The following is a 49981-nucleotide window of genomic DNA, read 5'->3' as shown; positions in this document are numbered from 1 at the left end:
CTTACGGGAAGTTGTAAAACCTGTCCCTATGCTCACACATGCTCTCACCCAGCCGAGTGGGTCTCCACAGATGTCAATGCCTCATTTACCGTAAAACACGGCAATTACTTCTATGGACATAAAGTTCATACCATGGTTGACTCAGTATCAAATCTCGTCATGGGACTTTTTGTGTCTACCTCAAGCATAAACGATAATCCCCTTTTTATCCCCCTCTTAAAGGTCATTGATACGATTTGTTCGATTCCGCTTCAAAAAGCATGCTGCCGATAAAGGGTACGATGGCAAAGACAACTATCATTTCGTGGTAGTTGATATGCCTCTCAGACCGAATGGCTCTGATAAAAAACAAAACGCAGTTATGTTCAAATGCCCCAATGGATTTGACGGCTTCTCATGCCCTCATGCTACTGAATGCCTGAAACAGGGACAAACGCACAAAACTTAGAAGACCCCAAATAATTTCATGAATTAAAATTGCAAAAATTAGAATTTATTATTTAAACAGTAGTTCGGATATTTTATACAAGAGGAAGTTAGTATGAGGTATTGTATGTCCAGGTAAAAATAAAATGAGACTAAATCAAAAAGGATATATGATACTAAAATTGGTGGGAGCTCTTTTAGGTTGAGTGAAAGATATTTGTAAATCACAATTATCCTTTTGTTTAATTGGAATTTAAGAAAGTAACTTGTTTACCCAATGTATTTTGCCATTTCGAAGAAAAGAATGGCTTTTGCAACCTTTAAGCCTCCAAATTGAAGGATAAAGAGAGATAGTATCGTCTTTATGTTTGATAATTCTCCATTTTGGGGATGTAGTTTCGACGAGGTTCATATGTAATATTGATCCGCAGTTACATGGACATTTCATAGCAACATACCAATAATAATTATCTTCACCCACTATATAAACAGTTTTTGGATTAAGATTTTCGGGCAATTCTTCAACCCAGCTAGATTCTAAAGGCGGTTTCAGAAAAGAAAACCAATCACGAATCGAGTATTTAATTTTCTTTAGCCATTCCATATGAGCTCTTTTCTTAGCTGAGTTCCGGCATTTCAAGAAGTGGTGTTACATCCCCACGTCCTACATGGCGGGAGAGAACCGGACATGCCTCACCATCGGATTCTACATGGCTATATTCACCAGTTAAGCTGTATCTGTATACAGCAAAATTATCATTGTTATCGTCCCGATAGGGATGTAGTCTCGATAAAAGTTCAATCAATGCTTTGCTTGCAAAAAACATATTTACACTTATCACGGCTGGCCGGTCTTCATTTACCCCAATAATATATTTCGATTCTAATAAGTCTCGATAAGAATCAGGGTCGATCCTCTTTAATCCAGCAGATCTTACTTGTTCCATAGTATAAACCTTCCGGCTCAATAAACTTGATCCATCTGGTTGAAGATAATGAACAGCGCCAGAAATATGATCAATTCCACCTGAACCATCGGCTTCTAATTTGACACCAATGTCAATATAGGGAATTGAATAGAAAGTAGCGATGCGATTTAGTAAATGACGGCCATCGATACTATCCATACATCCAAAAACAATATCACATTCGGCAACCGCTTTTACTGCCTCACGATTAAAAAGACTTGTTGGGAGGGTAATAATCTCGGTTCCTAGTCCCATCTCACGTATTGCTCTTGCTGTTACTTCTGTTTTGAGACTTTTATTTAAGGCATCTTTCATCGTTGTATTAAGTATTCTATTAAGATTTTTTTCTTCAACATGATCAGGGTCGATGATCACTAATCTACCGACCCCTAATCGTACAAGTTGTTCGATTACCGGACTCCCTATTCCCGAACAACCAACAACTGCAAATGTTAAATTACGGAGTATTTCGATTGTACCTTTGCCAAAGATTTGTTTATGTCGGCTGGTAAATTCAGGAAGCTCTTTTGACGCATGATTATTATACCATCTATGGATATTTTCACCTGCAACAGTTATTACCGACAAAGGTATGAAATTGCCATTTGCATCAACACAACGGCCAAACATATAGCCATCCGTTAACATAATAACACTTGCATGGGGCAATTCATCGTCCATCCACCCATAGATTGACGAAAAGAGGTCTCTGTCAGATTTATCGTCAGCAATTGAAAAATCGGAAAAGCCGCCAGGATGACTGTGTATTTTTAAAATAGCCATTTTCTTTTTTGCGGCTTCTTCAATTACTGGAATAATAATCTGTGTTGACCATTTTATTTGATCGGTTTTCCGAACTTGGCAGAGGTGATAAGGAACGAGTATTATTTTCCGAACCAACAAGCAATGGAATCTTTTTCCATCAGATCTTCCGCACAATGCTATGGCGACTGCTTCCTTGTTATCACCAGGGAATAAGTGAGATTTTAATTGCTTATGTTGCTTACCTGTTAATCTTAAATTGATATTCATGTCTATGCCTTTCGAAATTCCCTTTCTAACCAGTATTGAATAAGTAAAATATGTGAGGCAAGGTCATCTATTCCAGGACGCCATGGATTTTTTGAAGTTCTGTGCCTAGACCAACGCTGCCAGTTTTTGCCATCGAGATTAAAAGAAGAAAGCGCTCCAATTGATTTTTGATCAGATCGTGAAAGATGAGGAAAAAAGTAAACCATATCCAATTGTACATCTGGATAACAACTTTCAATTTTTACTGCCATAGACGCTTTTATTTGGTCGTATCCCTTTGGTAACGGGAAATCGTGAATAACTACCCAGCGTTGATTATTCTCTATGATGGTTTCACAAGGAAGATTAAGAGATGCAAGGTACGCCTCATCTCCTTCTGGCAAATTAAATTGTCTGCGCATTTTTCCCTTCCGTTTGATCCATTGGAAGCGTTCTAAATTTCTCTACTCCTGGAGTTGTAAAGTCAACCTTTTCATCAAGTTCAATCCTTTTGTTTTCACCACCACGAAACTTTTGAAAGAGCATATATTGTTCAGGTGGAGTTTTTTCGGCAAGATTTAATATCTCACGCCCACTCATTAAAGGAACATCGACGACATATTTATTTTTGTCAATCTTAATTCTGTATCGGCAACCTTTTGGTGGTTTTTTACCCTCAATTGCAAACTCTTCAAGATCAATAATTTCATCAAACATATCAGTCTTCACAATAAACCTCCTTCACATAAAAATTGTGTAATATATTGCCTTATCAATACTCTCTAATATAAAATACGTTAATTCGTGACACAAATATGAGAAATGCAGGTATTTTTATACTTGGCAATAATTTTACTAAATAATTAAATTTATTTTGTCACGCTTTTCCGTATTAATATTATAGAGGGTTATAAAAAAAACACATTTTGAGGATTGTAATGGAAAGCAAAATTGATGAAGAAATCTTGATTTCTCAAGAAACAGATGAAAACCTTCTAATTTATATATCAATGAAGGATGATGATCCAAATACAGCAACGATAGCCTTTGAAGAATTTTATCATAGACATGTATCATACCTATACAACGTTTTAGTTAAACAATACCCTAATCTTGAGAGAAGTGATGAGATTAATGATCTTCTTCAAGATACCTTTTTGAGAGTTTATGGAAAAGCAGGTACATATAAATATATCGGAACTAAGAATTTTAAGGAATCAGAGGCAAACGTACGGGCATGGATAGGGAGAATTGCAATAAATATTCATCATGATAATTATCGTAAAAATGAAAATAACAACGAAGAATATTTAGATGATATTGAATGGGAAAATATTCCAAAACGGCCAGAATCAATTAACATTAAAACTGAACAAATACAAATTATAGAAAAAGTACTTGGTACACTCTCAGAAAGAGATAAAGCTATTATCCTTGCTTCTTACCAATACTATGATTTCGAAGAGGGGGATTTTAAAATACCCAGAGAAGAACTAAACGCTCTATGCGACAGATTTCAAACAACACGGGATAATATCCGGCAAATTCGGAAAAGGACGATTCAAAAGATCAAAGAATACGAAAATGCACATCCTTAACTGATAGCGTTGCTGCTTGATAATTTTGAGCTTGTTATATTGATACTTTCACATCTTATGATTCAATAGATTTGTAAAGGTTTTCTATCTTTTCAAAAGCAATTTCTTTAATTTTTCAGAATTAGAATATTGCTTTTTACTATATCCTTCGAGATAAATCGAGGAGATTAATTTATGAAGATTAAAAATAATTCTAAAGATAATTGTGAGAATACAAAAGATCTTGAACGAAAAATATATGCTACACTGAGGGCAAAGGGCCTGATCATACCTATTACAGCACAAGAAGTGTTGGATGCCGAGACCTTAATGAAAGGCAATATGGTTGAGCTCCCCAAAGAATTACGTGATCCTGAAATGATATTAAATCGAGCAAAACAAAAATTGAGCATAAAATCCTCTCCGTTATTTTCCTCAAATAAAGAGGTAGAAGAGAACTTGGCACGTGCTGCACGTGAAGATGGGAATATTTCACCAGAAATTGAGGAGCGAATGAGAAAAGATAGGGAAGCCGCCGAGAAAAAAGCTAAGAATGCAAGAGAATAAGCATATAAAAGCATTATCCAGGGAAAGAGAACAAGAAATAAGTGAACTGGCTGAATTTATTGCAGAAGAATACAGCACAGTTGATTATATTTCTCCAGAAAAAATTGCAGAGGCTAATCAAATAACATTTAGCTATGGAGACTATGGTGATGCTTTTGATGGAATGCTTGAACACAGATTTTCAAAATTTCATATTTATTGCAATCTTAATCGCATTAACCGTATCGATTCTCCAAGGGCGCGATTTACTTTTTGTCATGAACTTGGACATTATTATATTGATGAACACCGGCAATCTTTAGAATCTGGAAAGGTTCCAGCGCACCCTTCACGGTGTGAATATGAATCAGGAAACATTGTAGAACGGGAAGCCGACTATTTTGCTTCTAATTTATTAATGCCGACAAAACGTTTCCTCCAATTTGCGAAAAAAGTAAAAATAGGATTTGAGGGTATTCATAAAATAGCAAATAACTTTGGTGTGTCTATAATAAGTGCATCAATCAGATATTGCAGTTCCAATATTGCATCATGTGCAATTATTAAATGGAATGTTGACGGATATGCATGGAAATGGCTTTCAGCAAAAACATATAAAGCACAATATAGAAAAACTATAGAGTTTCAAAACAATTTACCAATAGACTCCCCGACTGCCAGAGCATTAAGAGGGGAAAATTCTTCAGAAAAAGGCTTTTTTGAAGCAGGAACTACGGCATCAAGTTGGTTCCCATATATAAAACAAGGCTCTCACAAGGACATTATTTTTATTGAACAGGCTATTTCATTAGGACGCTTCGGTGTGTTAACATTCCTTTATCCTGAATCAGGAAATTATGATTTTGAAGGTAATATTTTGTAATACATTTCAAACAGTAACTATATCAATTTACTTTAACTTCCATAGTTTTTATTACAACAACCACTTCATTGGCTCCCTGATGAAAAATCTCCAGCCGTTTATTATTTGTAAGGTCTTGTTGTGAGAATTGATCTAAAGTAAAAGGGAAGAGTATTGGGCTTTGTGTGATAACAGAGATCAATCCAGAATGGGAATTTCTGGAAATTAAAATTGCTTCAACAAGCCATGCTATAAGCTTTTTATCAGTAATTAAGTGAGAAGTAACTGGTAGATAAATACCTTTTTTCGTAGCATCTTTTAACACACCCCAATCAACGAAACAGCGTAAAACGCGTCTTGCTGCCCTTGTTACGGTTTCACGCTCGCCAAATTGTTCCTTAATACGTCTTAAGACCTGCACAGGTGTAAATGACCCTTGTAATTTCAAAAGACGACCAACCGTATCTGCCATTATTCCAAAAAAAGGATAAATAGCTATTGACAATCCCCAATGAAGGATGATGTGATCGCTAAAAGGTAATTTTCTAAAATAGGTTATAGCATCTTCTTTAAGTGGTTGCACACTTTCAGGTGATGAAACCCAAATCTTGAGCAGAATAGTTAGTGCCTTTTCCCTGCTTCCCCGCTTTGTGTTACCATCAGAATGAAGCTGGTCACTCAGGATGTTGTATAACACTGATTCTATCTCTTTTTTCGATTTGCCTTCTGCAAGGAGTTCCGCTGTCTTCTCAAGCCACTCAAGCCTGATACGTTGACTAAATCCAACTTCTCTTTTCATATAACTTAACTTCTTTCAATCTGAACAAATGGAACTACAGATTCCTCTAACGATATCCCACCATGTGCAATAATTTGTTCATCTGTATGAATAAATGCAGACCTGCCAGGGGCCAATAGTGGTAAATAATCCTGTGGAAGGCCAATTTGTGGCCATTCCATTGCTTCAGGAAATCTTGTCTTTATCGTTTTTCGTAAGACTTGGTTGGGATATATCCTTACCCTTTCTCCTCGTACATCGGCTATAGAACCCTCCGCAGGACGGCCACATCCTTTGGCCTCAATACTACCATGGTCAGATGTTAAGAAGATCTTATAATTCCTTTCAAGTAAAAGGTCAATGAGCTTTCCCAGAAAACCCTCTTTTGCCCATTGGCGTACTTGATTATGCATCCCTGCCAAGCCAAGTTCCATACCGTGCATTATTTTGTCTACTGTATCCACTACTAAACCCAATATACGAATTCTCTGATCTAAGGTTATTTCATCGATCACATGTGTTTTTGTTTCATTCACACCTTTTACGTAGCTTATTTCTGACTGTGTAAAACCGTGGTCTATCCAGAACTGTGACCATAATACAGGTTCTCTTTCGAGAGTATTGATACTGTTGGGAAAGCACATTGGTGGTTTTCCTGCGAATGCTGCCTGTCGGGATACCGGAGTGATGGTTGGTATCCAACCAAAAATTGCCCTTTCCCGGATAGATAAATGTGGTCGTTGTTTCATAAATTCTTCCTTGACCACCAACCAGGAATCAAAAGCCATACCATCTATCAGAATTAATGCGACCTTTTCTTTACCCATAGACCTCATGTAACGCTCCATTGCCCTCGGAATATGGTGTACCATAACAGGAGGTACAGGAGGTTGATTGTATAAACCTCCATATCGTTTCTGTATCCAGAGTAGAAATGCTTTGTCGATCCTTTCCTGAAGCATTTGAAATTGATTAGCGTGTAGTTCAGATATTGAAGCACTTTTGAGATGATCGGTAGAGCCGGCATCTTGCCAGTTTTTATTGAAGTCAAGCTGGCTGGAAGCAAGCTCCACGTGTTTTCCCGTTTGATGGAAAAGAACGATAACCTCTGCCCACCGATGCGCAAAGATCAACCAATCCTGATGCCTGCCTTCTGCATCAGGAATTGAGCCTTCAATACTCTTCATCAACTTTTGTAACCGGCGTAATGTATCGAGTTCCGGGTCTACCTTAATCCCTGAAACAACCCATGTTTTGGAAAGTATATCAGATTTTGGGTGTTGAACAGGGTGTAGCATACCTTCCAAAAAGAGATTATCTATGTAAATACGGATATCGTGGTGATCAAAAGGAATGTTAGGTGGTCCTGAATATTTCAAATCATCGGTTAACCCCTTTTCACTGACTATTTCCGCTTTACCAGATGTCATGCCTTCAAGAAATATTGGCCAGCGCTCTTGCAAAAATTCAAAAAAAGCCTCTCTATCCGATACAATCTTCTCAAGAGGCCAGGCATCAAAACATTTGTTTTGACGTAAGATATAAATAAACCGCTCATTAAGAATTGGAGGGATATGCAGCTCTTTATAATGGAGTCGAAGGAGGACACGAAGTAAATCATGTGGTTGCTTAATCAGTTCCGGGACAATTTCAAATACATGCCTGAGGACGAAGTCTTTTGTCGTATTATCTCCAAGCTTTTCAGGTTTATACCGTATTTGTGCCTGGTATAAGGTATCAAGATTACTGCGGTCGAGACCTTCGATTACAGGATAACTTAAATTGGGAAACAGGTCACCCAAATTAAAGGAAAGTTTTCGCCCTACACGTAAAAGATCGTAGGGAAGAAAACTTAAATCATCTGTAGGTGATCTTAGAATAACCACAAGGTCTGTCAATTCTCCCTTGTCCCAAAGCGAACGGTACTTTGATTCGTACGAAAAGCGGAATGCAATAGAATCATCGAATTCTAAAATCTCAAATCCCCGTTCTCGTAAAGCCATGACAATACCTTCCTCCGTCAATAATCCATCAGGATCTGCAACCAGTGTCAACCGTACAACCTGAGGAGTAAATTCTTTTAAAACATAATCACGCCAGCTATCCATCTATTTTTTCCCCTACACGAATCAGCAGTAGCGGTACTAATTCAGGACTAATCTTTGATTTCTGATTAATCTCCTCACGTCGTTCCCGATCTTCTTGTTCCAAATGTAAAAGACGATAAGCCCTGACCTGTGGTAATCCCAACCGTTCGATAGTTTTCCTGCGTACAGTAAGTGCATACTCCCATTTATTAATCTCCTGGGTAAGAAATTCTTTATGTTCCTGAACAAGCTGCTCATACTGAGACCTGCCCTGTTTTTCAGCAGTCTTCCATAATTTATTAAAAATATCCTGTGATTCCTGACCATCTAAATAATGCCGTACGTTGTAAACGTTAGAAATCATTTTATCCCAAATGTATCTTGCCGTAGGATAAAGAATCCTCCCATCATCATGCAGAAACAACGGCATTATCCGTTGCCTATTCCAGTTTGAAGTCTGAATTGCAACCTTCCATAGCGACCAGAAACCTTGAATTTCTGTTGAAATATCCGAAAAAATAAGACAGGGAATTGGTTGAGGAGAAACAAAAGGTGGAATATTCATAGAAACACCTCTGATACAGCTGTCTTCCAACGTTAACTGTCGTGCTGATGGAAATCCTTCTGCATTATCTAAGGTAAATACGATATTATTCATTTTTTCACCTGATGGCCATGTCAGATTCCATGTCTTCCCTTTTCTTTCTGCCACACCTCCGTGAGATTTCAGATAGTTAATTGTCATAGTTTCTATCCAATGAGGAAGAGGATGTTCTGACAACCTCCTGGCCTCTAAAGGATTAAGTTCTTCTTGAGAGCCCAAAATAGACGTGCTTTCACGAACTGACTTTACCTGCTCCTTTACGTTGGTTACCACTAATTCAATCTTATCATCGAAAGTTTCAGGGTGTATGATGGCATTAATATACAAATCATCAAATATTTGTTCAGCCTGTAATGAGTCCAATACATCCCCGGCCTTATCAACTCCAAATTCCTTAAGTATGATAGCAAGTTTTTCCTCCAATACCTCCTGCACCCTGTGTTCAACTGTTCCTTTTAAAACAAAGTTTATGGCTTTAACAGGATGTGTCTGACCTATGCGGTCAACACGTCCTATTCGCTGTTCAAGCCGCATGGGATTCCACGGGATATCGTAATTAATAACTACATGACAGAACTGAAGGTTGAGCCCTTCGCCACCGGCATCCGTTGAGATAAGGATACGGGCTTTTTGGGAAAAGTTATCCTGTGCTACTTTTCTTTCATCCATACCCATGGAACCATTCAAACAGACAACAGAAAATCCTCGTTCTTTAAAAAACTCTCTTAACATTTCCTGAGTAGGAACGAATTCTGTAAAGACCAGGAATTTTAATTCAGGGTTTCCTTCCTCCTGCTGGATTTTATATATCCAATCAAGGAGTGCCTCAGCCTTTGGATCTGGCCCGGACGATTCTGTTCTTTTTGCTGCATTAAGAAGTAATCTTACCTCTTCTCTTTCGTTCTTCAGGGCCACGAGACGCGTAGCTAAGAATGCATTTATTTGCTCCTGACCATCAAGTTCTAACCATTCATCCTCGGAAAGTGTTAGGGGTAATGTAAGCTGTTCATCAGATCCTTGAAGTATTTCCAACCGTCTTTCCAACGTAGTGCGGATCGCCCTGGTTGATGATGTAATCAGACGCTGCATAAGGATCATCAAAAACCCTATGTAATTCTTTTTCTCAATTATAGCCTGATTGTAACCCTTACGAGCGTACTCTGTCACAGCCTCGTAGAGGAGTTGTTGTTCTTTATGCCGTTGTTCCCATGATATTGGGATCAGTCTTGTTTGCCTTGGTTTAAATAATGGTTTTCCATTTGCATCTATTGCACTACGTTTCTCTGTCCTGATAACGTAAGGCTTCACCCGTTCTTTTGTAATACTTTCGATACCCGGAAAGTTCAATGTATCGAGCAATGATATCAATCGATAAAATGCATCGGTCTTGCCTTGATGTGGCGTTGCCGACAGAAGAAGGAGATAAGGAGACGCATCTGCCAGTCCCTGTCCAAGTTTGTAACGGGCAACTTCCTCTGAACTTCCACTCAGACGGTGTGCCTCATCCACAATAACCAAATCCCATCCAGCAGCTATGATATCCTCAAATCGTTCCTGATTATATGCCGCCACTTGCTCTTTTGACCATCCACGCCTCCCTTCCAGCGGCTTTATTGAATCCATAGGGCAGACAACCTGATCGTAAGACTGCCAGATATTACTCTCAGCCATGATCTTCCTGTAAGCAGAAAAATCGCCGGGTATCAGAAGTTTAAAATCCTCATTGAAATGTACCTGCATCTCAGCGACCCACTGAGTCAATAACCCTTTTGGAGCTATTACAAGGGTTCTTTTTACGCGTCCCCGAAGTTTAAGCTCACGCATAATGAGTCCAGCTTCAATAGTCTTACCCAGTCCAACCTCATCTGCAAGGAGATACCGTACACGATGACTATTTATAGCTTGTGACAATGCCCTCATCTGGTGAGGAAGGGGAATAACCCTGGATTCAATGGGCGCAAGTAATATATCATGCGTTAGGGCGTCAGCCAGGCGTGCGGCAGTTGCAGTGTAGGTAAGGTGCGCAGGAGTATTTGATACTGCTTCGTCAAGAGGCTTTAGTCTGCTTGCCGGAATGCGAACTATGGTATCCTGAATAGGAAGCCAAACACGATATATAACCTCATCCCATAATGATTGAACATCGATAATCTGACATGTTTGCCGATATTCAATGCTATAAACCCATTCACCGGTTCCCACAAGAATTATTTGTTCACCATTGCCTTTCTAATACGAACCCACGTGACATTTCCAATGCCCCTATAGCAGATCTGTTGACATCTACAATATTCGCGAAATCTCTATCCTGTCCCCTAACACCATATCCGTGGAAGGTTTTTATCAATCGTTCTGCCGTTTCCAGAAGAAGTAAATGAGCTGCAATAGTTTCTCGAAAAGTAGTGCGATGAGCCTGTGTACATTGTTCATGCAGGCATTGAAGATAATGTCTAAAAGATTGTTGTTCTGAATAATTAGTGGAGGATGGTTGCGCACCGGAGAATAAGATATCTGTATATGTTGAACTTAGAGATTCATCGGGCTTTAATTTGTCTAGTATTCCAGCGCGGAATCCCATATCTAAAAACGGCAATTTGTATTCTGATAAAGTTTGTGGGCAATAATACCATTTTACCCTTCTACTGGTACTGTCCTCTTCTGTAAGTTGAAATTTCTCTGGTGGAAATGATCTTACATTCAACCAGGTTCCAGAAGCAATCGCATTAACATTAGCGGAAGCTAAACTTAGCATTTGGTGATTACAATACCCTACAACAACTTTTTTACCTTGTAATCGTAACCCGGAACACAGTATCAAAAGGTTTGCCAACCACATTGGATCATCTACAAGATATTGTCCATTTGGATGTTCAGGTACAACATAATATCCATCTACATCCCATGATTCAGAACAATTTAGCACAATTTCTATCTGTTCTTCAAACCTAAGCGTTTCTCCGGAAAGACAAATTGTTGCTAATGTTTCTTTATCTGTAAAGACTGAGTCAGCTTCGGCGACAATGGCATTCTGAATTGCAATCCAATCGTCATCTACTCGCTCACAATAGATACCCGGTATAATATATTTTTCTGTCTGTGCTGAATCATTAAGTAACTTTAATTCAACTAGTAAATTATTAAGTGCAACACCACCAAGGAGCATCCCCGTATTAAAATCAGTTGGCCAATATTCATGATCAACCAAGCGATGATGATTAGCTCTTGGGTCGTAAAGTTGAGGATCAAGAAGCATCCGGCCATTCAATTTAACTATATCAGCCGAAAACATTTTAATTTGATCCGAAGTTAGATCACGAGGACTTAATATAACAGTACCCTCTTCCCAACTTTGGATGAGTTTTTTACAATGCTCCATCATACCATGTCCAAATTGAAGATATAATTCCATTAAATTTTCTCCTGTGAGTCTTTTATTTTTATGGAAGGCAAAAGTGCTGTATACCAATCCAAGGCCGTCTTCGCAGTTCTTGGTCGTCTTGACGGATATTTATCCATGAGAATATTTATGAAACCACTTAACTGCCTTTGAGAATCTCCAGGGATTGATAAATCAAATGATCTCGGGCGCCAAAAACAAAGGGATGTTTGCCAGTAAGCGACTCGTATATCAAAACCCCAATAGAAAAAAGGTCTGCCCTTATATCTATTTCTTTTTTCATGTTTCGAAATTGTTCTGGCGCTGCATAACCTGCAGTATGTGGGCCAAAATGAACATTAGTAGCGGTAATAGACATCCTTGATAAGTGCCTCGCAATACCAAAGTCTAAAAGCCAAAAAGAGCCGTCATTTCCCATAATGATATTTTCTGGTTTTATATCCCTATGCACAATTTGCTGCTTCTCTAATTCAACAGAGGTTTCCAACAAACTTTTTAGAAGTTTAAGACATGTATCAAGCGAAAGTTTTTTATGGTCATTTAGGAAGTTACGGAGAGTTGAGCCTGATATATATTGTTCCAAAAGATAAGTAGTTTGCATATCTTCCCATAGAAAAGGTCCCCATTCGTACAACTTTGGAACATTGGGGAAGTTATACTTGGTTAATGCTTCTATTTCCCTTTTCGTTCTTTCATCCGCAGACGGATCGAGTATGATTTTTAATGCAACAACTCCACATTTTTTGTGTATTCCTTTATAAACAACCTTTTGACCACCTTGCGTAATAATTTCTATATCTCTCAAATCAGGAAACTTTTCTTTGACATTATCCAAATCCGGTAATTTCATGGTTAATCGATTAAAGAGTTTATAAATGTAAATAACGGCCTGTCCACTCATTGAAAAGCCATGAAGCATAACAGGATGGAAGCATTCCCCGCATAGAATGGCTCACTTTGCTTATACCATTTAAATTGCTTGTATATATCCCAACCCCTAGTTTTTGTGACGTGTTTATAGTGTCTTTATTAGGCATAACGGTTGGCAACAGTATATACGATTCTGATGCATACCACTTATTTATTTGAGCTTGTTCGAATGCGGATTTCAGATTACTAATCTTAGCTTCAATTGCAACTATTTCTTTAATAGCAAAATTATTTCTAAGGCTAAATGGTTTCCACTGTTTCGATTTTCTATGTATCAACTTACTATCTAACAATCTCTCCAGAGATTTTAGTAAATTATCACTGTCTATTCCCAGTTTGTTTTCCATTGAAGATGAATCTGATCCATTAACAAGATGTAAGTAGTTTAGTACCTTTATATCAATAGGTAAAATTGAAGATCTGACGTCATTCCATTTTTCAAATATGCGAGGTAGATATTCAACGAAAACAATATCAGGAAAACCTGTATCTAGTTGAGGCTCATAAAAAACCGCCAACTTAGTACTTTTGTTTTTAAAAGAATTCGTTATATGATCTACAAAGTTTCTGACTAATGTTTGTTCAGGCCCTTTTCTTGAATTTCTTGCAAGTAAGCCTATCTCTAAATTGCTTGTATTAAATTCAATAAAGTCTTTCATCAATCTACTCCCATCCTTGTTACCGCCTGGTCATACCACATGAGCAATTTCTGGTCTTCCTGAAGTACATTTTCCGGGATTTTTTTTGATACAGAAATGATGGTTTGATAATCGCGCTCTTGCCATGCCCTTTTAAATCCTGCCCTAACGGCTTCAAGACGAAAACTTTTAAACTTTCGGCCTGTAAAGGTTTTATATTCCTCAAATTCTTTCAACAAGGCTTTTTCGCGTAGTTTTTCGAGGTCTTGTGCCTTGTTTGGATCGGGGACATACCATCGATCATTTGCCTTATCACGCAATGATGGACCATCCTTGGGAAGATTCCGCAACTCCTTATAATTTGTGGATAAATAGCTGTGTATCTGGCTCGGTACGTCACCCTTGCCATCATAGCAGATAAAATTCTGTTCCAGCAATTCCATAAGTTCTAACGGTTTTTCATATTTCTGCCAGCCACCAATTTCTTTAAGGAATTGTGGATGAATCTCCTGGAAGGTCTGTGGTTTTTTAGTGAGTAGTTGCTTGAGCCATTGGATAGCAGAGGCCTCATCAGTAACGAATAACTGAAGCTGGAGCATTTCTTTTACGGTCATACGCTTTTTATCATACTCCGATATCTGTTCAGACAGGAAGTACATATCATCACGGGATGGGAATCGCTGTTCTAGCCCAGCGTAAAACTCCGCAGCAGAGATAGGTACGATAATCCCTCGCTGGACATGGAAGGCAACCATGCGATCAAAGAGCAGGTAGTTTAGGCGTTCGGCTATTATTTCTGCCATTCCATCCTTTGGTTTGACAAAGATAGGAAGTTGCCTGAGATGCGTCCTTACAAAATCCCAGACGCCATCCTCGGTACCAGCCTTTAATTTAAATCGTTCTTCAAGACCTCCATTCGGTTTGTAAGCTGAAATAATAAGATCCTGCTTTACAGCAGAAGCTGTAGTCATCTGCTTCATCGTCATCTGTTTCTTGTCAAGCGTTCGGACATCAGCTACTACAAAACCAGCCTGTTGTAACGCCTCTTGAATAGCATTCCATACACTATTTTTCTTATTGTGAAATTCAACTGTCATCCATCTACCCGCCTTCAAGATACGATAATATTCATTAAAGCATCGAGTCATTAATTCTTGATATTCTTGTAACCTCTTCTTTTGTAGTTTGCTCTCAATTGCCTCATGTTTGTTATTTGTAAATACTTTGAGCCAAGCTTCCCAAATAAAGTTAAGTTCAGAGTACATTAAATTCCCACCGAAAGGTGGATCAGTAAAAATATAATCAATAGAGGATTCATGAACGCCGTTACCCGTGGAGGATTTAGTCTCTATAATAAAGCTAGGTTTGACTGAAGGTAAAAAGAAAACATTTTTTAACCTTTTTATTTTTCCAGTCAATGAGTAAACTGGACTTACCTCAGCAATAAAAGGTGCAATATAAAGTGTTCCCTTAAGATATCTATTTACTTGTGAAAATGAAGCTGCCAGATATCGGTTAAGCTTTGTAAATCCTACCCCTACAGACTGAAGCCAATATTTGAGAGTGTTTTGTAAAGATACATGACCTTCTGCAATGCATCTTTCCGCAAGTGAATAAGCAAACAAAGAACGTTGAATGTAAAAATGATGGACATGTGAAACGCCACTTGAAACCAGTGGTTGCTTGGTATTTTGTCCTTCGGGAAGGGGTAAAATTGGCATATTAGGTGGCATTGGAAATTGATTAATCTTCTCCAAAAGAAGAAAATCGAAAGCATCTGGTATTTTCTCAAGTTTTTTACCGCCAAACGAATAATTTATTAATACAGGCACAAGTTTACTTCGCTTCAAAGAATGGCCAAGTAGAATATCCATATATGTTTCAAAAACTCTCTCCCACTTTGTATAGGAATCTAACGAACCACATCGCTTGCACAATATGTTTTCGGTAATATTTTTCTTATATCTTGTTACAGGATCTACAGCTAATTCCCAATAAGTATTTTCTTCGTTACATTGATGGCATCGAAGCAGCTCACTCCAAACAACATAATTGATTTTGCCTTTGGTTTTACCATCTGTATGCATGGTTTCGTACATCCACCCACAATCTTGTTCCATTTTTTTTAAAACCTGCTTTGCCTCCCGCTCAAACTCCTGAGCATCAACAGGTGTATTATAATTGTAAGCAATAAATGTGGCGGCTGGTGAAAGGTCATTCAGCACTGCACGTCTTGAGCCAAGTTTAGAGAGTGGTTTGCCTTCTTCATCAAGGATAGTACCATCATCCAACACTTTATATCCTAAAGATTCAACGACCCTCTTATCCCCGCATAGTTGTGCTGCAACCCCTGTCATCCCCGTACCACAAAAACCATCAAAAACAATATCACCTGGCTCTGTATAATGCAGGATATACCGCATAATGGCTTTGTGTGGCACTTTTGTATGGTAAGAGTGGGCGTTGTAAATAGGATCATTCTTTCCTTCGCTAACGTCTGCGGCAAACGGTTCCCGGCGATAATTATCAGTTTTAGGGTTGTAAGGCTTGCCGTAATGCCTGATAAAGTCATTTATGAAAGGATTTGGGCAGGCAGTATAATATGGTGGATCAGAGAGCTTTAGGATATCTTCATCAGTGCCTATGGGGAAACCTTCGATTTTTCTGAACTCGGGGTTTTGCAAATGCTCACGAAGTTTTTCCGTAAAATACTTTCTCCGTTCCTCATCGTTTGGGAAGGTTAGGCCAAGGCATTCTACCGGGCCTGTTTGTTTGGTGGTTTTATCGTCAATAAGTAGCTTTTCCATAAAGCTATCCCTCTTTTATTTTTAGTTCCACAAATGAGTACCTATCTCGTCTTGCCTTCAACCTAACTTAAGCAACAGGGAGTATATGAGATTTAATAATCAGATCATCTTCTGTAAGTATTTTTACCTCTTTTTTTAGGATATTTTTGTAAACGAGACCGGTTGCAACAATCAGGGCATCATGAATGCTCAGTCCTGCGGGCATTTCATTTATAACAGACTCATCCACAGGATAAATAACACAATTTTCAGATTCACTAAGATAATCAACAACCTTATCGAAATCTACCTTTATTCGCTTTTGATGAATAAGATGTTTGATTTCTGCAAGCACAATCGTAGAAAAAATAAAATCATTATCATTATCAACGAGTATTTGATGGTATAGAGGTTTAAGTCGTTTATTCTTGTCTAAATACCATATAAAGATATGGGTATCCACAATATAAGTCATGATTTTTCCTTCAAGGTGTATTCATTTTCTTTAATCTCCTCTAAAGACAAATCCATCTTGCGCTCAAAAATTCCGTATAAATCTGCTAATCTCTTTCCTTTTTCTTTTCCTGAAATAATCTTGGCCTTTAAAACCTTTAGTTGCTGTTCAATGCCTTCAATCTGTAGTTTAAGTAATGCATTTTTCATTGTATAAATCTCCTCGTTATGCTTTTCGTATGGTAATCTATCACGTTTAAGTATTGCCTTGCTTGTTCCCAAACTTTTAACGACACTAAATCTTATCTGAGTACTCGATTGTTAGTATTGCCATAGTATTTTGCCCCCCAATTATTGAGCTGGCTGGAAGCCAGCTCCACTGATAGTTTTCCAACCCGAAATCGGATATTATTTCTCTATTTCCTTTAATATCTCCATCTCTTTACGCAATATGTTATTGATTACTTTATCAAGTTTAACATTTTTGCCTAATGCCTTCTTCATAAAAAATTCTTTGACTTTTTTGTCTAAATATATAGGTATTTCCAATTTCTCGATAGGTCTGTAAAACTTGCCTTGTTCTGCCTTTGAAAAATCATATTCCTTTCGCATTATTTTCCTTTCCTATCTAAATATTGTTTTATTTCTTATTCTATAACAATCCTTACCTTATTAGCCTCATTGCCTTTAGTTAAACTGGCTATATAATCCTCAAAGCGTCTTTCTATCTCTTCAATAGTAACCGGAGAACCGCCTGAAACAAGCACATTCCGTAAATCTTCCATTTTTACCACTATCCTTGTAAGACCGGAAAGGATTTCATTAAGTGTATCGATAAACTCATGGGTAATCTTGTCAGGCAACTGCCGGTTTTTTAAAAAATTATCAACCAGCTTTCGCTGCGTTGATTTTATCAGTGACAAATTCTCCTGGATTGTTGGATCTTCAAGATTTGCCAGTAAGGTTTGTGTCCACTCATCAACGATGTTATCGAGTTCCCTATCCATATTTGACAGAATTGCCTTTACGTCAAGAGGATTAGGTTCTGTCGAAGGCCGAAACTCGCAATGTGGACATGTTGGTGTAAACTCAATTTCCTTTTCTATAAGGGTAATGCATGTCTTTAATCCTGCAAGACGGTTTTGAAAGTTTATGAGTTGCTGTCTGTTCATCAGGTTAATAGTGGCAATATTCTGGAGATTTTCAAGTTTTTTATTACACAATAATTCAGCTTTACGTTTATCTTCATGAGCGCCTAACCGGGCCCTGGCATGAAGTGTGATATAATCTCTCTTGTAAATCTTTTTGAGTTCCAGAAATTCCTGCATGATTTGTTGCCTTACCTGTATTGGATTTTGTTTGAATTGATTTATTATTTGTGAAAAAACAGATTCACGGTATGTCCTCATTCTTGTTACCACTTGATGTGTGTCAGGCAAAACAGTCTCGGCAGATGACAGATATGAAGCCATTGGGCCAAATTCAGCCACCAGATCCTGTAATTTCTTTAATTCGAGGAGTGTTTGGATTCCCACGTGCTGTGCTTTTATCTCGTTTACATCATAACGAAAATTCTTCATTTTGCCCGGAGAATTATATGCCTGAATGGACTCAAGGAATGTCTTTATCGAATTCAGGTGGGATGTATATGCTTCTTTTTGCGATTCTGTCAATACGGGTTTCCCCCAGAAGATCATGCCTCCGTGAAGGTTTTGTAAAGCAATAACAAGATTTTCGATGGTTGTTGAGACAACACGCTGGAGTTCCTGAACGGGTTCTTCCTTACCCTGCGTAATGAGTTGTGCCATACCGGGGGTAAGTCCAAGGAGTTCGAAGAGTGCTTTGAGAGACGGAATGTTCCATTCCTTAGGCCTTTCAATATGCTTAAAATTGACAAGGTCTTCTAATGGTGTGGCAATAAGTTGGTTCAGATTACTTGCATCATACTTTTTGCCGGGTATTGAAAGCACAATATCGCCAGAATAAACAAGTGCAGCCAGGAGGACAATAACCCACTCCGGTTCGAGCCGGAATCTATCCGGTACCATGTATTCAACATCATGTTCTTTTTTAAATACCTCTCCTCTATTCAATACCTGTCCTTGTCCCCTCTGACCAAGAACCTCCCGGATAAAATTCACATATTTAGATTTATAAGGATCCAGCTTTTCGCCATCAAGAAGGCCTAATGCATCAAGCGCAGCAGTACCCTGCCTAGTTTTTGCCCCACCGGCAATCCACTTCAATGCATCCGTAGCAGCCTGAGCACGGTTGCTGCCAGTAATTAAAATGGAAAAGAATGGATATTCGGGCGACTGATCAGCAAAATGCTTTTCAAGACAAAACCCTGCAACGGCATTAATAATATCCCTGAAATTATTACCTCCATCCGTGCCTTTCTTTGGGGGCAGACCTTTTGCCCACTCAAGGAGTTGTTTTGTTCGCCCCTGATAGGTTATTTCAAAGGCCGTTGTTATATGTTCCTGAAGCCATTTCACAACGTTGTCAAGAAAGCCCTTGGCCTTTGATTCATAAATTGTTTTGGATTGTCCTGAAGAAATGGAAGAAAGGTCGAGGCTTGCAGCATAACTGCGGAGATTCTCACGGAAGGTCTCGTCTATTCCAGTGAGTTTAAAGAACACCTCGTCTGATTTCTTCTCGTCTTTGTATCGTGGCGGATCGTTAGGCTGGAGGAAGTAAAGATAAAAGTCACGTTGTGGTACAGCAGTAGACCTCTCATTCGATGCCCCAAAGAAAAGATAACCCGTACGCATCACTTTGCGTTCACGCCATTCCAGTTCGTATTGCCAAATGCGGTATCCAGTAACGTACGTGTAGTCAGTACATTCCATTACCCTTTTAAGGGCTTCGTAATAATAGCGGTCAAGCGTTTGTGAATCGAGACTCTCTGCACGCCGTATAATCTGGGCATCGTAGTCAACGGTTTTTTTGACATCCAGATAAAATTGTCCACCAGGGCGCCCCATCTCATCTCGTTCGGTCGCAGAGATGAATTGGCCGTTGACCGTCTTACTAATCAATCTTAATGCAGTTTCTACTTCACCACGTAAATCATCTGCTGCATCACCTCCTAATTCAACTACAATAGGGTCAAAAAGACCAAGGGCATCCCTTAATCCTTCTGCATTAAGACCAACGGGGGATTCAATATCACCTACTGCCAATCGGTAAACACTAAGACCTTGAATAATTCTCAGCGCAAATTCTTTATTTTTACCACGAGGATAGCCCGTATTCACCAAATTTTCCAGTTTGGCGCTGCATTCCAGTACCTCACGTACTTCAGGTATTGTACGGAAGGATGCATTTTCCTTTAACATATTCCAATAACTATCATAAGAAATCAAGCCAAGCCTGTCTTCAGGAACATCCATATTAAGAATTTGCTTCATTAACAAAGAAAAGGTTTTCAGAATCTCACGTTTTTCCACGGCCTTTATCCGTTCAAAAATATCAATGTAATCAGGGTGAATGGGAAATAAACGGACAAATTCATCCATACGTTCGTTCATGTTGGTATAAAATTTTGCATAAGGGATAAGGTATTCACGTATCTTTGCATGCTGATCTGCCGTCTTCTGGAGTAACCGTTCTGAGACTACATATTTAACATCATGACGGGCAATAAGGATTTGTTCAAAGCGGTCCTTGACCCGTTTGATGACTTCGGCTACAAAGGAAAAACGCGGATTGTCAAATATCGACTCCTGCACACCAGCAATAAAACGGAATTTTAAATGCTTACAGACCTCCCCAATCTCCCGTAAAAAGTTCAGGTCAAGGATAAGATCGTGATCACGGCGGGAACGCAGATAGTCAAGAAATTCATCAACCACCATAAGAAGACCATGGTCTGGATACTTCTGATGAAAAGTGGACATCATCTCTTCGAATGCGTCTTTATGATTCGATATTTTATCCCGTGGCGGGAATTTATAATCAATTTTCCATGCCGAGAGGCTCTCTTCTAGCTGTGAGCATATAATTTCCCGAAAATCCATGGTCGTAGAACCAAGCTCTGCACGTAACACTTTAAATTTACCGGCGATTATAGAAGCTGCATTACTTACTTGTGGATTTTTAAGAAAAGAGACGAGATGGGCATGTTCAGCAATTGCAGAAACAACCGACATTAAATGTGATTTTCCTGTACCATAATTCCCAACCACGAGAATGCCCTTGTTGTCCAATGGCTGTTCAAACTGAAGCTGGGGAAAAACAATACTTTCAAGCTTTTCAGCCATTTCATGAGAAATAACAAAGGTAGAAATGAGCTTTTTTGCTTCTTCGAGTTTATCTGTGTCACGAAGCTGGATGGTCGTCTCAATAGGCTCGAAATGTATCAGTTCAGAATATTTCATACCTCTCTTTCCCTCATATCTTATTTGAAATAGGTAAGTAGTCTTCTTCCGGACTTACTACAAGAAAGTCTTTTACGGGATAACGTCTGTACTCCGGGTGATTTGGTTCTGCATATATCAGATAACCATTCTCAATTTTACCATTCCAGGAGGCAGCAATAGTTTTATTACGAGAAATCCCCTGAAGAAGCCGAAGTGGATCCAGTTTGAGTGATACGTCAAAGAGGAGTTCTGTATTGTCCAGCAATATAACTCTTTCGTTATGTTTTTCAATAATATCTCTTAAGATTGTTGATGCATGAATTGCCCGCTGCTTTTCGGTAAGGTCCAGCAGGCATCGGGAAAGCTCAATATTAACATTCAGTAAAGGCAATGCTAATCGTTTGCGGACCTCTTGTAAGGCTAATGTTTTACCCTTACCTGACGGAGCTACTACCAAAATCAGCCTGTAATAAAGCCCGGTTACCTGCTCTATCCCTTTTATGATTTGTTCTGACAAAGGTTCCGGCATATTATGGGATGTAGTGAATTTTTATTTGAAAAGGATTTTGATCTTTCCCGATTTTATCAAATATAAACAACGAATTGAATGGATTTTTGAAGCATTTTAACACTAAGGGAAAACATAAGCAATATTTTAAGTAGAGAATCCAGGTTATTTTCTGTGCAACCTTTTCATGCAAGGAATCATGGAAATGTTTTGGAAACGTACTTGTATACTGTTATTTTTTATGAGAGTCGTTACCATGGGGATGTGAACACATTCTTATATTGCCCTACATAATTCTATTAATATTCCAAGATCAAGAGATGTAAAAATCAAAGGTTATGTTGATCCCCCTCAAGACATCAACGAGTCAATTGAGGATAAGTATAATACAGGTTTTCATTTACTACTATATTACTACCATAGTTGTTTTTATGTGTTTTTAGTCAGGATTTTTCATATTTATTCCCTTTCTGCCTTGCTTAATGCCTCTTTAATCCCGGGCCATCCCAATACTAATAAACGATCCTGTATTTTTATTGCTCTCTCTATTAACTTCAGATCATCTTCACCGTCGGCCCATTTGAGCAATTGTATTGAGGCCGTAACCAAACTTTCTACTTTCCACATGCGTATAGGGGCTTTATCTGAAGTATTGTTTAAATATTTTTCGGGTCTTCTAAGTTTTATGTGGGTAAATTTCCATAATAGTTCTTTCTCAACACCATAAGAAATAAGGGTTTTCGGGAAAAACAGGACTCCAAAAAGTTGTCACGAGTAGGTATACTATTCTGACAACAGAAAGGGGTGTTCATGAAAACCTGTAAAACCTTATCAGAATTATATTCCCATCATGGATTTCGAGCGCGAAGTAAATTAACCGGCGTTTATGGTGATCCCTATGCAAGAATAATAAAACTCGAACGCCGTCAAAAAAAACGGTTTGCTCTGTATGTCATACGATGTCAAAGACCTTTTACGATAGCGAAACCAAACGGGCAAGAGATCTTTCCAGTGGTTCATTCAGAATCTCCGTTGAATTTGAATACCGCCGTGTATTTTGCAAAAAGTGTAACGCCGTGAAAGTAGAGACATTATCATGGCTTGCCTCGAATATTCGTTATACCAAGCGATACGAACGATATATTGGTAGACTCTGTCGAGAACTCACGATCAAGCGAGTGGTTGAACTGGAACGGCTTAGCTGGTATCAAGTCAGGCAAATAGAAATAAACTATATGCACGAGCTTGTTGGTCGTTTGGGTAAAATTACCAGGCTCAGAGCCGTAGGAATAGATGAAATTTCTATTCGTAAGGGACACACGTATATGATCTGCGTTAGTGATTTAGACAAAGGACGTCCCATATGGGTAGGCGGAGAAGGCCGTAGAGAAGAAGACCTGGACTTGTTTTATACTATGCTTTCTGATAGTCAGAAGAAAAACATTTCCGTAGTCGTCATGGACATGTGGAAGCCCTTTCGGAAGTCAACTCTGAAGTATATTCCTCATGTTGAAAGAATTATTCGGTAATCTCTGGGATTACAAAAGTGCTATCAACACCGAACGATTCTTTACCAACTGGAAATCCCAGCTTCGATGGTCAAGGCTTAAACCATTTCACCAATTTGTAAAAATGATTGAACGGCACTGGGACAATATTGTTAGCTATTGTAATCCTGACAATAAAATCTCTCTTGGATTAGTCGAAGGTATAAATAACAAAGTCCGTGTCATTCAACGACGGGCTTATGGTATTAAAGATCGAGACTATTTAAAACCGAAAATATTAACTGCATTTTTACCAGAATTATGAAAATTTACCCACACAAAACTTAGACGGGTTCGTCAGGTTGCTTCATTTCTGAATTTCAATCTTACCGCCATCTTTACCCATGTGGTTGTTGCCTTTGTAGCTCACAACCTTACCGTTATTTTTGACCACTTCAAGGATACTTTCCGGACATGAATTTCATATCTCTTTATAAAGCCCTTAAAATTTCCCACTCTCACGAAAATACCCTCTCCGGAAACCCCTGTTTTACGGTATATTTTCCCTTTTCTAGCTCCTTTTGTTTATTTCTTTGCCGTTGTATCTCTTCTCACTCTGATTTTTGGTCTCCGGCTTTTTGAAAAATACCTTACCGATTCTCTACCTAGCACTTTTTATATCCTCCTTGCAAGAGACTCAGATTTTGTTCTTAATAATTCCAGCGCTACACCCCTACCACACCCCGGACAGCAATTAACTACATTCTTATCCGGTTCGGGAAACCACAGTCCTGAATCTATATCTTCCTTCCCTTTACGGTAGACAACGAGCTTTCCCTCAATGGTAACATCTTCCATTAGCCCACGATGCAGGCACTCCAATAACTCCTGATAGTTCGGGAACAGACCAAGCTAGCCTGCAAGGCTTTGCTCCTTGAGAATGAGATTTGCGATATCTTCAATAATATCCTTCATGCTGCGTACCCTCGCTTAGAGAAATAGACAGAAGGGTAACGCTTCAGGTCAGACACAAGGTCTTCCCAACTCATAGATATTTGTAAATTTCCAGGAATTTGAACATCAACATGTTTAAATAAAGTATGAAGGAATGATGGGTCTTTCATAATCTCCACAATTTCAGGAATACCTGAAAAATTAAAATCAAATAACTCGTGAGGTTCCAAGGCAGGTTGTGTGGCAGTACTCAAGACCAATGTTACTCGGTAATACTTCTGCAACGCATGCAACACTGCTAAAATAGGGCTAAGAAATTCTGGTGGAAAATGTTTACTAAGATCATGCCAAAGCCCAGCCAAATAACCCCATTTGGCACAGCCAAATTCTGCAGCCATATTAGCCGCCTTTTCAACCGTACCTTTTATATGGTTACCAAGCTTGTGCCTTTGATCCTGTGAATTAGCGGAGTGGGCATAGAATTCTTCCATGATAAATAATTTCTTAATTATTTAATCGATATGGGAAGAAATACTTATTTTGCGGTGACTTGCGAGGCCATAATAGCATATCGTGTATTTGCGTCAACAGAAATTTCTCATTTTGAAAGACACTTAAAACTATCCATTCTGTCGTGCTGCAATAACAATCTTTGCACAGGCTTCTGCATCGGATGCGGCATCGTGGTGCTTCAAGGGGATTCCAAGGAATGTACATACGGTGGGCAGATTCGCCCGACGAAGTTTCCATGTCTTACGGGCAAGCCGTACCGTACATTGAAAGGGAAGTGTTGGTGGTGATACATCAGCATTCTGACAGCATGCCATCAGAACAGACTGATCAAAACTTGCATTATGCGCTGCTATAAACTCAGCGCCTTCAAACTTTTTATGTATCTGCGGCCACAGTTCGTGGAACTTCGGTTCATTAGCAACGTGTTTCCATGATATGCCATGAAGATAGGTAAATTCAAACGTACGCCGCGGCGGACGGATGAGGAATTGCGCCCGGTCAATAATTTGATCGCCAAGAACTTTAACGAGTGCAATAGAACAGGCACTGTCACGCCCATAGTCTGCGGTCTCAAAATCAATCGCAACAAAACAACCATACTGACCCAGGTTTTCTACATTCTTAAATAGTACCGGCGGCACTGAGCTCTGCAGACCCGGATATGAATTTTGCTGTGATGAAATGGTTCTCTTTGGAAATACATTATCTGGAAGAATACGGTTAATATTCTGAGTCTCTTCCCGTAATAATAACTCAATGATATCCGTATAGTTTCCTTTATCTGCTATACCATAGTATCCACACATTGCTTTAGCTTCCAACTCGCTTACGTATCGAAGGAACGTTTTTGGTGGTATACCAAAACTATGTATAGCCTCACACATCTTCTTCTTGCTACGGAGGTCAATATTTTTCAGTTTAAAATCGAGGATAATACGCTTCAGCGTATCTCTTCCCAGGAGCGATAATATGGCTATGTTAAGATTCATAAGTATTTAATCTTGTCAATAAATCAGCAGGGGCAGGTTTGAAACCTGCCCCTGCTAAACATCAAATAAGGCCTTCGGCTATTTTTATAACAGAAGTGGTAAAGCGCGCCTTGCCACTCCGTAATTTGTTTGCATTTCCTAAACATTACATTAGGTAATATTACCATGAAGGTATATAAAATCACAGACCAAAGATAATTCCATTCTCTTTCACTTTAGCTATCATTATATACCTCGCACTGGTAACAAAATAGGAATTATTTTGAAAATAATGTTCGGGACTTACTCCCCTTCGGGAGGCTAATAAAACGCTTGACACTTTTATTCCGAATTCGTTATTATATAGTCTTATTCATTATTATATTACTCATATTTGTAACTGCCTCATTATTCCATAGACAACCTGGATAGATATAAATACATGAGCTTTTAGAGAAAGGAATACGATCTGAATTCCAACGTCAAAGTCCGTTTTGCACCAAGTCCAACAGGTTACCTCCATATTGGCGGAGCAAGAACAGCGCTCTTTAACTGGCTTTTTGCAAGGCATAATAAAGGTATTTTTCTTTTACGTATAGAGGATACCGATCAACAACGCTCTACCGAGGAAGCTACACAAGCCATCCTCGACAGCATAAAGTGGCTGGGATTAGACTGGGATGAAGGTCCGTATTTTCAAAGCCAACGATTGTCTGTCTATAAGGAATACGCAGAGAAATTAGTTGCACAAGGAAGTGCATTTTATGATACCGATGCCGAAGGCCGTAAGGCTATCCGCTTCAAGATGCAGGAGGGAGTAACCCGATTCGATGATCTTATCCACGGTCCCATTACGTTTGACACGGCCCTTATCGAAGATTTCGTAATTCTTAAAGCAGATGGTTTTCCAACCTATAATTTTGCCTGCGTAGTAGACGATGCGGATATGGGGATTACCCATATTATTCGCGGAGACGATCATATATCGAATACGCCCAAACAGATTGCCCTTTATAAGGCCTTTGGGTTTAAGATTCCGGAATTTGCTCATATCCCGATGATCCTTGGAGAAGACGGATCGAGGTTAAGCAAACGTCACGGGGCAACCTCTGTTACTGAATATCGGGACAAAGGTTATCTTCCCCATGCCCTCGTAAATTTTCTTGCCCTTTTGGGATGGTCACCCGGTAACGATCTGGAAATTTTATCAATTCAGGAAATGATCGATAAATTTACCTTAAAACGTGTGAATAAAACCAGCGCTCAGTTTAACAATACCAAATTGGACTGGATGACTGGCCAATACATCAAGAATACTCCTGTCAGACAACTCGCAACTGAGGTTAAAAGGTTTTTTGAAAAATCAGATATTACTATGGGAGAAATCTCTTCGGAATGGTTAACAAATTTAGTAGAATTGTACCATGAGCGGTTTAAGACGTTTCAGGATTTACTGAATCAAACAAGGTTTTTCTTTACGGATACTATTGAATACGATCAGGTTGCCGTAGACAAATTTCTCAACAAGGAAGGAATTGCCGGATTGTTAAAAGAGGTATACTCAGCCCTTTCTCTCCTTAAAGATTTTGACAAAAAAAACTTAGAGGAATCTTTGCGTGCGTTGACCGTAAAGATTGGCATTGGATTTTCTAAGCTTGCCCAACCCTTACGGGTAGCTATTACCGGAAAGAGCGTAAGCGCCGGCATCTTCGAGACTATGGAGCTTTTGGGAAAAGAGAAGACACTGAAAAGGCTTAGCTGTACCGTAAATAATCTCAGCGAGAAATCAAATGCAGTTAAAATAAACGCACCGGGAGGGACTTGCTAGATAGGATCACCAAGATTTATACAGTATTTTATCTTTTGTGTGTATCCCTTTTCATCCTGTAAATCCTGTCAATAATAAAACTCTTAAGATATCAGGTATGAAGGTAAGGCTTTTTGTCGCCGTTGAAATTCCAGAGGAAATCCGAAAAAAATTAGGAGAGTTCCAGGATGAACTGAAAAAGGCGAATGCGGACGTGGGCTGGGTAGCTCCTGAGAATCTTCATATTACCCTCAAATTTATTGGCTCCCTTGATGAAGAAAAAATCGATGAAGTTGTCCGCATAATAAAAGATTCGGCAGCCGGCACAAAACTTTTCGATCTTAATTATATGGGTGTTGGCGCCTTTCCAACGGAAAAAAATCCACGGATTGTTTATGCTGATGTAATAGATTCAGACGGGATTTTAACAAAAATCCATGAGAAACTGAATAATCAACTCGTAGCATTAGGTGTAAAGCATGAGGATCGTAAATTTGAAGCGCATCTTACCGTAGGCCGTATAAAGACACGCAAGAATGTAAAAAGGCTTATGGAAATTCTGAATTCGTACAATGGGTTTCATTTTGGTTTAGCACAGGTAACCCGGATAGTTTTGATGAAAAGTGATCTTTTGCAGAAAGGACCCATATATACGAAGTTACATACTATTGATTTAGTTTCATTATGACTTTTTATATGGGTAAATATACTATGGTCAAATCTGAAGTAGATAAAGAGAAACGGCAACAAGCGCTAGAGAGGGCAGTCTCCCAGATTGAGAAGCAATATGGGAAGGGCACAATAATGACGTTGGGGGGTGACACCAAGATAGATGTCCCCACAATTCCAACCGGAGCTTTATCTCTGGATATTGCGTTAGGCGTGGGGGGGATTCCGCGCGGAAGGATCGTTGAAATTTTTGGTCCGGAATCTTCGGGCAAAACAACCCTGACGCTTCATATTATTGCGAATGCGCAGAAAAATGGCGGTACAGCCGCCTTTATCGATGCCGAGCATGCCCTGGACCCGGACTATGCTAAAAAATTAGGGGTAGATTTGGATAATCTCATGGTCAATCAACCTGACACAGGCGAACAAGCACTTGAGATTGCAGAATTACTGGTAAGAAGTAATGCCGTAGATATCATCGCAATTGATTCCGTAGCCGCACTTGTTCCTCGCGCAGAGATTGAGGGAGAAATGGGAGATTCCCATGTAGGTTTACAAGCGAGGTTGATGTCGCAGGCATTGCGTAAACTAACCGGGTGTATTTCAAAATCCCAAACGACAGTTATTTTTATTAACCAGATTAGAGAAAAAATCGGCGTTATGTACGGCGGAAATCCCGAAACGACGCCAGGCGGAAGGGCACTCAAATTTTATTCCTCAGTACGTATCGATATACGGAGAATAGGGAGCATAAAAGATGCTGATGTTGCAATCGGAAACAGGGTTCGTGCTACCATTGCCAAAAATAAGGTTGCAGCCCCTTTCAAGAAAGCAGAGTTTGATATTCTCTATAACACCGGCATATCGCGTTCAGGGGATATTATAGACCTTGGCGTTGAACATCAAATTATCGATAAATCCGGCACCTGGTTCTCTTGTGGTGAGGTACGATTAGGGCAGGGAAGGGAAAACTCACGGCAATTTCTCGAAGAGAATCCTCAATTAATGGAGGAATTAGAACGCTCTATCCTTAAAAAATTAAGGCCAGAAATGGCTACAGAAAAGGCCGATGAAGGAACCTCGCAAAAAAACAAGGCAGAACCGCAGTCCAGGAAGGGTGAAAAATAATTTACTATTATGAGAACAAGCGAAATTCGAAGTAAATTTCTCAATTTTTTCGAAAAGAAATCTCATGCTGTTTTACCCAGCGACTCACTAGTCCCACAGAATGATCCAACCCTTCTCTTTACCGGCGCAGGGATGAATCAGTTTAAAGATATGTTTCTGGGTAAAGGCAACCTGAACGTCAAAAAAGCAGCGACATGCCAGAAATGTCTTCGCACCGGAGATATTGATAACGTGGGCAAAACGGCCTCTCATCATACATTTTTTGAAATGCTTGGAAATTTCTCCTTCGGTGATTATTTCAAGCAGAAAACTATTGAATGGGCATGGGAATTTCTGGTACAAGAACTAAAAATTTCAGAAGAACGCTTAAGCGTAAGTGTTTACAAAGATGACCATGAATCATATGAGATTTGGGAAAAACATATCCATATACCGAAATCAAGGATTTACCGATATGATCAAAAGGATAACTTTTGGCCAGCAAATGCGCCGCTCTTAGGGCCGAATGGGCCTTGTGGCCCCTGTTCTGAAATATTTTTTGACCAGGGAGAAAAAATCGGCTGCGGGAGAAAAGAATGCGATCCCGCATGCGAGTGCGACCGGTTCGTGGAGATATGGAATCTGGTATTTACCGAATACGACCGCAAAGAGGGCGGCAAGCTTGAGCCATTACCCCATCAAAATGTCGATACGGGTATGGGTTTGGAAAGAATGGCGCGTGTTATGCAAGGGGTGCAAACAAATTTTGATATTGATATCTTCCGCCCAATTATCTCATCCATAGAAGAAATAGCACAGGTAAAATACAACGGCAGAGTTGAAAATGCTATACTTATGCGTCGTATCGCAGACCATGTAAAAGCATGTGTGTTTTGCATTTCCGATGGTGTGCTTCCCGGCAATGAGGGACGTGGATATGTTGAGAGGCGGCTGTTGAGGCGAGCCATTCGTGACGGCACGCAATTGGGTGTAAAAGATAGCTTTCTTTACAAACTGGTACCGATTGTGAGCAATGTGATGCAAGATTACTATCCTGATATTAAGCAGCGAAGAGAAAATATTGCGCGAATTATAAAGAATGAAGAAGAAAAATTCCACGAAACGCTGGAACAGGGAACACGTATATTGGAAGAGCTCATGGAAACTTTGCATAAAAGCAATCAAAAGACCCTTTCCGGCAAAGAGGCCTTTAAACTATACGATACCTACGGCTTTCCCTTAGATATGACAGAAGCTATTTTAAACGAAAAAGGTTTTGTCGTTGATAGAAACGGTTTTGAGGATGAACTCCAAAAGCAACGGTTACAGGCAAGAACGGCTTCCCAGATGACCGGACAGGTCTTCGATACAGGTCCGCTCAGCAAGATCAAAGACATTTCAAAGGGTTCGAAATTTTTAGGTTATAATCAAAACACCTGCCAGGGAAAAATAATTGCCATTATCCGGAACAACGAGCTTGTAGATGTGGCTATTGTTGGAAGTGAGGTAACGGTAATTTTAGATCAAACGCCTTTTTATGGTGAATCAGGCGGACAAATTGGCGATACCGGAATTTTGGAGTCGGACGGAACCCTGATCCAGGTTACTGATACAAGAAGGAATGATGATTTTACTCTCCATACAGGAAAGGTAATAAAAGGAGAACTAAAGACAGGGATCGTTGTTGAAGCAAAAGTTGACGTCCAGCGAAGAAATGATATCCGGAAGAATCATTCGGCAACACACATTCTCCATTATGCTTTACGAAGAGTAATAGGTCAGCATGCGGAACAGGCAGGTTCTTTGGTAGCGCCTGACCGCATACGTTTTGATTTCCATCATTTCTCCGCCTTAACAAAGGAGGAAATAACACGCATTGAAGACCTGGTAAACGAGAAAATACTCGAAAATGTACCGGTATCGGCAAAAGAATTAACCATCCAACAGGCAAAAAATGCCGGCGCCCTGGCTCTTTTTGGAGAAAAATACGGGGAGTTGGTCAGAATGCTCTCTATGGGAGATTATAGCAAGGAGCTTTGCGGTGGAACTCATGTAGACAGTTCAGGAGAAATCGGATTATTCAGGATTGTTAGTGAGTCATCTGTTGCCGCTGGAATCAGACGTATCGAAGCCGTAACAGGCATGTCGACATTAAAGAGAGAAAGAGAAAAAGAAGACATTATTCAGGAGATATGTGAGATACTGAATACGACTGAGGGCAAACTGGTTACAAAAGCACAGGATATCTTACACGAATTAAAGAATTTACAAAAAGAGCTCAGCAGGGTAAAGCAAAAAGAACTCAGCAGTAAGATTCATACTCTTATCGAGAATGCCAAAGAGGTGTCAGGGGTAAAGATTATTACAAGAAAATTAGAGGATGCAACGGTAGACGACTTGAGAAAAACGGCTGATCTGTTAATAAAATCTGCTGAGGATGTAGCCATTATATTAGGAGCTATCCAGGATGGACGAGTAACAATAATTGCAGCCATGAGCCCTAATTTAGTTAAGCGTGGCTTCCATGCAGGGAATATATCGAAAGAAGTGGCAAAATTAGTTGGCGGAGGAGGAGGGGGCAGACCTGATATGTCGCAGGCCGGAGGACAATGGGTAGAAAAGTTAGATGATGCGCTTCATTTCGCTACAGAATTGTTGAGCAAGAAAATCCTTCAAACGATTAGTTCGTGAGTATCGAATTTACTTACGCTGGCATATGAGTTTTTCCTTGACAATAATGGTATATCTATATAAAATTTTTTGACTTAGAAGGGACATAGTACCATAAGCGTAAATTCAATAACAGAATATTTATACGAGAGATTATAAAGAATTACGATGAAGTATCGGGAAGTTTAAGAAAGAATGTCTCTGTAATCCCTTTTTATTCCCAGTACTTCTTTTTTTATTATTTGGAATTTTTATAGAGGTGATACATGCCTAATCCGAAGAGAAGGTTTTCGAATTCAAGGACGCGTAAAAGACGGACCCATGATAAATTGACCCCTCCGGTCATTCCGCTTGCCGAAAATATGGAAAAAGGTGCCGGAGTACGCTCAAAGCGATATATTTGTTCGCATTGTAAACAGGTAAATCAACCACACACGGTCTGTCATAATTGTGGATACTACCGAGGTAAACAGGTTATCACTGTTGAAAGGTAAATCCATGAGAGTTGCAGTAGATGCAATGGGTGGAGATAAGGCTCCACATGAAATTATTAAAGGATCAATTCTCGCTGCACAACAATTACGAGATGATGATATTATATTGGTAGGTGATGAAAATACTCTGAGCCGAGAGTTAAACACTTACGGAGCGATACCGAAAAATATTACCATTCATCACGCATCTCAAATAGTCCAGATGGATGATCCTGCAACCTACTCTATACGCCAAAAGATTAATTCATCAATTACACAAAGTATCGAACTTGTAGCTCACGGAGAAGCCTGTGCCGTGGTAAGCGCCGGGCATACAGGCGCAACCGTAGCTGCATCGACATTGCACTTAAGAACATTAAAAGGTGTTCGCCGCCCGGGTATTGCGGCTGCACTTCCCACACGGCAAGGAGTATGCTTAATCATTGATATAGGAGCTAACATAGCCTGTAAGCCACTCCATCTTTTCCAATATGGTGTTATGGCAGCAGTCTATTATCGATGTATCTTCGGTATAGAAAACCCAAAGGTTGGGCTTCTCAATATCGGTGAAGAGGATGCAAAGGGAAACGACCTTGTGAAAGATACCTTTACACTCCTCTCCAATTCGAATTTAAATTTTGTAGGAAACGTAGAAGGCCGTGAAATATTTGATAATAAAGCCAATATAGTTGTCTGTGAGGGTTTTGTAGGAAATATTATATTGAAATTTGCAGAAGGACTTTCCATGAGTCTTCTGTCAACAATTAAGACAGAAGCGCTCAAGAGCTTTTGGACAAAGTTAGGTCTGTGGTTGTGTAAACCAGCCTTCGAACCATTAAAGGCAAAAATGGACTTTGCAGAATATGGCGGCGCTCCCCTACTGGGAGTTAACGGTATTTGTATTATCTGTCATGGCAGATCTGACTCCAAGGCTATCCAAAATGCCATAAAAGTTGCGTTGAAGCTATCAAAATACAAGGTCAATGAGCATATTGTTTCCGAATTCGAAAAGATCAATACGCTTACGGCACATGTTGTTTAACTGACTAGTCACCTATTAATCTCCTCTGGATAATTAAAATTATACATGCAACAGAATCAAAGGGCTTCAATTACAGGGATAGGATCATACCTGCCAAATAAGATTTTAACAAATTACGATTTAGAAAAACTCGTTGAAACCAGTAATGATTGGATTGTCCAGCGAACAGGTATTAAAGAGCGCCATATTGTTGAAAACGGTATAATAACATCGGATCTTGCTACTCAGGCATCAATATATGCAATGGAAGACGCAGGGGTTTCTCCGCAAGATTTAGATATGATTATTACTTCTACGATAACGCCTGACCATATCTTTCCTTCAACCTCATGTTATATACAACAAAAATTAGGAGCAACAAGGGCAGGCGCTTTTGATATATTGGCGGCATGCGCTGGATTTATTTATGCATTAGCTGTTGGAGAAAGCTTCATAAACTCCGGAGCAATAAAAACCGCATTAGTAGTAGGGGCTGAATGTTTATCGAAAATCACTGATTATACTGATCGCTCAACTTGCGTTCTGTTTGGAGATGGCGCTGGCGCTGTCATTATACAGAAAAATCCTACAAAACACGAGATTTTGTCTACCCGTTTGGCTGCAGATGGATCACAAGCAGATGTACTTATTATGCCTGGGGGAGGAGCTAGAAATCCAGCATCTCTGGAGTCTATCCAGCAGAGAGCGCATTATATCCAATTTAGAGGGAAAGAAGTATTTAAACTGGCTATTAACAATATAACGAACTTAATTTTAGAAACAGCAGATGAGAATGGACTGAAACTCGCCGATATAGACTTGATCATCCCTCATCAGAGCAATCTAAGGATTATTGAAGCAACTATGGAAAAGCTTGGACTTCCCATGGAAAAGGCATTTGTAAATATCGATAAATATGGAAATACATCATCTGCCTCTATTCCTATTGCAATTAATGAAGCCCGAAAGGAAGGACGCATCAAAAAAGGAGACATTGTTATGCTCGTTGCGTTTGGGGGAGGATTAACATGGGGGTCTTCAATTATTCGATGGTAGAAAGCATGCAAAAGCAAAAGACAGCGCTTCTTTTCCCTGGTCAGGGTACACAGTATGTGGGGATGGGAAAGGATTTTTATGTGCATTTCAAGGAGGCACAGGAGGTATTCCATGAAGCTAATGAGGTACTGGGGTTTGATATCGCAGCGCTTTGTTTTCAAGGAAAACAAGAGGAATTAAACAAAACCTCTCTGTGTCAGCCTGCCATACTTGTTACAAGTATGGCAATATTAGAAGTTTTAAAGAAAAATTCTCCAATCCAACCAAGCGCCTGTCTTGCCACTGCTGGTCTTAGCCTGGGAGAATATACAGCTCATGTATCTGCGGGTTCAATAGCTTTTACCGATGCTGTACGATTGGTATATAAGCGGGGCGCCTTCATGCAGGATGCCTGCAATGCAAATCACGGAGGTATGGTTTCTATCATTGGATTAGAAGATGAAAAAGTAGAACAAATTTGCACAGAAATACGGACAGAAGGGGTTATTTGTGCTGCAAATTATAATTGTCCGGGACAGATAGTTATTTCAGGCGAAAGATCAACTTTGGAAAAAGCATCGGCATTAGCTAAAGAACGGGGTGCAAAAATAGTTGTCCCTTTGAAAGTTGACGGAGCATTCCATTCGGAATTAATGAGCCCCGCAAGTAGTAAACTCTCAAAGGAGCTGGAATCAACACCGGTCTTAAAATCAAACATACCGGTTGTGGCAAATATCAATGCACAGTATGTGAGTGAGCCTGCTGAGATAAAAACATCTTTATCAATACAATTGAACAGCCCTGTGCGATGGCATCAATCGATGTGCACTCTAATACAGGACGGATTTAATCAGTTTTATGAAATCGGACCGGGAAAGTCATTATCGGGCCTCATGCGAAGGATCGATCCCGCTCAAAAAATGGTAAATATTGATACCGTAGAAACCTTTAAAAATTTAATGAAATCGATTTAATTTTAACATAAGGAGGTAAAAGACCGTGTCAGCAGTTGAAGATAAGGTTAAAGAAATTATTACAAAACAAATGGGAGTAAAAAGCGATCAGATTACAAAAGACACTTCATTTATCAATGATTTAGGAGCTGATTCTCTGGATACTGTAGAATTGATCATGGAATTCGAGGATGCCTTCGATATGAACATCCCTGACGAGGATGCAGAGAAAATACGTACCGTAGGAGACGCCGTTAAATATATAGAGGAACACAAATAAAAATGCAAGAGAAACGAAGGGTTGTTGTCACAGGCGTCGGGGCAGTTACGCCTTTAGGGCTGGAAAAGAATACACTATGGTCGGCGCTGTGCGAGGGAAAAAGCGGTATTAAACCTATCACTTCTTTTGATACCTCAGCATTTGATGTACACTTCGGCGGAGAAGTTAGCGATTTTGATTCCAGTAAGTGGTTCGATGTTAAAGAGGCGCGCCGGTTAGAACGCTTTACACAATTCTCCGTAGTCGCTTCTATAAATGCCATCAATGATGCCGGATTGAAATTGGATGACTACGATGCAACAAGGGTAGGGGTTTTAATTGGTTCTGGCATGGGTGGTTTACAAGAAATTGAAAGCCAACATAATATTCTTATCAACAAAGGTCCCTCAAGGATATCCCCCCTTATGATTCCTAAATTGATGGTTAATGCCGCTCCGGCGCAGGTGGCAATACGATTCGGGATCAAAGGGCCTAATTATGCACTGGTAACAGCATGCACCACAGGCGTTAATTCTATCGGAGAGGCAGTCAGGATTATTCAGAGAGGGGACGCAGAAATCATGATCGCAGGAAGTTCAGAAGCGATAATCACACCTTTAGCCCTCAGTGGATTTAGCGCCATGAAAGCACTTTCCACACGTAATGATGCTCCACAGAAAGCAAGTCGTCCCTTTGACAAAAATCGGGATGGTTTCGTTTTCTCAGAAGGAGCCGGCATCGTTGTACTGGAAGAATTTGAAACAGCAAAGAAACGAGGCGCAAATATCTATGCAGAGGTATCGGGATACGGACTTAATGCCGATGCCTACCATATTGCAGCACCAGAATGTAATGGCGATGGCGCGGCAAAGTGTATGAATAGCGCCTTAAAAGATGCCAACTGCAACCCGGAAGAAATTGACTACATTAACGCACATGCTACGTCAACTCCTCTCGGTGACAATATTGAAATAAAGGCTATTAAAAGAGTTTTTGGACCGTACGCCCCGCAAATTCCCGTGAGTTCAACAAAATCCATGTTAGGCCATCAGTTAGGGGCTTCGGGAAGTGTTGAGGTAGTGATCTGCGCCTTAGTAATTAAGGAAGGTATTATTCCTCCAACCATCAATTACGAGACACCTGATCCCGAATGCTCGGGACTGGATTTTATTCCTAATGTCGCTCGTGAAAAGAAGGTTAAACAGATTCTCTCCAACTCATTTGGCTTTGGCGGGCACAACGCCAGCATTATCTTAAAAGGATTATGAGAATAGGCACTACAATTTAATAAAATATATCATACCCCTGTAATCTTCCCTGAGTCTATTCACAGATAAGCAAGAGTGCTTATTACTATTTCCCCTATAAAAACTATAGTAAGTCTTACGGGAGAGTCTTTAGGTATTTCTTAATAGCATGATACATTTCTGGTAGTTTTTTCATTACTACCTGGATGCGTTTTTCATCGTTGATAGGCTTGGCTGGGGAACCCCATACAACAGAACCTGATTCTAAACTTTTATAAACATTTGAGCCTCCGCCAATAATACAGTTATCACCAATATCTACATGATCGGTAATGCCAACATCTTCTGCAATCATAACATTTTTTCCAATCCTGGTACTTCCTGCGATTTTGGCATATGCGATAAGTATGGTATTATCTCCTATAGTAACATTATGTGCAATATGCGAATGATTGTCTATTTTTACACCGTTCCCGATGATCGTCTTATCGAGCGCCGCACGGCAAATTGTTACCACAGCGCCGATCTCAACATCATCCCCTATTTCAACGGTTCCTATCTGAGGTATTTTCGTATGTTTACCCTGTATTTGGAGATAACCAAACCCATCTTCTCCAATAACGCTATTGCTGTGTATAATCACTCGTTTCCCAATGGTAACCTCCTCCCGAATAGTAACATGGGGATAAATAAGAGAACCATCACCTATAGAACTTTCTTTGCCGATAAATGTATTTGGATAAATGGTAACATTATTGCCTATTCTTACACGATCTTCAATAATAACATAAGCGCCAATAGAAACTTCTTTTCCCAGAATAGCCTCTTTGCTAATACTAGATAAAGGATGAATCCCTATGGGGCGATTGTGTTTCTCTTTAGCTATGACCTCCATGAGCTTAGTAAAAGCCAAAAATGGATTTGTTTCTATAACAATTTGCGGCCTTTTCAGCGTCCCAATCTCTCGATGTGTAACAATCACAGAAGCTTTCGATAGCAATGCCTGCGGAATTAATGTATCGTCTTTAATAAAGGTTATATCTCCCTCTTTTGCAGTTTCGATACTCGCAATACCTGTAATTATGGTATTTAAATTACCAATAACCCTTCCACCGGTAATGAGTTGAATTTGGCTTAGTGTATATTTCATAATGTATCAAAAGATATTTATGGAACATCGTATCATGGCAGGGAATCATAGTCAAACGAACTTTTATATTGACAAATTAGTCTATTAAAAATAATAATGTACACATTAAGCAATCAATATATCTATTTTTTTAATCTCTTATGATGCATTTGCCAAAAAGTAAATATTTTCAAAATTTCGATACTCTTCACGGGTATGATAACCATAGTAAATTTAACAATATCAATAATTTTAAGGAGTAAATCATATGTGCGGAATTGTCGGATATATCGGGTGTAAAGAAGCAGTCAAGGTTTTATTAGACGGCATCAAAAGGCTCGAATATCGCGGATATGATTCTTCTGGAATGGCATTTATTCAGAATGGTATTTTACATTGTGAAAAGGCTGTGGGTAAGATAGCTGAGTTAGAAAAGAGACTGAATGGGAATAATTTTCATACCTCTTTAGGCATTGTTCATACACGATGGGCGACACATGGCGCCCCCACCACGGAGAATGCTCATCCTCATGTTGATTGCAATAACGAAATTGCCGTAGTACACAACGGAATTATTGAGAATTATGATTATTTAAAATCAAAATTAGAGCAGGAAGGACATATCTTTAAGAGCGAAACAGATACAGAAGTACTGGCCCATCTTATTGAGAAATATTTTCATGGTGATCTTGAAACAGCCGTCATGGAAGCATTACGAGAGGTAGAGGGAACGTATGGTATTGCAGTGATTTCCCAGAAAAATCCCCGAAAAATTGTAGCGGCAAGGAAAGGATCGCCCTTAATGATAGGGATTGGAAATCAAGAATATTTTATAACCTCTGATGTTTCTGCTTCGCTGGAACATACCCGGGATGTGGTGTATCTGGATGATAATGAGATAGCTATTCTCACACCGGACCGCTACGAGACGAAGACCATACAAAATATCCGGACACATAAAAAAGTTGAGGAAATACTATGGAACCTGGATATGATTGAGAAGGGTGGCTATGAACATTTTATGCTGAAGGAAATTCATGAGCAACCTCAATCCCTAAGGAACGTTATGCGTGGGCGGGTGGAAAGTAATAACGACTCAGTAAGATTGGGAGGATTAATCCATTGCGAGCAAGACCTCCGGCAGGCCAGGCGTATCATAATTGTAGCCTGCGGCACATCATGGCACGCAGGGCTTGTAGGTGAATACATGCTGGAAGAATTTGCACGCATACCGGTTGAAGTGGAATACGCCTCTGAGTTTCGATATCGAAACCCTGTGATCGAAAAAGATACTATTGTAATTGCTATAAGTCAGTCTGGAGAAACGGCAGATACCCTGGCAGCTATACGGGAAGCCAGACAGAAGGGCGCCAAGATACTCTCCATCTGCAATGTTGTCGGCAGTACAATAGCAAGGGAAGCCGATGGCGGAATTTATTTACATATCGGCCCGGAGATTGGCGTTGCATCTACCAAAGCCTTTACAGCACAAATCGCGGTACTTTATTTATTCACCTCTTACATGAGAAATCTTAGATGCCCATCTTCCCCATTAGACTCAAATATGATTAAGGATATACAATCCATACCGGAAAAGATCCAAACTATCCTTAACATGGAAGAACATATCATTGAACTTGCAAAGTTATACAAGGATAGTGAACATACTCTTTATCTGGGAAGAGGATACAACTACCCCGTAGCGCTTGAAGGCGCATTAAAGCTAAAAGAGATATCATATATCCACGCCGAAGGTTATCCAGCAGCAGAGATGAAGCATGGACCTATTGCCCTCATAAACAAAGATATGCCCGTAGTCTTTATTGCAACAAGAGATAATGTTTACGGTAAGATTTTAAACAATATCGAAGAGGTTAAATCCAGAAAAGGAAAAGTAATTGCAATTGCAACTGAGGGAGATGATCAAATTGCAGAAAAGGTAAATCACGTCCTTTACATACCAAAAACTACTGATGTCCTGACACCTCTCCTGTCAGTAATTCCTCTCCAATTGCTGGCCTATCATATGGCAGTCATGAGAGGATGCGATGTTGATAAACCGAGAAATCTTGCAAAGAGTGTAACGGTTGAATAAGAGGTTCACTCTGAGGATGCGGGTAAAATTAAGTATAGATTTGGTAGGGGCGAACACAAGGTTCGCCCCTACCGGTTATTTACGCCTTACGTGAACAACTATTTTCTATTCAACATATAAACTAAAGCGCTAAAGATCTCTTAATCACTGGTAAAGTGAAATTTTGTTGCAAAACCGCTTCTCCCGTCATAATTCCACTCCTGGTTATCCTCATGAAACCGATGATTAACAGCCTTTCCCATATCTAATGTTAAATCAAATTCTTTTGCCCAGAGAGTAAAGTTCTTATTGACAATTTGAGTAGGTTTTCCCGGATCTCCCTGCCCATGCAACAGCTCAATATCTAATGATAATCTATTGGCTACTTCAGCCCTCTTACGCCATTCAGAAGATTCTACCTGGATAGGTAGATATCTTACGGTAATCCTTTCAGGTGGAACTTTGCCAAAACGAAATACATGATTTTTAAAAATATCCAATAATGCATTTTTCTGAATAGCGGAGGCGGCCTTATCATTTATATAAAAAACAATCCAATTTTTCTCCGGTGTTGCTGTCAGATCTGTTATTCCTATTACCGTCTGACCATCTAAATTATGCTGCCCGTAATTCCCTTTTAGAACACGAAAAACACCGGTAATCTTACATGTTTTATTATGGGTTGGCTCACTTCCGAAGAGACAAGGACAACCCGGATTGCAGGTACATCCCTCAAAATACTCACCTTCAATTGACCAGGAAGGACCAGCCCAAAGGGTGCTGGAGATACTACAAAGTAGAATAGCAGAGATTACTCCAGGTAGTAAATATCGCAATCTTCTCATCATTCCTCTCCTTCTAAAAGTAACTGTGAACCTATAAGGAATTGAAACAATCATACAAAGAAAGAATTGTTCCGCTTCACAAGTCTTTCATTCAAGATAATTTACCATAAGAGGCTCCAGAGTATTTGTCATTGTGAGGGTTTTTTTCCCGAAGCAATCTTTTCTCAACTATTCAAGAGATTGCTTCGGACAATGCCCTCGCAATGACACGTTAAACACAACATGGACAAACGGAGAGACTACAGTCCGTGCCACCCTGAAAACCGCTTACAGAAATGAAAATTCCTCTACAATCAAGTTAAACCGCTTAATTACAATTCTGATGAAATATATACCTCTAAAACTTCCCTTGTAAGACGAGGACATACTTTTATCAATAGAGTATAAAAATGTGGATTCGTCTCAGCTTAACCGCTCTCATCTTATTTTCGAATAAGGGGAACAAACCGTACAGGGATAATGGATTTCTTTATAATATTCTCAGAAGCGTCTTTGGTAATCAGCATCAGATCCTGCACTGCATACATACCACCCACAGGAATAACCATACAACCGCCAGGCTTAAGCTGATCAATAAGTGGTTGAGGAATATGCTCTGCCGCTGCTGTAACGATAATGGCATCAAAGGGGGCATGTTCAGGCCATCCCTTATAACCGTCACCAATCATACCCTTCACATTCGTATAACCCAGCGCTTTTAAATTTTTTATAGCCTCTTTGCCGAGTTTTTCTACAACCTCTATTGTATATACCTGTTTTACCAATCTTGAGAGAACAGAGGCCTGGTAGCCTGAACCTGTTCCCACTTCCAACACAATGTCATCTTTGTCTACCTTTAATAATTCTGTCATAAAGGCAACTACATATGGTTGAGAAATAGTTTGTCCAAATCCAATAGGCACCGGCCGGTCTGAATAGCTAAAGACACGATTTTCTTCCGGAATAAAGAAGTGACGAGGTATACACTTCATTGCATCGAGTATTTCTTTATCCTTTATACCTCGGGAGGCAAGCTGTTCTTCCACCATCCGTTCCCGTTGCCGTTTAAAGACACCCTCGTCCGTTACAGAGCTTTTAATCCCCAGAGCAGAAACCGCGCTATTAAACGTAGATAAGCTGATAAAAGAGATTGTACTCACTATGTATGAGGTAATAAATATAAGCGAACTTGTCTTCATTATGAATTTATTTTTCACATATAGATAACTTTATGATTCTATAAACATTCCACCCCTATGGGGTTGTTTTTCAAAAAATTACAGGGTTACGAGTTTAAAATTTAGCATAAATAGTAAAAAAATAACCATGGAGCATTTCTCCGTACAGAATAGGTTTTGGGATAGCTTCTAATCACATCCACCAAATGAGCATCCATACATGATATAAACTCATTATCGGTCAAACATCACCATGTCTGCAATGTACTAAGGTGTAACTATAATGGAAACATCTTCTCTTGTACGTACTTCACCGATAACATCGGCAGTCATAACCCCCTTCTCTTTGAGTTTTGCACAAAGTACTTCAACTTTTTCTTCCGGAAGTGAGATAAGCAGGCCGCCGGAAGTCTGGGCATCGAATAAGACATCTACCAATTCCTCACTTACGTTAGGATCTATTCTAATCGCATCTTTTAAATATTTCTTACTAAGCTTTGATACCCCCGGTATCAATCCCATCCTGACATAGCGTTCACAACCTTCGAATATAGGCACATGACCAGCAAAGAAAGATAAGGTAACCATACTGGCTTCTGCCATCTCATGCGCATGGCCTATAAGCCCAAAACCAGTAATATCCGTGCAGGCATTCACATTTACTTCCAGCATAACTTCAGAGGCTGCCTTATTTAACAAGACCATACTCTTCGTTACAATACTTATATGCTCCTCAAGAACTTTCCTGGCCTTAATAGCCGAGATAATTAATCCCGTCCCTAACGGTTTTGTTAGTACCAATACATCTCCTACCCTGGCACCTGCATTCGTTACAATCTTCTTAGGATGAATAATTCCCGTAACGGATAATCCATATTTAATCTCATTATCCTGTAACGTGTGACCACCCACAATGGCAGCTCCTGCCTCATTGACCTTATCTGCTCCACCCTTAAGTATTTCTGTCAAAATATCCTTATTCAGTGTCTTGAGAGGATAACAAAGGATATTCATAGCCGTGAGAGGTTTGCCTCCCATAGCGTAAACATCGCTTAAGGCATTAGCTGCTGCTATCTGTCCGTAATCATACGGATTATTCACTACCGGTGTAAAAAAATCAAGGGTTGATACCGTAGCTATTTCCTCAGTAATCTTGTAGATACCGGCATCAGCAAAGGTTTTGGGGCCGACTAACAGATGTTCATCCGGATACTCCGGTAAATTACGAAGCACATACGCCATGTCTTCAACGGGGATCTTACCAGCTCACCCGCCACACGTTGCGTAATCGATCAATCGCTTTTTTCTCCGTAACAGAGGTACCACCCCCTTTCATAAAAAAGCTGCCGTTTGTTCTATCGATTTTACTGAAACCACGACGTCGATGCCTCTTTTTTGTTGAATTTAGCATGGCACTCATCACAACTATTTACCACATTGAAAAAGGCTGTCGTGGCCTTATCTTTATTTTTCTCCTGACAGGCACTGATTAACTGTAATGCACTGAGATGAAATTTAACATCCAGATTTATAAACTCCAAAGGCAAGTCATCTTTATTTGCACCTGTAAAAACCACGGGACTTGCCGCTTTCAGTTTTTTTGTATCTTCTTTAATATCATTCCAATTCTGCTGGTTAATTGATGTTGATAAATGTTTTAACAACACCTTAATATTTTTCATATGTACCAGAAAGCCCTCTTCATTTTTAATAAACCCAAGCTCTTCATTTGCCTTAACTTCCTTTTGCCCCCTTTCGCCGGATATACCTCTCTCCTCCAGCTTTTCCGTTTCTTTTTTACCACAACCGAACATACATACTATGAGAATTGCTAAAATAATAGATTTCTTCATGTAAGGCACCTAAAAATTAAAGATTTATGAAAATTAATAAAATTTTATGTTAAACGTTCTTCTTCAAAAAATCAACTTTTTATTCCTCACACTACGCTTAAAGACTTTCCAATCTTCTCAAAACACTCCACCGCCCAGGTAAGATCATCCTGATTGTGTGCAGAGGAAAGCATTACACGAATGCGCGCCTTATCCATAGGTACTGTAGGATAGCCAATAGCCTGGGCAAAGATTCCTTCCTGAAATAATTTTTGACTAAAATCTTTAGCTGTCTTAGCATCTCCTATGATAACAGGGGTAATAGGTGTTCTTGTGTAGCCAAGGTCAAATCCGGCATGTTTCATTTTCTGCTGAAAAAATGCGGTATTATCCCAAAGTTGTTTAACGAATACATCTGAAGTACTGAGAATATTCACGGCTTCAATACAAGCTGCTACATCGGCGGATGCAACAGCGCTGGAAAAAAGGAATGGACGTCCCTTTTGTGACAAGTAATCTGTTATCTTTTTCTTTCCTGCAACATAACCACCTACCACTCCGAGTGCCTTTGACATGGTACCTGTCTCAATATCGACTTTGCCATGGAGACCAAAATGGTCAACAACACCCCTGCCACCTCGTCCCAAAACACCTTCTCCATGGGCATCGTCTACCATAGTAATTGCACCAAAAGCCTCGGCGATCCCTACAATTTCCGGCAGGGGTGCAATATCACCTTCCATACTAAAAACCCCGTCGGTAATAATAAGCTTACGCATAGCACTCTTTTCATTGAATATCTTTACCCGAAGGTCTTGTGGATCACCATGCTTATATCGTATAATCTTAGCCCTTGATAACCTACACCCATCAATAATACTCGCATGATTAAGTTCATCCGAAAGAACAACATCACCCTCACCAACAATTGCAGGAATAACGGCCAGGTTTGCACAGAATCCGGATTGAAAGGATAAAGCACACTCCACCCCCTTAAAAAGTGCAAGCTTTTGTTCCAACTGTTTGTGCAGGAGTGTCGTTCCAGCAATAGTTCTTACCGCTGCCGGCCCTACACCGTAGGTTTCAATAGCTTTTTGTGAGGCTAACTTTAATCTGGGATTATTGGCAAACCCAAGATAGTTATTTGAGCAAAGATTTAATACCCGTTTTCCCTCTACCATAATCCACGCCCCTTGCGGTCCCTCAATGGTGCGGATATGGATTAATAGTCCTGTTTCCTTAAGTCTGTTAAGTTCTTCGGTAATAAAATCAAGTTTATCCATAATACATATCGCTCCTTTTACATTTTTAAAATAACCTTTCCACATCTTCCATCTTTCATAAGCTTCATACCCTTCTCATAGTCTTTTAATGAAAATTGATGAGTAATGACAGGGCTTGGATCAACGAGGCCGGAAGATAAGAAACGCGATGTCTTATACCACGTAGAGAATATCTTGCGACCAGTAATCCCATAAATACGTATCTTTTTAAAGATAACATCCTTATTCAAATCGATATGTACCCGCCGTTCATAAATACCCAAAATAGATATCCTTCCTCCCGGCGTGATAGCTTTTAAACCTTGGTTCAGAGCCTGATTATTACCGGAAAATTCCAGAACTACGTCTATTCCACTATCCCTTGTAACCTCCAGAGCAGTTTGGACCACATCTTGTTTTCTGGGATTAATGATACTATGTGCTCCCATTTTCTTACCGATAGCTAACCGATAATCATTAGGATCAGAAATGATAATGAGTGAGGCGCCACAAGCTTTGGCAATACCCGTAGCAAAAAGTCCAATTGGTCCAGCCCCAAGAATTAAGACAGTCTTAGCCGAAACATCCTCAGCCAAAACGGTATCAACAGCATTTCCAAACGGCTCCTGAATAGTTGCCCATTCATCCGGAATATGGGAATCATTTTTCCATAAAACATGTTCAGGCAAGACAAGAAATTCGGCAAAGGTGCCATCATGGTCAACTCCTAACAGCTTAAAATTTTTACAAACCTCCGAGTATCCGTTATTGCACTGATAACAATACCCACAGGTAAGATGGCTCTCAGCCGAAACACGATCTCCAATCTTTACCTGAGTAACCTCATCACCTATCTTTATTACGTTTCCGACGAATTCATGTCCTATAATACGAGGTGGTAGAAAACGATGTTGCGCCCAACGTGTCCAGTCAAAAATATGCACATCTGTACCACAAATAGAGGCAACCTTTACTTTAATCAGTACATCTTTTAACCCTACCCTTGGAGCAGGTACTTCCACAAATTCCATACCTCTTGTGCGTTTTTTTTTAACAATAGCCTTCACGGAAGAACACCTCTTTCTTTATTATTCCTTACTGTTGACTCAGGATTCCTCTTCTTTCACCGTGTATCATGTCACGCTTTTTTATAATGCATATGTGTGCCATGTCACATCTTTCAAACTTTACAACTTATCTCCCCTGTCTATCCATATCAAAATATAACTAATTGTAAAATAAATTTTTAGAACTATTTCTTCATTTTATAAATGTGTGTTTATCGTTCAAAATTTATTAAAGTTTATTGGCATGAGCATTGCTCTTTTTAATACTGCAAAGAATTTATTTTCTATAATAAAAGAATTCTCAAGATGTTGCAACATGCAAGAAATAATCATCTTTATAAGATAAAAATCAGGTATTTACTGATCAAATTGAGAATGATAGGTATAAATATTGTACAGCAAAGCTACTCTTACGGCAAAGTGTCACAATGAATTTACTATGGAAAACCTTACAAGTTTGTGAAAGTGTTTTCGTACCTTACTGAATTTTTTCATTAAACAATTTACAGAGGAGGCGGGAAAATGTTAAAAAAATTTGGTTTTAGTTTTTCTATTGTAGGCGCACTGATATTTAGTATCGTTGTTGTAAATAACTCTTTTAGTAGCTCTGCCGTAGCACAACATTATCAAGTCCTTCAGCCAGACGGAAAGGATGTAGCAAAAGACGAGGGAAAGAAGGAAGGGGCGAAAGAAGGAGTAAAGGCAGAAGGACAGAAGGAAGAAAAGTGTGAGAAGTGTAAACATATACCGTCTCAGCCAGAGGGCGATTGCAGATGCGATTGCCATCACAGGCACCAATAAACCCTGGAAGATCAGAAATAAAAAAGGCAACTCATATGAGTTGCCTTTTTTATAGTCAAAAGCATCTATTTTTCGTAATTACCCAAATACTATTCAAGCTGATACCCAATCATTTTCTTTGTATATTTTACAAGACTGTTCTTCTCTTTTCTGTTTACTTACAATATTCCCACAGTTTTTACACGCCAGATGTTGAACGCTCACAAAAAATGAATTTGCCAGTTTTTCGCCTTTGGCAGGAATGATTGATAAACCTGTTTTAGACTCTTGCATGGGTAGGGCAATAATGGCGCCCAGGGTAACCATAACAGCTTTTATACCTTCTGTATCCATGATTTTATACTAAGATTAAATCCTAACTGTATAAAGGAAAACACTATTTTCTTGGAGGAAAAAATGCAATAGGCTTTACTTTGTCTGTACGGGAAGTTTTCTCTTATTCTTACGCAGCCTCGTTGCTATGCAAGCAGAGTAATGCCAGAGAGCGCCCTACTAATTCATATGGCTCATTCTCACCCTTCGATTGAAACCGCCGTATTCCCGTTTCTGATCTGGTATCCAGGAGTAAATCCCACAGCATTTTCGATGGTTTAGATGGCAAGATAAAGGAAACCTGATCATAATGGGCATTGAGCAGGAACAAAAGGGTATTATCTTTTATTGGATTACCACGATCATCAGTCTCTTCAATAGCATCGCCGCTCAGCCGAAGCCCCAGACAACGGGTGTTTTGATTATTCCAGTCCTCTTCAATCATCTCCTTTCCATCCGGTCTGAACCAGGTTAAATCTTTAATCTTAGAACCACGAATCTTTCTTCCCTGGAAAAAGTGTCTCCGCCGTAAAACCGGATGTTCATAAGAGAGTTTAATTACGTATTGGGTAAATTCTAAAAGTTCACGTTGTGATTGGTTCAAATGCCAGTTTATCCAGGAAATTTCATTATCCTGACAATAGGTATTATTGTTTCCCTTCTGAGTCCTTCCGATCTCATCACCAGCCAGGAGCAATGGGACTCCCTGCGATAGGAATAGAGTTGCCAGGAAATTACGCTGCTGGCGCGCTCTTAAGACAAGGACTAACGGATCTTCGCTCGGACCTTCTGTTTCACAGTTCCAGCTCAGATTTTCATTCGTACCGTCCCGGTTATCCTCTTTATTAGCCTCATTGTGCTTTTCATTATAACTAACTAAGTCACGCAAGGTAAAACCATCATGGGCTGTTACAAAATTAATACTTGCATATGGCTTTCGCCCGCTTTTCCCGTAAAGGTCACTGCTTCCTGTTAATCGGTAGGCTAAATCGCCAATCTGCCCGGCATCTCCTCTCCAGTACCGCCGCACAGTATCCCGATATTTTCCGTTCCATTCAGCCCAAAGAACAGGAAAGTTTCCCACCTGGTACCCTCCTTCACCCAGGTCCCATGGCTCGGCAATTAACTTTACCTGTGAGAGCACAGGATCCTGGTGAATAATATCGAAAAACGATCCTAAACGATCTACCTCATGGAGCTCTCGCGCCAGTGTTGATGCCAAATCAAACCTGAACCCGTCGACGTGCATCTTAAGCACCCAGTAGCGCAAGCTATCCATAACAAGTTGAAGCACGTGGGGATGCACCATATTTAACGTATTCCCGGTTCCCGTATAGTCCATATAGTAGCGATGATTTTCCGGTACTAAACGATAATAATTGGCATTATCAATCCCTCGAAAGGAAAAGGTAGGACCCAGATGGTTCCCTTCGGCAGTATGATTGTAAACCACATCCAGGATTACCTCGATCCCCTCACGGTGGAGTGTCTTAACCATAGTTTTAAACTCCGTCACCTGCTGCCCTAAAAACCCGCTGCTTGAGTATCGGGATTCCGGTGCAAAGAAACCAATTGAATTGTAACCCCAATAGTTAGAAAGCCCTCGATCCACAAGGTGTTTATCGTTTACAAAATAATGTACCGGCATTAACTCTACTGCCGTAATCTTCAAAGAGTGGAGATGATCAATAACCGCCGGTGTGGCAAGGCCAGCATAGGTACCCCGTAACTCTTCAGGTACATCCGGATGGCAAGCAGTAAAACCTTTAACATGCAATTCATAGATAAGTGTCTTATACCATGGGATTCTTGGATACACATCATCTGCCCAGCTAAATGCTTCATCTACAACGACACACTTAGGGAGATGGGCAGAGCTATCGCGATCATCCTGAGAAAGATCGGCGGCAGGATCCCCCATCTTATAACCAAAAAGTGCATCGCTCCATTTAATATTCCCGGCAATAGCCCTGGCATATGGGTCCAACAATAGCTTGGCAGGGTTAAATCGGTGACCTTCTGCCGGTGCGTAAGGGCCATGCACCCGATAACCATACAGTTGCCCTGGACGTACCTCGGGGAGATAAATATGCCATATCTGATCAGTTTGCTCAATTAACTGAATCTTGGAAATTTCCTGATTTCCATCGGGTCCATTAAATAAACATAACTCCACTCTTGTAGCATTTTCTGAAAAAAGTGCGAAGTTAACTCCGGAACCATCCCAGGTCGCTCCCAGTGGATATGGCTTCCCTGGCCACATATTCTTAATCTCCTTCATCCTGTTTTCGCTCCTTTCATAAAATAGGCCTTCGGCGACTTTTTCCCCTCCCTTGAGAGACTGTGTCATAATTACCCAGAAAGGGTTGGATTCGTTCTTTAATCAGAGAGAAAAATACTCTCG

At 39.8% G+C, this 49981-nt stretch carries 46 protein-coding genes and 1 pseudogene; 18 read left to right on the top strand and 29 right to left on the bottom strand.

Annotated features, from left to right (window positions below):
- Window positions 1-273: pseudogene (locus tag FBQ94_RS13475) on the top strand (hypothetical protein); the annotation flags it as partial.
- A 406-nt stretch (window positions 274-679) separates the two neighbouring features.
- Here the strand turns inward: FBQ94_RS13475 and FBQ94_RS17635 are convergent.
- The 4 genes from FBQ94_RS17635 to FBQ94_RS13460 are packed head-to-tail and all read right to left on the bottom strand — an operon-like array spanning window position 680 to window position 3134.
- Window positions 680-1030: a ubiquitination-like system serine protease family protein gene (locus tag FBQ94_RS17635; RefSeq protein WP_040543171.1), complete on the bottom strand. Its 351-nt coding sequence runs from the start codon at window positions 1028-1030 to the stop codon at window positions 680-682.
- A gap of 13 nt (window positions 1031-1043) precedes the next feature.
- Window positions 1044-2426, bottom strand: a complete 1383-nt coding sequence (locus FBQ94_RS13470; protein ID WP_007220263.1) for a HesA/MoeB/ThiF family protein — start codon at window positions 2424-2426, stop codon at window positions 1044-1046.
- A 2-nt stretch (window positions 2427-2428) separates the two neighbouring features.
- Window positions 2429-2827: an E2/UBC family protein gene (locus tag FBQ94_RS13465; protein WP_007220264.1), complete on the bottom strand. Its 399-nt coding sequence runs from the start codon at window positions 2825-2827 to the stop codon at window positions 2429-2431.
- Window positions 2811-3134 (bottom strand): multiubiquitin domain-containing protein, encoded by a 324-nt coding sequence (locus tag FBQ94_RS13460; protein ID WP_007220265.1) that lies wholly within the window; start codon window positions 3132-3134, stop codon window positions 2811-2813. The genes FBQ94_RS13465 and FBQ94_RS13460 overlap by 17 nt, the downstream gene beginning before the upstream one ends.
- A gap of 209 nt (window positions 3135-3343) precedes the next feature.
- On the opposite strand from FBQ94_RS13460, the gene FBQ94_RS13455 reads away from it, so the two are divergent.
- The 3 genes from FBQ94_RS13455 to FBQ94_RS13445 all read left to right on the top strand — a co-directional run bounded on the left by FBQ94_RS13455 (window position 3344) and on the right by FBQ94_RS13445 (window position 5411).
- On the top strand, window positions 3344-4003 hold the full coding sequence (locus tag FBQ94_RS13455; RefSeq protein ID WP_007220266.1) for an RNA polymerase sigma factor: 660 nt from the start codon (window positions 3344-3346) through the stop codon (window positions 4001-4003).
- 174 nt (window positions 4004-4177) lie between these two features.
- The gene (locus FBQ94_RS13450) at window positions 4178-4549 is read left to right on the top strand and encodes a hypothetical protein (RefSeq protein ID WP_007220267.1); all 372 of its coding nucleotides are present in this window, start codon (window positions 4178-4180) and stop codon (window positions 4547-4549) included.
- Complete coding sequence (locus tag FBQ94_RS13445) at window positions 4536-5411, top strand: ImmA/IrrE family metallo-endopeptidase (protein ID WP_007220268.1); 876 nt, start codon at window positions 4536-4538, stop codon at window positions 5409-5411. The genes FBQ94_RS13450 and FBQ94_RS13445 overlap by 14 nt, the downstream gene beginning before the upstream one ends.
- Window positions 5412-5433: 22 nt before the next feature.
- On the opposite strand, the gene FBQ94_RS13440 is transcribed toward FBQ94_RS13445, so the two are convergent.
- The 13 genes from FBQ94_RS13440 to FBQ94_RS13380 all read right to left on the bottom strand — a co-directional run bounded on the left by FBQ94_RS13440 (window position 5434) and on the right by FBQ94_RS13380 (window position 22544).
- On the bottom strand, window positions 5434-6189 hold the full coding sequence (locus FBQ94_RS13440) for a hypothetical protein (protein ID WP_007220269.1): 756 nt from the start codon (window positions 6187-6189) through the stop codon (window positions 5434-5436).
- Between the two features lie 5 nt (window positions 6190-6194).
- Entirely contained in the window at window positions 6195-8276 is a 2082-nt protein-coding gene (pglZ, locus tag FBQ94_RS13435) for a BREX-3 system phosphatase PglZ (RefSeq protein WP_007220270.1), read from the bottom strand.
- Window positions 8269-11061: a DEAD/DEAH box helicase gene (locus FBQ94_RS13430; RefSeq protein WP_007220271.1), complete on the bottom strand. Its 2793-nt coding sequence runs from the start codon at window positions 11059-11061 to the stop codon at window positions 8269-8271. The genes pglZ and FBQ94_RS13430 overlap by 8 nt, the downstream gene beginning before the upstream one ends.
- 13 nt (window positions 11062-11074) lie before the next feature.
- Window positions 11075-12268 (bottom strand): hypothetical protein, encoded by a 1194-nt coding sequence (locus FBQ94_RS13425; protein ID WP_007220272.1) that lies wholly within the window; start codon window positions 12266-12268, stop codon window positions 11075-11077.
- Window positions 12269-12395: 127 nt separating this feature from the next.
- Entirely contained in the window at window positions 12396-13157 is a 762-nt protein-coding gene (locus FBQ94_RS13420; RefSeq protein WP_285442187.1) for a serine/threonine protein kinase, read from the bottom strand.
- Window positions 13126-13845: a hypothetical protein gene (locus FBQ94_RS13415; protein WP_007220274.1), complete on the bottom strand. Its 720-nt coding sequence runs from the start codon at window positions 13843-13845 to the stop codon at window positions 13126-13128. The genes FBQ94_RS13420 and FBQ94_RS13415 overlap by 32 nt, the downstream gene beginning before the upstream one ends.
- On the bottom strand, window positions 13845-16631 hold the full coding sequence (locus FBQ94_RS13410) for a DNA methyltransferase (protein ID WP_007220275.1): 2787 nt from the start codon (window positions 16629-16631) through the stop codon (window positions 13845-13847). The genes FBQ94_RS13415 and FBQ94_RS13410 overlap by 1 nt, the downstream gene beginning before the upstream one ends.
- Window positions 16632-16698: 67 nt before the next feature.
- Complete coding sequence (locus tag FBQ94_RS13405; RefSeq protein ID WP_007220276.1) at window positions 16699-17085, bottom strand: type II toxin-antitoxin system VapC family toxin; 387 nt, start codon at window positions 17083-17085, stop codon at window positions 16699-16701.
- Window positions 17082-17273 (bottom strand): hypothetical protein, encoded by a 192-nt coding sequence (locus FBQ94_RS13400; protein ID WP_007220277.1) that lies wholly within the window; start codon window positions 17271-17273, stop codon window positions 17082-17084. Before FBQ94_RS13400 ends, FBQ94_RS13405 begins: the two co-directional genes overlap by 4 nt.
- A gap of 198 nt (window positions 17274-17471) precedes the next feature.
- Window positions 17472-17675: a hypothetical protein gene (locus FBQ94_RS13395; protein WP_007220278.1), complete on the bottom strand. Its 204-nt coding sequence runs from the start codon at window positions 17673-17675 to the stop codon at window positions 17472-17474.
- A gap of 35 nt (window positions 17676-17710) precedes the next feature.
- Window positions 17711-21445 carry a DUF6079 family protein gene (locus tag FBQ94_RS13390; protein WP_007220279.1) on the bottom strand — a complete coding sequence of 1245 codons (3735 nt, stop codon included), beginning with the start codon at window positions 21443-21445 and terminating at the stop codon, window positions 17711-17713.
- 13 nt (window positions 21446-21458) lie between these two features.
- The gene (brxF, locus tag FBQ94_RS13385) at window positions 21459-21956 is read right to left on the bottom strand and encodes a BREX-3 system P-loop-containing protein BrxF (RefSeq protein WP_040543174.1); all 498 of its coding nucleotides are present in this window, start codon (window positions 21954-21956) and stop codon (window positions 21459-21461) included.
- Between the two features lie 438 nt (window positions 21957-22394).
- Window positions 22395-22544, bottom strand: a complete 150-nt coding sequence (locus tag FBQ94_RS13380) for a hypothetical protein (protein ID WP_285442186.1) — start codon at window positions 22542-22544, stop codon at window positions 22395-22397.
- A gap of 350 nt (window positions 22545-22894) precedes the next feature.
- Here FBQ94_RS13380 and FBQ94_RS17630 point away from each other — a divergent pair, with 350 nt between their 5' ends.
- Complete coding sequence (locus FBQ94_RS17630; protein WP_007220281.1) at window positions 22895-23464, top strand: transposase; 570 nt, start codon at window positions 22895-22897, stop codon at window positions 23462-23464.
- Entirely contained in the window at window positions 23442-23747 is a 306-nt protein-coding gene (locus FBQ94_RS13365) for a transposase (protein ID WP_007220282.1), read from the top strand. The genes FBQ94_RS17630 and FBQ94_RS13365 overlap by 23 nt, the downstream gene beginning before the upstream one ends.
- Window positions 23748-24097: 350 nt before the next feature.
- Here FBQ94_RS13365 and FBQ94_RS13360 read toward each other — a convergent pair whose 3' ends face one another.
- The 3 genes from FBQ94_RS13360 to FBQ94_RS13350 all read right to left on the bottom strand — a co-directional run bounded on the left by FBQ94_RS13360 (window position 24098) and on the right by FBQ94_RS13350 (window position 25878).
- On the bottom strand, window positions 24098-24280 hold the full coding sequence (locus FBQ94_RS13360) for a hypothetical protein (protein WP_007220283.1): 183 nt from the start codon (window positions 24278-24280) through the stop codon (window positions 24098-24100).
- A gap of 113 nt (window positions 24281-24393) precedes the next feature.
- On the bottom strand, window positions 24394-24867 hold the full coding sequence (locus tag FBQ94_RS13355) for a DEAD/DEAH box helicase family protein (RefSeq protein WP_007220284.1): 474 nt from the start codon (window positions 24865-24867) through the stop codon (window positions 24394-24396).
- A 129-nt stretch (window positions 24868-24996) separates the two neighbouring features.
- A complete protein-coding gene (locus FBQ94_RS13350; protein WP_007220285.1) occupies window positions 24997-25878 on the bottom strand; it encodes a 3'-5' exonuclease in 882 nt (293 codons plus the stop codon).
- A 448-nt stretch (window positions 25879-26326) separates the two neighbouring features.
- On the opposite strand from FBQ94_RS13350, the gene gltX reads away from it, so the two are divergent.
- The 10 genes from gltX (at window position 26327) to fabF (ending at window position 37119) form a co-directional block, all read left to right on the top strand.
- Window positions 26327-27685, top strand: a complete 1359-nt coding sequence (gltX, locus tag FBQ94_RS13345; protein WP_083849139.1) for a glutamate--tRNA ligase — start codon at window positions 26327-26329, stop codon at window positions 27683-27685.
- A gap of 97 nt (window positions 27686-27782) precedes the next feature.
- Window positions 27783-28352, top strand: coding sequence for an RNA 2',3'-cyclic phosphodiesterase (gene thpR, locus FBQ94_RS13340; RefSeq protein WP_007220287.1), 570 nt, complete (start codon window positions 27783-27785; stop codon window positions 28350-28352).
- Window positions 28353-28375: 23 nt separating this feature from the next.
- The gene (gene recA / locus FBQ94_RS13335) at window positions 28376-29461 is read left to right on the top strand and encodes a recombinase RecA (protein WP_040543403.1); all 1086 of its coding nucleotides are present in this window, start codon (window positions 28376-28378) and stop codon (window positions 29459-29461) included.
- 9 nt (window positions 29462-29470) lie between these two features.
- On the top strand, window positions 29471-32131 hold the full coding sequence (alaS, locus tag FBQ94_RS13330) for an alanine--tRNA ligase (RefSeq protein WP_007220289.1): 2661 nt from the start codon (window positions 29471-29473) through the stop codon (window positions 32129-32131).
- A gap of 245 nt (window positions 32132-32376) precedes the next feature.
- Window positions 32377-32604, top strand: coding sequence for a 50S ribosomal protein L32 (rpmF, locus tag FBQ94_RS17515; protein ID WP_040543176.1), 228 nt, complete (start codon window positions 32377-32379; stop codon window positions 32602-32604).
- Between the two features lie 4 nt (window positions 32605-32608).
- Window positions 32609-33625: a phosphate acyltransferase PlsX gene (gene plsX / locus FBQ94_RS13325; protein ID WP_007220291.1), complete on the top strand. Its 1017-nt coding sequence runs from the start codon at window positions 32609-32611 to the stop codon at window positions 33623-33625.
- Window positions 33626-33670: 45 nt separating this feature from the next.
- A complete protein-coding gene (locus FBQ94_RS13320) occupies window positions 33671-34660 on the top strand; it encodes a beta-ketoacyl-ACP synthase III (RefSeq protein ID WP_007220292.1) in 990 nt (329 codons plus the stop codon).
- Window positions 34633-35613 carry an ACP S-malonyltransferase gene (gene fabD, locus FBQ94_RS13315; RefSeq protein WP_007220293.1) on the top strand — a complete coding sequence of 327 codons (981 nt, stop codon included), beginning with the start codon at window positions 34633-34635 and terminating at the stop codon, window positions 35611-35613. The genes FBQ94_RS13320 and fabD overlap by 28 nt, the downstream gene beginning before the upstream one ends.
- Before the next feature lie 25 nt (window positions 35614-35638).
- Window positions 35639-35872: an acyl carrier protein gene (gene acpP / locus FBQ94_RS13310; protein ID WP_007220294.1), complete on the top strand. Its 234-nt coding sequence runs from the start codon at window positions 35639-35641 to the stop codon at window positions 35870-35872.
- Between the two features lie 2 nt (window positions 35873-35874).
- Window positions 35875-37119 carry a beta-ketoacyl-ACP synthase II gene (fabF, locus tag FBQ94_RS13305; protein ID WP_007220295.1) on the top strand — a complete coding sequence of 415 codons (1245 nt, stop codon included), beginning with the start codon at window positions 35875-35877 and terminating at the stop codon, window positions 37117-37119.
- A 115-nt stretch (window positions 37120-37234) separates the two neighbouring features.
- Here the strand turns inward: fabF and lpxD are convergent, their stop codons facing one another.
- Window positions 37235-38248 (bottom strand): UDP-3-O-(3-hydroxymyristoyl)glucosamine N-acyltransferase, encoded by a 1014-nt coding sequence (gene lpxD / locus FBQ94_RS13300; RefSeq protein WP_007220296.1) that lies wholly within the window; start codon window positions 38246-38248, stop codon window positions 37235-37237.
- A gap of 247 nt (window positions 38249-38495) precedes the next feature.
- On the opposite strand from lpxD, the gene glmS reads away from it, so the two are divergent.
- The gene (gene glmS / locus FBQ94_RS13295) at window positions 38496-40322 is read left to right on the top strand and encodes a glutamine--fructose-6-phosphate transaminase (isomerizing) (RefSeq protein WP_007220297.1); all 1827 of its coding nucleotides are present in this window, start codon (window positions 38496-38498) and stop codon (window positions 40320-40322) included.
- 140 nt (window positions 40323-40462) lie between these two features.
- Here glmS and FBQ94_RS13290 read toward each other — a convergent pair whose 3' ends face one another.
- The 6 genes from FBQ94_RS13290 to tdh form a co-directional block, all read right to left on the bottom strand.
- Window positions 40463-41149, bottom strand: coding sequence for a DUF1326 domain-containing protein (locus FBQ94_RS13290; protein WP_285442185.1), 687 nt, complete (start codon window positions 41147-41149; stop codon window positions 40463-40465).
- A gap of 419 nt (window positions 41150-41568) precedes the next feature.
- Complete coding sequence (locus FBQ94_RS13285) at window positions 41569-42324, bottom strand: protein-L-isoaspartate(D-aspartate) O-methyltransferase (protein WP_007220299.1); 756 nt, start codon at window positions 42322-42324, stop codon at window positions 41569-41571.
- 246 nt (window positions 42325-42570) lie between these two features.
- Entirely contained in the window at window positions 42571-43620 is a 1050-nt protein-coding gene (gene selD / locus FBQ94_RS13280; RefSeq protein WP_502872696.1) for a selenide, water dikinase SelD, read from the bottom strand.
- Window positions 43621-43667: 47 nt separating this feature from the next.
- On the bottom strand, window positions 43668-44156 hold the full coding sequence (locus FBQ94_RS13275; RefSeq protein WP_007220301.1) for a hypothetical protein: 489 nt from the start codon (window positions 44154-44156) through the stop codon (window positions 43668-43670).
- Between the two features lie 86 nt (window positions 44157-44242).
- A complete protein-coding gene (locus tag FBQ94_RS13270; protein WP_007220302.1) occupies window positions 44243-45418 on the bottom strand; it encodes a glycine C-acetyltransferase in 1176 nt (391 codons plus the stop codon).
- A 17-nt stretch (window positions 45419-45435) separates the two neighbouring features.
- Window positions 45436-46464 (bottom strand): L-threonine 3-dehydrogenase, encoded by a 1029-nt coding sequence (tdh, locus tag FBQ94_RS13265; protein ID WP_007220303.1) that lies wholly within the window; start codon window positions 46462-46464, stop codon window positions 45436-45438.
- 522 nt (window positions 46465-46986) lie between these two features.
- Between tdh and FBQ94_RS13260 the strand changes: the two genes are divergently transcribed.
- A complete protein-coding gene (locus FBQ94_RS13260) occupies window positions 46987-47265 on the top strand; it encodes a hypothetical protein (protein ID WP_007220304.1) in 279 nt (92 codons plus the stop codon).
- 93 nt (window positions 47266-47358) lie between these two features.
- Here FBQ94_RS13260 and FBQ94_RS13255 read toward each other — a convergent pair whose 3' ends face one another.
- Window positions 47359-47598: a hypothetical protein gene (locus tag FBQ94_RS13255; protein WP_007220305.1), complete on the bottom strand. Its 240-nt coding sequence runs from the start codon at window positions 47596-47598 to the stop codon at window positions 47359-47361.
- Window positions 47599-47707: 109 nt separating this feature from the next.
- Complete coding sequence (gene glgX, locus FBQ94_RS13250; RefSeq protein WP_040543406.1) at window positions 47708-49858, bottom strand: glycogen debranching protein GlgX; 2151 nt, start codon at window positions 49856-49858, stop codon at window positions 47708-47710.
- Window positions 49859-49981 lie beyond the last annotated feature (123 nt).

Source organism: Candidatus Jettenia sp. AMX1, from assembly GCF_030263775.1.
Taxonomy (GTDB): domain Bacteria; phylum Planctomycetota; class Brocadiia; order Brocadiales; family Brocadiaceae; genus Jettenia; species Jettenia caeni.
This window is presented reverse-complemented; position numbering and strand designations above follow the sequence as displayed.

Excerpts from the sequence above, each read along its gene's own strand:
- FBQ94_RS13290 (WP_285442185.1), bottom strand. The coding sequence starts at position 41,149 with ATGATGAGAAGATTGCGATATTTACTACCTGGAGTAATCTCTGCTATT.
- FBQ94_RS13400 (WP_007220277.1), bottom strand. The coding sequence starts at position 17,273 with ATGAAAAATGCATTACTTAAACTACAGATTGAAGGCATTGAACAGCAA.
- FBQ94_RS13255 (WP_007220305.1), bottom strand. The coding sequence starts at position 47,598 with ATGGATACAGAAGGTATAAAAGCTGTTATGGTTACCCTGGGCGCCATT.
- FBQ94_RS13260 (WP_007220304.1), top strand. The coding sequence starts at position 46,987 with ATGTTAAAAAAATTTGGTTTTAGTTTTTCTATTGTAGGCGCACTGATA.
- FBQ94_RS13350 (WP_007220285.1), bottom strand. The coding sequence starts at position 25,878 with ATGAATCTTAACATAGCCATATTATCGCTCCTGGGAAGAGATACGCTG.
- lpxD (WP_007220296.1), bottom strand. The coding sequence starts at position 38,248 with ATGAAATATACACTAAGCCAAATTCAACTCATTACCGGTGGAAGGGTT.
- FBQ94_RS13465 (WP_007220264.1), bottom strand. The coding sequence starts at position 2,827 with ATGCGCAGACAATTTAATTTGCCAGAAGGAGATGAGGCGTACCTTGCA.
- glmS (WP_007220297.1), top strand. The coding sequence starts at position 38,496 with ATGTGCGGAATTGTCGGATATATCGGGTGTAAAGAAGCAGTCAAGGTT.
- brxF (WP_040543174.1), bottom strand. The coding sequence starts at position 21,956 with ATGCCGGAACCTTTGTCAGAACAAATCATAAAAGGGATAGAGCAGGTA.
- fabD (WP_007220293.1), top strand. The coding sequence starts at position 34,633 with ATGGGGGTCTTCAATTATTCGATGGTAGAAAGCATGCAAAAGCAAAAG.
- FBQ94_RS13455 (WP_007220266.1), top strand. The coding sequence starts at position 3,344 with ATGGAAAGCAAAATTGATGAAGAAATCTTGATTTCTCAAGAAACAGAT.
- FBQ94_RS13285 (WP_007220299.1), bottom strand. The coding sequence starts at position 42,324 with ATGAAGACAAGTTCGCTTATATTTATTACCTCATACATAGTGAGTACA.
- FBQ94_RS13395 (WP_007220278.1), bottom strand. The coding sequence starts at position 17,675 with ATGCGAAAGGAATATGATTTTTCAAAGGCAGAACAAGGCAAGTTTTAC.
- FBQ94_RS13425 (WP_007220272.1), bottom strand. The coding sequence starts at position 12,268 with ATGGAATTATATCTTCAATTTGGACATGGTATGATGGAGCATTGTAAA.
- thpR (WP_007220287.1), top strand. The coding sequence starts at position 27,783 with ATGAAGGTAAGGCTTTTTGTCGCCGTTGAAATTCCAGAGGAAATCCGA.
- FBQ94_RS13365 (WP_007220282.1), top strand. The coding sequence starts at position 23,442 with ATGTTGAAAGAATTATTCGGTAATCTCTGGGATTACAAAAGTGCTATC.
- FBQ94_RS13470 (WP_007220263.1), bottom strand. The coding sequence starts at position 2,426 with ATGAATATCAATTTAAGATTAACAGGTAAGCAACATAAGCAATTAAAA.
- FBQ94_RS13270 (WP_007220302.1), bottom strand. The coding sequence starts at position 45,418 with ATGGATAAACTTGATTTTATTACCGAAGAACTTAACAGACTTAAGGAA.
- alaS (WP_007220289.1), top strand. The coding sequence starts at position 29,471 with ATGAGAACAAGCGAAATTCGAAGTAAATTTCTCAATTTTTTCGAAAAG.
- recA (WP_040543403.1), top strand. The coding sequence starts at position 28,376 with ATGGTCAAATCTGAAGTAGATAAAGAGAAACGGCAACAAGCGCTAGAG.
- FBQ94_RS13355 (WP_007220284.1), bottom strand. The coding sequence starts at position 24,867 with ATGGAAGAATTCTATGCCCACTCCGCTAATTCACAGGATCAAAGGCAC.
- rpmF (WP_040543176.1), top strand. The coding sequence starts at position 32,377 with ATGCCTAATCCGAAGAGAAGGTTTTCGAATTCAAGGACGCGTAAAAGA.
- FBQ94_RS17635 (WP_040543171.1), bottom strand. The coding sequence starts at position 1,030 with ATGGAATGGCTAAAGAAAATTAAATACTCGATTCGTGATTGGTTTTCT.
- FBQ94_RS13390 (WP_007220279.1), bottom strand. The coding sequence starts at position 21,445 with ATGAAATATTCTGAACTGATACATTTCGAGCCTATTGAGACGACCATC.
- FBQ94_RS13415 (WP_007220274.1), bottom strand. The coding sequence starts at position 13,845 with ATGAAAGACTTTATTGAATTTAATACAAGCAATTTAGAGATAGGCTTA.
- fabF (WP_007220295.1), top strand. The coding sequence starts at position 35,875 with ATGCAAGAGAAACGAAGGGTTGTTGTCACAGGCGTCGGGGCAGTTACG.
- FBQ94_RS13440 (WP_007220269.1), bottom strand. The coding sequence starts at position 6,189 with ATGAAAAGAGAAGTTGGATTTAGTCAACGTATCAGGCTTGAGTGGCTT.
- FBQ94_RS13445 (WP_007220268.1), top strand. The coding sequence starts at position 4,536 with ATGCAAGAGAATAAGCATATAAAAGCATTATCCAGGGAAAGAGAACAA.
- FBQ94_RS17630 (WP_007220281.1), top strand. The coding sequence starts at position 22,895 with ATGTCAAAGACCTTTTACGATAGCGAAACCAAACGGGCAAGAGATCTT.
- FBQ94_RS13420 (WP_285442187.1), bottom strand. The coding sequence starts at position 13,157 with ATGAGTGGACAGGCCGTTATTTACATTTATAAACTCTTTAATCGATTA.
- FBQ94_RS13320 (WP_007220292.1), top strand. The coding sequence starts at position 33,671 with ATGCAACAGAATCAAAGGGCTTCAATTACAGGGATAGGATCATACCTG.
- FBQ94_RS13405 (WP_007220276.1), bottom strand. The coding sequence starts at position 17,085 with ATGACTTATATTGTGGATACCCATATCTTTATATGGTATTTAGACAAG.
- FBQ94_RS13410 (WP_007220275.1), bottom strand. The coding sequence starts at position 16,631 with ATGGAAAAGCTACTTATTGACGATAAAACCACCAAACAAACAGGCCCG.
- FBQ94_RS13275 (WP_007220301.1), bottom strand. The coding sequence starts at position 44,156 with ATGAAGAAATCTATTATTTTAGCAATTCTCATAGTATGTATGTTCGGT.
- glgX (WP_040543406.1), bottom strand. The coding sequence starts at position 49,858 with ATGAAGGAGATTAAGAATATGTGGCCAGGGAAGCCATATCCACTGGGA.
- plsX (WP_007220291.1), top strand. The coding sequence starts at position 32,609 with ATGAGAGTTGCAGTAGATGCAATGGGTGGAGATAAGGCTCCACATGAA.
- FBQ94_RS13450 (WP_007220267.1), top strand. The coding sequence starts at position 4,178 with ATGAAGATTAAAAATAATTCTAAAGATAATTGTGAGAATACAAAAGAT.
- FBQ94_RS13360 (WP_007220283.1), bottom strand. The coding sequence starts at position 24,280 with ATGGAAGATGTTACCATTGAGGGAAAGCTCGTTGTCTACCGTAAAGGG.
- pglZ (WP_007220270.1), bottom strand. The coding sequence starts at position 8,276 with ATGGATAGCTGGCGTGATTATGTTTTAAAAGAATTTACTCCTCAGGTT.